Genomic DNA, 57,671 nt, shown 5'->3' on the forward strand with positions numbered 1-57,671 from the left:
TGATCGTGACTGGAGTTCAGAGGTCGGTTCTTCCGCTCTAGCCTGCTTTTCTTCTTCTTCGTGCGCTGCTCTACCGCCGGTCTCCGGGTCCGCCTCTCCGGGCGTTGCGCTGCCGGTGGGCTGGGTGTCGTCCTCTCCGGGCGTTGCGCTGTCGGTGGGCTGGGTGTCGTCGTCACTGGGCGTTGCGCTGCCGGTGGGCTGGGTGCTGCCCTCTCCGGGCGTTTCGCTGCTGGTGGGCAGCGAGGAATCTCCATTGCCAATTGCTACGCTGGAAGACTCGCCAACCTGTGCCACTTGTGTGCTGGACGAGCTGGCATCGGCTACGGATTCAACTGCACTCACGGGCAGATTGGAAAAAATCATGCTGACAGCCAGCACACAGGCCAGCAGGCGCTTATTCTTGAAATGGATTTTAGGGAAGTTACTGCGATTTTTGTGCCTCATAAATGCAATCTCTCCTTACCATTCAACTATCCACCGGTGAGACTGATACCCTTGCACAAAGCCCAACATCGGTAACAGCCCGGATAGCTTTCCCCAGCAAATTCATAGAATAACTACGAAATGCTAAGCCGTGTATTTTAAGCTTTGTTTAAACTTTATCACTTTTTGGCAAAAATTGCAAACAATGTTCTGGCCTATTTTCTTAATTTTTGCCTGCCTTTTGTAACTTTTTACGGCACATCTTCTTTTATGGATTATTGATTCCATTTATTGCAATCGATCTAATTTTAAGTTTGGCAATTTCAAGTTTTTCATGGTTAAAAGTCAGGCTCATTCTTTTTATTGTATAGATTTTTGTTGTAAATCATCCAAAACAATAATTGACTAAATCATTTGTTGCTCTTGGATAGGCTTTTCATCTTTTCTTTTTATTGTTACTTTTTTAATTGATTTCGCACAAAATATTCTTGCAAAATTGTAAAAATCTCTATTTTTTATTTGTTTATTCTTTCTTATTAGTCAATTTCCACAATCAAATCAACCATTGTTTTTGAACGAACTACACTTTTTTTATCTCATCCAAAAAATTCATGAATTTTTCTGTGGTTCATCAGAACCCTGTTTTCCATCTTGCTGCAATCCTTTTACCGGGTGGGTAATCATCTGTAATTGCAGTGGTAAGCGTTAACCCCTCATAAAGGCAGGATGCCTTTCAATCTTTATGCAGCAATCTAAAACCCACGAAACTTGCACCCCTTGAGCACCCATCCGTTCACCATTGCCTTATAGGTAATTGTTGCTCCAGCCTTTGGCATAACACAAAGAAGGCAGCTTTGCATCTCTGCAAAGCTACCTTCTTTAGTGGAGCGGATTACGGGACTCGAACCCGCAACACCCAGCTTGGGAAGCTGGTGCTCTACCAATTGAACTAAATCCGCATGAATCTTTTTGAATTATAACAGACCCTTCTCCACTTGTCAAATCTTTTTTGCTGCAAACCTTGCACTGCACTCCAAAAGGGCTTATACTTATATTGACAAATTGACAACAACATACATCATTCGGCAAGGAGGCAATTGCAATGGGCATAAAATCCAGACTTTTGGCAGCATCGCTATGCGGCATTACCGTTTTTACGGTTATTTGGCTCCTTTCCGGGTGGCTTACCCGAACCGCTTATACAGTGGTTGTACCTGCAACCAGCCAGAGTATGCAGCACACAGCGGTTTCTTCCACTGTGGAGAATGTGGCAAGCACCCCGCCCGCTGGTGTTCCCAATGGTTCCGTTGACCATTCCTCTCAACGGCCTCATCCATAAAAAGCAAAAGGCACAGACCCCTCGTGCAAGAGCGGGCCTGTGCCTTTTTTATCGTTTAGTTTTTGTGTGTCTCTCTGCACTTGCTGCACAAGCCATAGAGATTGAGCGAGTAATGGCTTACGCAAACATCCGGACAGCCCAGGAGCATTGCATCCACACCAGACTTATCCAAAAATACATCCTCCACTTTACCGCACTGAGTGCAGTACAGATGGTCGTGATCATCCAGGGTACGGTCAAACCTGTCGGCCATGCCAGGAATAGAAACCCGGCGCATACGGCCCATGTCAACCAGGCTATTCAAATTACGATACACCGTGCCTAAGCTCAAGCCCGGGCAGTCATCCCGAATAGCAAGATATATATCGTCAGCGGTAGGATGGTCGCAACGGTTTTGCACCTGGCGCAGCACCAACTCTCTCTGCCGGGAATAACGCATAGTCCTATCTCCTTAACTTAACCAATCGAGCATTGCTCTAGCCTTTGTTTGCGCCCACAATTGCATCAACTGCACCCCTGTGCGTCACAAACCAATACAATCCTACCCTTATAGTAGTTCTAACGATTGACTTTGTCAACACTTTCTGCAATTTTTCCCAGTGGTTTGCCCGAATTTCTCCAGTTTACAGGGCGCCGTCGCAAGCTATCTTGGCCTTATTCTCCCTTTATCTTATCCCAATAGGCTTTTGCAGCCTGTTCATTCTTATTGGCACCGTAGTGGTAATAGGTTACTCCCTGCAGAGCGTCCGGCAGGTATTGCTGCTTTACCCAGCCGCCGGGATAATCGTGGGCATACAGGTAGTGCTGCCCCTTTACCTTTGCGTCTTCCCCATCAAAGTGTTTGTTTTGCAGCTGGCGGGGAATGGGGCCACTGCGGCCTCTGCGCAAATCCGCCATGGCCTGGTTAATGCCCATATAGGCCGTGTTGGATTTGGGGCTGGTGGCCACCAACACCACCGCATCTGCCAGAGGAATGCGAGCCTCCGGCAAGCCCAGCATATTGGCGGCATCCACCGCTGCTTTTACAATGGGAATAATTTGTGGGTAAGCCAGGCCCACATCCTCGCAGGCGCAAACCATCAGCCGGCGGCAGGCACTTACCAGGTCCCCTGCTTCCAGCAAGCGGGCCAAATAGTGCAGAGCTGCATCCGGGTCGGAGCCGCGCATGGATTTTTGAAAAGCCGATACAATGTCGTAGTGGTCGTCCCCTTCCCGGTCGTACCGCATAGCGGTGCGGCGGGCCACCTGCTGAATCATTTCCAGCGTGATGCGGCGCACTCCATCCTGGTCCGAAACAGCCGCATTGGCAGCAAACTCCAGGCAGCCCAGCGCCTTGCGCATATCACCGCCGCAGGCATCGGCCAGATACTGCTGAGCCTCCGGCAGCATCTCCAACGGAGCAGTCCCCTGCTCGTTGAGAGCCGCCATGGCATTGCACAGCCCCTGTTCCACATCTTTGGAAGTAAGGGGTTTGAACTCAAACACCGTGCAGCGGCTTAACAGCGCATTGTAGATATAAAAATAGGGGTTTTCGGTGGTGGAGGCAATTAAGGTAACCGAGCCCTCCTCAATGCACTCCAGCAAACTCTGCTGCTGTTTTTTGTTCAGATATTGAATCTCATCCAGGTATAGCAGAATGCCGGATGTGCTGGCCAATGTGCCAATTTCCGCCAGAACTGCCTTGATGTCACTGGTGGAGGCAGACGTGCCGTTCAGTTTGTGCAGCCGCATTCCGCTGTTTTCGGCCAAAATGCGGGCTACTGTAGTTTTGCCAACGCCGGAAGGTCCGTAAAAAATCATGTTGGGAATCCGGCCACTTTCGATGGTGCGCCGAAATACGCAGTCCTTTCCCAGCAGATGCTGCTGGCCACAAACCTGATCCAACGATTGGGGGCGCAGTTGCTGTGCCAATGGCTGCTGCATTATCTTCTGCCCCCTTCCCGGTAGACCGGGCAGTCCCAGGCTCCCAGCACCCGGTTTGCATACCCTGGGCTTACAAACAAATCCATGGCATACACCAGGCTTCTGTCCCAAACAGCCCAGTCATGGCCGCCATCCCACTCCATATAGGTATAGTCCAGCCCCAATGCATGGGCCGCAGCACGAAATTCCTGGTTCTGCTGGTAGATGTAATAGGGCTCATGGTCCTGCCTGCCGGTGGTGCACAGAATTTTGGGTTGCTGCTCTTTTGGCAGCTCTGCCGCCCGGCGCGCCAGGTGGAACAAGTCCCGTTCCGGGGGCAGCTCCAGTGCCGGGCCATATACCGGCTCAAAGGCAAAACGAACCAGTGGGTTCTCGCTTTGCTCCAGCATACGGTGTACTGCCACTGCACCCGAAAAGCTGGCACAGCCTGCATACCGTTCTGGCTGGCTCAGGCCCAGCAGCAGTGCGCCGTATCCACCCATGGACAGGCCGCAAACAAAATTCTGCTCCCGCTCAGTGGGCAGGGCAACCGTCTGAGCCAGGCAGACCGGCATCTCCTTGGTTAGCCAGGTGTAGTAAGCCTGCTGGGCGGCGGTATCATGGTAAAAGGAGTTGGCTGCATCCGGTATGACCAAAGCCAGGTTATTCTCCCGTGCATAGCGCACCACCGGAACCATCTGAATCCAGTCATCCCCATCGTTCGTATAGCCATGCAGCAGGGTAAACACCCCTTTAATGGGTTCCTGCCTGCTGCCCTGCCCTCCCTCGGTGGGCAGGTACACTCTCACGGTGGTAGGGCTCATAAGGGCCTGGCTTTTAAATTTGCAGTTCAACAATGCCATGAACGGGTCCTTTCCTTTTGCTGAGAACTGCCGCTGCTCTCCCAGCCATAGGAAAGCAGCGGCAGCGCAATTTTGTTATTCGTACAGGGGGAATGCCTGAGTGAGCTGCTCGACCCGGGCTTCCACCGAGTGCTTTTTACCTTCAAAATCAAAGATGCAGTCCGCAATGCAATCTGCCACCACCTGCATCTCTGCGGGGCCAAACCCCCGTGTGGTGAGTGCCGGTGTACCAATGCGCACGCCGCTGGTGACAAAGGGGCTGCGCTTTTCGCCGGGCACGGTGTTTTTGTTTACAGTGATGCGCACCTCATCCAGCCGTTGTTCCAGTTCCTTGCCGGTGCATTCTTCGTCCGAAAGGTCCACCAGCAGCAGGTGGTTATCGGTGCCGCCGCTTACCACCTTAACGCCCCGCTCCATCAACCGTTCTGCCAGGACCCGGGCATTTTCCACTACATTTTTGGCATACTGGGCAAATTCGGGGCGCAGAGCCTCGGCAAAACATACCGCCTGTGCGGCAATGATGTGCTCCAGCGGGCCGCCCTGGGTGCCAGGGAAGATTGCCTTATCAATCTTTTTGGCCAGCTCCTCGCTGTTGGTCAGAATCAGACCGCCACGGGGGCCACGGAGGGTCTTGTGGGTGGTGGTAGTCACCACATCGGCATAGGGCATGGGGCTTTGGTGCACCCCGCCAGCCACCAGCCCCGCAATGTGAGCCATATCCACCATAAACAGTGCCCCTGCCTCCCGAGCGATTTCGGCCATCTTGTCAAAGTGAATTTCCCGTGCATAGGCCGATGCACCCGCCACCAGCAGCTTGGGTTTAACCTCCAGTGCCTGCTGACGCAGGGCCTCGTAGTCAATGCGGCCGTCCTGGTTTACACCATAGGATACAATGTTATAGTTTTTACCGCTCATGTTCACAGGGCTGCCATGGGTAAGGTGACCACCTGCCGAAAGATCCATGCCCAAAATAGTATCTCCCACTTCCAGCAGAGCAAAATAAACCGCCAGATTAGCCTGTGCGCCGGAATGGGGCTGTACATTGGCGTATTTGGCACTAAAAAGCTGACAGGCACGCCGGATGGCAATCTGTTCCACCTCATCCACGCAGCTGCATCCACCATAGTAGCGGCGGCCGGGATAGCCTTCGGCATACTTATTGGTAAGTACAGTACCCATGGCAGCAAGCACTGCCGGGCTTACAATGTTTTCGCTGGCAATCAGCTCCAGATTACGGCGCTGGCGCTCTAATTCCCGGTTCATTGCCTGACCCAGCTCCGGGTCCTGCATTGCCACAAAACCAATTGTATCCATCATCTTCTGTTCCATGACTGTTCTGCGCTCCTTTGTAAGTTTATTTTTTAGTTCAAACGATTCATTGCCCCCAAAAATAGTTCTAAGGCAGCACCGTACAATTCCAGGCGGTGGAGCTTGCTGGATTTTTTCGTGAGATGGACTCAAAAGTGCAGCCAGCCCTTGCTGGATTGGCGAGCATTTTGAAAAACTACCATGGAAATTTTGGTGCCATACACCCCTTGAGCCTTTCGCCCCGAATTGTGCGGTGCTGCCCTAAAATTTACTTTATGCTTTAGTATACCATATTCTTTTGAATTTACCAGTGGTATTTGCAACTGCCAGGCTGCTGCCTTTTCACGGGCTTGGTGCATCTTAAAAAGGCACCACATCTCTTTAGAGAGCCTGCAAAAACTGGGCTTTTCAGCGATTTGTGGCTGCATCCTGTTGCCAGTACTGCCAGCCTTTTCTTTGCCGGGCAGCCGGTTTGCCTCCTCGGTTTTAAGCAGCCAGACTGTCCTCTTTTTAAAAACATTCATAGCCGCTTACAGAACAGCCCTCTTTAATTTGTTAAATATTATTATATTTATCTTAACTTTCTATGAACATACTATAATTTTTTAACAAATAGTGCTATACTTTAATCACCGTTTAAAGAACTCGGCATCGCTTTCACGGTGCCCCAGGGAGGTTGAAGATTGTGACCAAAAAGAGATACATTTACCTATTCAGCGAAGGCAACAAGGACATGGTCGATATTTTGGGCGGCAAAGGCGCAAACCTGGCCGAAATGACCAACATTGGCCTGCCGGTGCCTCAAGGATTCACCATCTCTACCGAAGCCTGTACCCAATATTATCAGGATGGCCGCCAAATCAACCCGGAAATTTTGGCCGACATCTACGACTATGTGGGCAAGCTGGAAGAACTCACCGGCAAAAAGTTCGGCAGTCCCACTGCGCCTTTGCTGGTTTCGGTGCGTTCCGGTGCCCGAAAATCCATGCCCGGTATGCTGGATACCGTCTTGAATCTGGGCATGAATGACCAGGTAGCGGAGGCCCTGGCTACTTCCACCGGCAACGGCCGGTTTGTATACGACAGCTACCGCCGGTTTGTGCAGATGTTCAGCGATGTGGTGATGGAACTTCCCACCCACGAATTTGAGGACATCATCGACCAGGTTAAGCAGGCCAAGGGCGTAACCCTGGATACCGAACTAGACGAACAGGACCTGCGGGAACTGGTGTTCAAGTTCAAGAGCCTGTACAAGAGCCACACCCACACCGAATTCCCCTCTGACCCCAGAGTGCAGCTGACCGAAGCCATTAAGGCGGTGTTCCGCAGCTGGGACAACCCCCGTGCCAATGTGTACCGGCGGATGCACGAAATCCCCTATGAATGGGGTACAGCAGTCAATGTGCAGCGGATGGTGTTCGGCAACAGCGGCCCCAATAGCGGCAGCGGTGTAGCCTTCACCCGCAACCCGGCCACCGGCGAGCGGGTGCTGTATGGCGAATATTTAATGAACGCCCAGGGCGAAGATGTGGTAGCGGGCATCCGCACCCCCAAGCCCCTGGCGGAACTGGAGCATCAGATGCCCCAGGTATATGCTCAGTTTTCTCAAATTGCCCGCAAGCTGGAAAACCACTACCGGGATATGCAGGACATGGAGTTCACCATCGAGGACGGCCAGCTGTATATGCTGCAAACCCGAAGCGGAAAGCGCACCACTGCCGCCGCTGTAAAAATTGCGGTAGACATGGTGGACGAAGGCATGATTACCAAGGAAGAAGCCATTCTCCGAGTGGACGCCAAACAGCTGGATAATCTGCTGCACCCCCAGTTTGACCCTCAAGCACTGAAGCAGGCTGACCGCATTGGCCAGGGCTTGGCCGCCTCCCCCGGTGCTGCCTGCGGTCAGGTGGTATTTACAGCCCAGGACGCCAAACAGATGGTACAAAGCGGCCAGATGCCAAAGGTTGTTCTGGTGCGGCTGGAAACCAGCCCCGAGGACATTGAGGGTATGGCTGTTGCCCAAGGCATTCTCACCGTGCGGGGCGGAATGACCAGCCACGCTGCCGTAGTGGCCCGTGGCATGGGCACCTGCTGTGTAAGCGGCTGCGGCGACATCACGGTGGACTACGCAAAGCAGCAGTTCACCCTGGCGGGAAAAACCTTCTGCAAGGGCGACTGGATTAGTCTGGATGGCGCTACCGGCTGCATCTATGGCGAAAAGCTGGCCACCGTATCCGCCTCCATCGGCGGTGATTTCCTCCGCTTTATGAACTGGGCAGACTCTTTGCGCCATTTGCGGGTATTTGCCAACGCCGATAACCCCAGAGACGCCCGCCAGGCCATCGAGTTTGGTGCAGAGGGGATCGGCCTTTGCCGTACCGAGCATATGTTCTTTGAGGCAGACCGAATCCAGGCTATGCGCGAAATGATTGTGGCAGAAAATGTGGTGGACCGCAAAAAGGCGTTGGCCAAGATTCTGCCTTACCAGCAAGGCGATTTCGAGGCCATGTATCGGGTGCTGGGGCAGCGGCCCATGACCATCCGCTTTTTGGACCCACCGCTCCATGAATTCCTGCCCACCAGCGAGCAGGATATGGAAGCATTGGCCAAGGAACTGAACACCCCTCTGGAGCATCTGCGGGATGTGGTGAACAACCTGCACGAATTTAACCCCATGATGGGCCACCGTGGCTGCCGGCTGGCAGTTTCCTATCCAGAAATTGCTCAAATGCAAACCACCGCTGTTATCAACGCTGCTATCCGGGTAAGCAAGGAGACCGGCCTGACCATTGTACCCCATATCATGATTCCTCTGGTGGGCGAAGCAACAGAACTTAAATTTGTAAAGGATGTTGTAACCGCCACCGCCGACCGGCTGATTGCAGCCTCGGGCCTGTCAATGCAGTATCAGGTGGGCACCATGATTGAAATCCCCCGTGCGGCTCTCACCGCCAACGAGATTGCCGCTCATGCGGACTTCTTTAGTTTTGGCACCAACGACCTAACCCAGATGACCTTTGGATTCAGCCGGGACGATGCAGGCAAGTTCCTTCCCTATTACTATGAACACCGCATCTACGAGCAGGACCCCTTTGCTCATCTGGACCAAAAAGGTGTGGGCAAGCTGATGGAACTGGCCGTTACACTGGGGCGCAGTGCCCGGCCGGATTTGGGCCTTGGCATCTGCGGCGAGCATGGCGGCGACCCCAGCAGCGTGGAGTTCTGCCACAAGCTGGGCCTGGATTATGTATCCTGCTCCCCCTTCCGGGTACCCATTGCCCGGCTGGCAGCGGCGCAGGCTGCTATTAAGAATTCTCAGTAAAGCTGTGTTGAAACCTAGTGAAATAATATTACATCCCGACCCCTTGCCAAACGCACGCGCCCTCTGTGCTATGCAAGTATCCCCAAAGGTAACATTGCAAAGCTTCGGCGCAAACCGATAGTTTCAGCTCCCACCTGCTACTTTATAGCTGAATAATCACTTTGCCATTGAGGGCTCCTTTTGCCACGAGCTGCAATGCCTCATTAGTTTGAGAAAGGGAAAACAACGGGGTATGCAGGGCTGGCTTAATCTGCTGCGCTTCCACAATTTCTGTAACTTTTTGGAGCTGGGTGCCATCGGAGCGGACAAACACAAAGCGATATTCCTTGCCCTGCTTTTGGGCGGCTCGGTCAAACTTGCTGCCCACCAAAGTAAACAGCAGTTTTTTGGGGCCAGAAAATTGCCCCCGTTCTGCAAAAGCCTTGTTGGGACCGGTTCGCAGACTCACCAGCCGCCCTCCTCGTTTCAAAACAGAAAGCTCATGCAAAAACTCTGACGCTCCCAGGGTATCGATTATATGGTCAACTTCTGACAACTGCTCCCAGTAATTTTCCTCCTTATAATCTATATATCGGTAGGCGCCCATCTCCAAAAACCGCTCTCTTGCCCGGCTGTTGCCGGTTACGATGACATCCAATCCCATCGCTTTTGCAATGGGAACTGCCATCTGACCAAAACTGCCGGAGCCGCCGGGAATCAGGACAGTTTCTCCTGGCTTTGCCTCCAGTTCTTCGACGATTGCTTGGTATGCTGTTAAGCCGGTCAGCGGGATAGCGGCGGCCGTAGTAATCTTTGATCGCAGCTGCTGCGGCACCCGCCGTGATATTCCCCATATTCGTCACATCAGTGCTGCCCCGCAAGAAGGAAAACTCACCCTGCGGCTGCTGATGGACGGAAACTGTGTAGAACTGTTCGTTAACAATGGCGAGCGGACGATAACTGCCCTATTGGATACCCCTATGGATGCAACCCTTATTTCCTTTCATAGCGATGGCCCCGTGATTCTGGATCTTATCCACCACAACCTCTAACATCCTTCTGGTTTTATCAGGGCCGCTCTCTATGAATAAGACCTGTCAAAACCATAAAATCTGTTGGTCAGCAACATTTAATGGGAAAGCGCAGGAATCTGGGCAACCCAACTGTTCTCGCTGCTGTTAATATAGCCGTTAAACTCATACACCGGCTGATAAAAACCCTTGGTATCGTAGAGGTAGGCCAGCTGGCACTGTTTGATATACAGTGTATCCCCTGGCTGAAAAGGAATATATTGCTCAAAATCCCCAGCCTGGACCTGCTCATAGGCCTGTCTTTCAGAAATGATTTCCTCTGTTGCCACATACTCATTCCAATTCACGAAGTAGGAAAAATCACTGAGAGCACCCGTTTCATCAAACTGAATCATAACCGAACCCTGCTGAAATGCCTCGGTACCAGCCAAAACATCCCCGTTTGGAATAACATCCCACCGCAAGGTGTTTCCATTTTGAACGGAAAATTCCGCGTTTTCCGGAAGCAGATTTTGCTCTTTCATCCAGGTTTCGTAGCGGTTGCCAAGCCGCCGGGCCTCTTCTTCCTTCAGCTGCGCCGCAGTTTGGGCAAATGTGGTATAATGCCATTCTCCCGTGCGGAAGAAAAACAGAATCTGAAACTCCGTTCCGTTGCTGTTTGTTCCTGTGTAGCCCAGATTTTCGTCCTGCCTGCGGGTAACTTTTGAAAAGGTCAGGTGTTCCAGCTGCGCTAATCCCGTTTTAACGGTTTGGATGTAGTTTTTATCTTCCGCATATTTGTTTCGATAAACTGCGGCCCTTGCATTGTGTTCGCCCAGCTGGCATTGGGTTACAATCTCCACGGCAGATAAATCCTGCTTCACCGCCGGCAAAATATCCATATTGCCGTAAGGCTGGTGGTTATAAACACAGAACACCGCTCCCAGTCCCAAGCCAATGACACCGGGAATCAGCAGCACCCTGGCCATTGGTGCAAAGCGAAGCGCCTTTTCCCGAATTGTCGTGAGGATTGCCATGATGCAAAAGTACCCAAAAAGGCTGCCAAGCAGATTATGGAACAAATCATCCAGCTCAAAGATGCCGGTTCCAGTTAAGAATTGAACGCTTTCCAGGCAGGCGGTTAGGGTAAGCGAGATAGCCAATGTGACCCAAAATTTTTCCGCTTTTTTCCACAGCAGTGGCAGCAGAAACCCCAGCGGAGCAAACATTAGCATATTAAACAGAATCAACTGCAATTCACTGATTGACCAGTTGTTCCATGCATTGATGTAGCCGCTCAAAAAATCCAGATTCAGCGAGCCGGTAAAGTTGGCGCCACGGCTCAAAGAGGTAAGCCCCACCACAAGGAACATCCAGCAGCCCAGCAGAACTACGCTGACTGCCTGCGGTTTGGTCAGAACCTTTTTTCCGTGCAGCACCTTTTTATAAATAAAATAACCTGCTGCCGCAAGCAGCAAAAATGCACTGCCGCCTATCAGGGCAAAGCCACCCCACCGAAGCAACTGATTAAAAATTGTAACAAGATCCATGCAACGCTCTCCTTTAAAAAAATAGCACCTGGCTTTCGTTCTTATTGTACCGAAAACCAGGTGCTATTATTTTAAGTTTCTCTTGATAAAATCCTAAGAAAATCCTAAGAGTGGCTTTTTGCTGCCGGAATTGTTACAAGAATGGTTACGGTTTCATTCTTACTTTCCGCACAAAGCGTGCCCCCATGTAACTCAACAATCTCTTTTGCAATGGCTAATCCAAGACCAGCACCGCCAACGCCCGAAGCTCTTGCCTGGTCTATCCTATAAAATTTGTCACATAATTTCGCCAATTCATCTGGCGGAATTGTTTTGCCATGATTGCAGAATGCAATCTCCACCGTTTCGCCGCATTCTTTTGCAGAGATTACAATTTTTGTATGGGGATAACTATACGCTGCGGCATTCTTCAATAAATTGCTAAATATCCTCGCCAGCTTTTCCCGGTCGGCATAAACAAAAAGATCTTCTCGTTCCATCTGAATTTCTGAGGTGTTTCCATTTTGGGCAAGCACCGGCAGCAGCTCATCCGTCAGTTGTACCAGCATATAACAAAGATCCACTTCCTCCTTGTTGAGCTGAATTTCCTGTAAGCTATACCTTGCAATTTCGAAGAACTCGTTGATCATTTTTTCCAGCTTGTATGCTTTTTCCAGCGTGATGTGTGTATATTTTTCCCGCTGCGCTTTTGGCATATCCTGTGCTTCGTCAAGAAGGCTGAGATAGCCGATAATCGAGGTAAGGGGCGTGCGGATGTCGTGGGCCAGATACATCACAAGATCGTTTTTCTGCTGTTCTGCAAGCTGCTCTCGGAAGATTCGTTTTTGCATTGCTTCATTCAGCTCTCGGATTTTTTGCTCGGTACAAGCCAGCCCTTGGGGCAGCTGCCCCTGGGACCCGCCGGACAAAAGAGCCTCCAGCTGCCCATCGATTTCCTGAAACATTTTTACATAGCTCTGGGAAAAAACAACCATAAGCACCAGCAGCAATAAGAACAAAACCAGCATGGTTCCAAAATAGAGCAATGGATTTGCGCCTACACCGCAGTCCCGAAGCACAAAAACAACCCCAAACGCCAAGGCCACATAGGCGGCCACTGCACACAATTGCAAAAATGCCTTTACCTGCATTCGAGTATAGTCGCAAGTATTTTTATTTTTCAATTTTATATCCTACTCCCCAAATTGTTTTAATGTATTTCGGACGTTCTGCCGAATCCTTTAGTTTTTCTCGCAGATGGCGGATGTGGACAGTAATGGTATTATTTCTTTTGCTGTAATACTCATCCCTCCAGATTTTATGAAACAGTTCTTCCGCACTGATTACATTGCCGGTATTTTCTAAAAGAATCTGCAAAATAGAAAACTCCGTAGGTGTTAAAACAACCGCTTGTTCATTCACATAGCATTCGTGTGTTTTGGTATTCATCAAAATGCCTGCGTGCGAAAGAATGCCCTGCTCTGTCTGTTCGGCCGCTGGCAGATTATAGCGCTTGTAGCGTCTGATTTGTGCCTTTACCCTGGCCAGCAGTTCCAATGGACGGAACGGTTTGGTAAGATAGTCATCCGCCCCTAAAGTCAGGCCGGTGAGCTTATCCGTTTCTTGCTCTTTTGCGGTTAGCATAATGATGGGAAAGTTATAGTTTTCCCGAATTTTTTGGCAGAGCGTAAATCCGCTCATTTCGGGCATCATCACATCCAATATGGCACAGTCTGGTTCAAATTCCCCCATACCTGCCAAAGCAGCTTGGGGCGAATAATATTTTAGTACCTGGTAGTTTTCGTTTTTTAAATACACCTCGATTAAATCTGCAATTTCTCTTTCATCGTCTATTACCATCACGATTTCCGACATCCAATGCTGCCTCCTTTCGCATACGCTATGAAGCAAGGGTAAATCATCCATTTACTATGTTTGTGATAGCACAGCAGGAATGCTGCGGTGTCAATTCAGCCAGAACGCCATAAGAGCTTTTGAAAAAAATATCGTTCTTTATAAATCTTTACTTGCTAAGCCAGGGGGGTATTCCATGGGGCATTCCTGGTTTTTTGTGTAAACAAGCTCTGCAAACTGTCCATACTTGTTTACCTCTTTTAAATAAAACCTCTTGAGGGCTTCTTTCTGTGAGAACAAAGGAATCCCTTGCCCCAACAGCACTGGCGCAATCTGCAGGATGATATGGTCAACCAGATTATGGTCCAACAACGGAGATAAAATGGTATTTCCACCAATGACCCAAATATTTTTGCTTGTATCAATCTTTTTTACAAACTCTGCAACATCCCCTTTAATTGGGCTGAATTCTTTGCGGGATAGCGTATCAGAATGTGTGAAAACATAGTTTTTGGTGCTTGGATAGATTGGTGCTGCATTATCTGCTTTTTCTATCTCTGCAAAGGTTCGTTTGCCCATAATGGTAATGTCCATCGTTTTATAAAAACTATCATACCCTGTTTCTTCAATAGTACCTGTCTGATACAGCCAATCCAAATTATGTGACTTGTCCGCAAGGTAGCCGTCCATGGTCACACATCCATAAAAGTATACACTCATTTTAGCCTTCTCCATCAAAATTGCATTTATCGGCAGCTTTATTATACTACACTCTATCACCGAACCAAACAAAAATTCAACCTTGCCCGCCGATTGCCCATTGCATTTATAAAATCAGGATATTTGCCAAAGCAATCCTCTGCTGTAAGCTGTTTTTTAAAAAGCCTGTCTCTCACCCCGGCAAAAGCTACAAGCAACCTTCTAGTCCTTTTCAAACAGCAAAAAGCAGCCATTTTCTCGGTGGAAAATGGCTGCTTTCATCTGTATCTTGAACCGTGCAAATTTACCGAGTTATGCCTTCCAGCGGGAAGGTAAGGCTCCAATTTCCCGTAATGCGCGAGCTATATGTAACAAACCATCCATACACTTCACATTCCTGTAAATCCACATCCGATAAATTGAACACATATTCCTCATATCGGTCTTGGTGCGCATTGTCGGTGGAAAAGCCCACATTTGCGATGCAATGAATTTCCTCGCCCTGGTTGTTTTTAAGGTAGATATAGCCCTGACTGCCTGGTTTTTCGTATTTGACTTGGATATGCAGTTTGCCGTCTACATATCCTATCCCCATGATATCCACTCCATCTATGGGCGAACAAAGAACGCCTGTTGTTTTCAGTGCACGAAAATTATCCCTCACTTCACGGTAGTTTACCCCGGCACCACCAAAAATACCGGTTGGAATCATTGTTTCAGCGTCACTAATTTTGCTTGTATCCAAATCAGGTAATGCTGCGTCATACTGCCGTTTATTGCTTAATATTTCTACAACAGAAAAGGTAATTTTTTCGCCTATAATATCTTGGCTATCCCATTGTGATATGGAAATAAGGAAAGTGGCCGTTTTTGTTTTGGCATCGTAACCGATGGCTTCGCACGAACTATTGCAATCAAACGGTGTATTGATGCTGTAGCTATCAAACAAGTCTATGGTTTCATCAATTCTATCTTCTTCAAAATCCTGTACGGAAACAAAAATCTTTGCTTCACTTCCCTCCACATAAGCCGAAATTACCTCAAACTTAATCCCTTTATCATTGCAAGACATCCTAACCGGCCTTAACTTTTGAGCAATTGCCGGCGCTACTCTGTAGAGCAGATTGTAAGTTGGATCAAAAGCTGCTGCCGCCCATACCGGAGCAGACATTGTAAGGACAAACAGTAAGCAAGCTGCCATAGCTGCCCACTTGGTCCATCTATGGTTTTTTTCCAGATGTTTTGAGGCTTCTTGGTAATAGTCATCATGAACTTCATTCATGGCTTCAAAAAATTTTGCTGCGTTCATCCCAACACCTCTTTTGCCCTTAAATAGCGCTTCATTTTTTTACGAATCAGACTGAGCCTGACGGATACATTTTTTCAGATATTCCCAGGTGCCTGCCTATGTCCGCATAGGTATCTATGTACCCATACCGACGCATAAAAATAATGCGTTCCTTTGGGGTGAGTGTATCCAAAAATCCCTCAATGATACGGGCCAACTCTTTGGCTTCTATTTCCCCTTCCACCGTTTTTGGGTCTGCAAGGCAGGCTTCAATTTCCTCCATAGCAATGGTATAGGCGCTGTTTCGTTTTGCTGCGCCCTTTTTGTAATAACTTTTCAGTGAAATATTCCGAACAATTTTTAAGATGTAAGGCAATAGCGGATTAGGATATACCGGGGGAATGGCATCCCATGCGCCTAAGTAAGCGTCATTGACACATTCCTCCGCATCCCGGCTGCTGTTCAAAATGTTGTACGACAGGTTATGACAGATTTTTCCGTATTTATGATCCAGCTCCCGTATGCCCTGCTGGTTGCGCTGAAAAAACAGTTCTATAATTGTTTTATCATCCACCATCTCATGGCCTCCTTTTTAGTCTCACCTGTATACTACGGTTTTAAAGGCAGTTACTAAATCAAATTTGAAATTTTTTCAAAAAATTATATCACACTTTTGGTTAGGGCAGCACCGCATCATTCCGGCCGGCAGAGCATGCCGAATTGTTTTGTGCGACGAGCCCAAGAATGCAGCCATTCCCTGCTATATTAGCAAGCATTTTGAAGGACTATTTTACAGCCATACACCCTTTCATTTGCTGCCATAAAGAGCCCCTGTGTTTGCAGAACAACAACTGAACCAATCCAGTAAAAATGGATAACAGACAGAGTACCCCCTGATGCAGTGCTATGTTCCTGCATCAGGGGGTACTCTATCTATTATCTCTTCTCAGGGTGCTGTGCGTCTTGGATTGCTGTTTTGTTATGGGTTCCTGACAATCTGCAAGGAGTGCCATCCTGGGCATTTGGCGCAGTTTTATTGGGTTTCCACAACAACTGCGCCAAAGGGACACAGGGCCAGCTTCGCCAGTTTAAAGCATTGCAGTCCAAAGGGAATTCCCACAAGGGTGCAGCAAAGGAACAGCCCATTGAACAAAGCAGCCAAAGCCAGCGGGATGCCGCTGAATATCATCCAAAGCAGGTTTGCTACCCAGGAAAAAGCGCCGCCCCCATAGTAAATTTCCTTACCAAAGGGAAAAAACGCCAGCGAGGCCAGTTTGAAACATTGCAGCCCAATGGGAATTCCTACAATGGTCAGGCACCAGAGCAGCCCTGCCAAAGTCCAGCAAAGGCCCTGCCAGAACCCACCAAACACAAACCAGAGAATATTTCCCAAGCAGCCCATCTACCCAATCTCCTTTTAATTTCTTCTTGCCGCAATTCCAGCAGCCAGCTTTTTTAAAGCGGATGCCGCCGGCTGCAAATCCTGCAATCTCCATTCCCAGTTGGGGGAGCCCACTGTGCCGGGGGTATTCATGCGGGCACTGGCCGGCAATTCCATTATATCCTGCAAGGGCAAAATCGTCCAGTCCGCCGGGCTGGCCAGAACACATGCATTCAACCGATGCACCACCGAGCCGGTGCCAAAGCCCTGGCGTTTGAGCCAGCGGCGCAATTTGCGCCGTTTTGCTGTGGTAAGGCTCTGGTACCATTCCACCAAAGTAGCGTTATCGTGTGTACCGGTGTAGTGAATCTGGCATTCCTTCTGGCTGCCGGTATCCCGCACAAACTTACCGCTGGTGTCCAGCACAAATTCCAGTATCTTCATGCCCTTCAAATGGTAGTGGTCCCGTAAGTCCAGTACCTGCTGGCGCAGCTGACCCAAATCTTCTGCTACCAGTTCCAGGCCGGGGATGTTTGCATACAAAGCATCCAGCACCTGGTAGCCGGGTGCCTCAATCCACTCCCCTTCCATGGCGGTGGGGCAGCTGGAGGGGATTTTCCAGTAGGTATCAAATGCTCGGAAGTGGTCAATCCGGATGATGTCGAACAGCTTCTGGCTATAGCCAATGCGTTCCACCCAGAAGGCAAAGCCATCCTGCTGCATTTTATCCCAGTCGTAAATGGGATTGCCCCAGCGCTGGCCGGTGGCACTGAAATAGTCCGGCGGTACGCCTGCCACAAAGGTGGGGCGGCCGTCCTTATCCAGCAAAAAGTTTTCCCGTCCGGCCCATACATCCACCGAGTCTATGCCCACATAAAAGGGCACATCTCCCATAATGCGCACGCCCTTTTGGTGGGCATAGCTGCGCAAAGCCTGCCACTGGTTCCAGAACTGGTACTGCAAAAAGATGTGGTAGTTTATCTCCTGCTCAAAGGGAGCCATATCTCCCTGCCGGGTTTGGGGCCAATCCCGCTGCCAGACCGGCCATTCCAGCCAGCAGCGGTTTTCGTTGGCTTTTTTAAAAGCCCGGAACATCCCATAATCACGCACCCAGTTTTGCTGAGCAAACTGCCAGTATTCCTGGGTGGGTTCAAATGCCCCGAAGGCACTGCGCAGCAGCGGCTCTTTCCAGGCACGCACGGCATCGTAATCCACCCGATTGGCCGGGGCTGCTTCAAAGCTGGGGACTTGCTGCAGCAGGCCCTGGGCTGCCAGCTCCTCCAGGCTCAGATAAAGCTCATCGCCTGCACAGGAGGAATAAGGCTGGTAGGGGGAGTTGCCATAGCCGGTGGGATTAAGGGGCAGAATCTGCCAGATGGTTGCCCCCGACTGTGCCAGCAGGTCAATCCACTGGCGTGCGGTTTGGCCCATCTCCCCCACCCCGGACCGGGATGGGAGAGAGGAAACCGCCAACAAAATCCCTGTTTCCTTCATGCTGTGTTCCTCACAGATGCCAGATATCCTGGTTGTATTCCGCAATGGTGCGGTCGGAGGAGAAGAAGCCCGCCTTGGCGATGTTTACCAGCGTTTTGCGGCTCCACTCCAGTTCGTTTTCGTAGTCGGCCAGCATGCGCTCCTTCACCTGGATGTATTCCTTCACATCCAGCAGGGTCATGAACCAGTCCTTGCCCACCAGTTCCTTGTACAAACGGCAAAGGCATTCTGCATCGCCCAGGCGAATCATCTCCTTGCTGATGATAAAGTCCACCAGCCGGGCAATTTCTTCATCACCATCGTAGAGTGCAGCTGCATTGTAGGCGTGTTCCTCATACAGGCGGATAACCTCCTCTGAGCTCTTGCCGAAGGTATAGATATTTTCCTCGCCCACCAGCTGGCCAATTTCCACATTGGCACCGTCCTGAGTGCCCAGGGTGAGGGCGCCGTTGAGCATAAGCTTCATGTTGCCGGTGCCGGAAGCCTCCTTAGAAGCCAGGCTGATCTGCTCGGAAATATCGCAGGCAGGAATCAGCTTTTCTGCCTTGGTAACATTGTAGTTTTCCACCATGACTACCTTCAGATGAGGGCTTACCTGAGGATCCTTTGCAATCAGCTGGGACAGGCAGAGAATCAGATGGATGATATCCTTGGCAATGATGTAGGCAGGGGCTGCCTTGGCGCCAAAAATCATGGTGATGGGCCGGGCAGGAATATTTCCCTGCTTAATGTCCAGATATTTGTAGATGGCGTACAGCGCATTCATCTGCTGGCGCTTATACTCATGCAGACGCTTAATCTGGATGTCAAAGATGGACCGGGTGTCCAGAGTAACGCCCTGGGTAGCCTGCAAAAAGTCTGCCAGCTGCTGCTTATTCTGGGTTTTGATGGCCCGCAGCTGACGCAGAACGGTTTCATCATCCTTATGAGCCAGCAGTTTTTCCAGCTGGGTAGCATCCTGCTTGAACTCCGGCCCAATCAGCTGCTCCAGATAGGCGGTCAGGGGCTGATTGCAGTGGAGCAGCCAGCGGCGGAAGGTAATGCCATTGGTTTTGTTGTTGAATTTTTCCGGGTACAGCTCATAGAAGGGCTTCAGCTCGGACTCCTGCAAAATCTGGGTGTGCAGGGCAGCTACACCGTTGACGCTGTAACCATAGTGAATGTCGATATGAGCCATATGCACCCGGTCCTGATCGTCCAGAATGGCTACACGGGGGTCTGCGCTTACGTCTTTGGCCCGCTTATCCAGTTCTTCAATGATGGGCACCAGCTGAGGTACTGCCTTGCGCATAAAGTCCATGGGCCACTTTTCCAGCGCCTCGGCCAAAATGGTATGGTTGGTGTAAGCACAGGTAAGGGTAACCTCCCGAACGGCTTCGTCCATGGTCAGGCCCTGGGCAGTAAGCAAACGAATCAGCTCCGGGATAATCATGGTGGGGTGGGTGTCGTTGATTTGCACCGCCACATACTCGTGGAGGTTGTGCAGGCTGCCGCCCCGCTCCAGAGTTTCCTTCAAAATCAGCTGGGCGGTGCTGCTCACCAGGAAGTACTGCTGGTACACACGCAGCAGGCGGCCTGCCTCGTCGCTGTCGTCCGGGTAGAGGAACAGGGTAAGGTTGCGGGCAATATCGGTTTTGTCAAAGCTGATTCCCTCGCCAATGATGGACTCATCCACTGTTTCCACATCGAACAGATTCAGGTTGTTGCGGCGGCCATTGTAGCCCGGCACACCGATGGTGTACAGCATGGAGGTAAGGGAGAACCCACCAAAGGGAATGGTAAACCGCACACCGGTATCCGTGAGCCAGCTCTGGGGCGTAATCCAGGGGTTTTTCTCCTCCTTCTGCTTGTTATCCACCAGTTTCTGATAGAACAAGCCATCATGGTAGTTCAGGCCGGCACCATCGCCATACAGGTTCAGGCTTGCAATGGAATCCAAAAAGCAGGCAGCCAGACGGCCCAGGCCGCCATTGCCCAGAGAGGGCTCCTTTTCCGCTTCCTCAATGGCGGTAAGCTCATGGCCATGCTTTGCCAGCAGTTCCCTGGCCTGGTCAAACAATCCCAGGTTAATCAGGTTGTTGCTCAGCAGCTTGCCCACCAAAAACTCTGCGGATACATAGTACAGCTTACGCTTGCCCTCGTTGCGGGGCATGGCTTCCATCTGCTCTTTGGTAAACAGCATGAGTGCTGTATACACCTGCTGGCTGGTGGCGGTGGCCAAATCCACACCGTACTGTTCTTTCAAGATATGCTGCAATTTCTGTTCCATAAAAACTCCCTCATTTCTGTATTTCCGCAAGCGGTCTGCCGGCGGAATGTGCTGTATTTCCCCGGCGCGCCTTGCAAAGTTTCGTAATTTTTCGTTACTTCCACTATACTCCCCCTCGCTTATTCGGTCAATGGGTTTAGGGCAATTGCTGTATTTTCATGGTTATATACAAGGCCCAGGGGATATTTTCGTTACCTCTGCCAATTTCCTTTCCAGCTTCTCTTTAAATTCCTTATTTAAAAGCAAAAACAGAGCTTAGGGTTTGCTTTTCCTTGTAAAAGCCGCTATAATGATAAAACATCATTCTCTTGCAAACAGGAGTTTTTGCAAGAATCCAGGAGGCGCCCATGACCAAAATTGAGGACATTGCGAAAAAGCTTCATATTTCCAAGGGCACTGTTTCCAAGGCATTGAACGGCGCCCCCGATGTGAGCGAAACATTGCGAAAGGCTGTTTTGGAAACAGCCGTAGAACTGGGATATTCCCGCTCAATGCGCAAAAAAGGGGCCAAGCAGCTTTGCTTGTTCATCGAAAACATGGCCTTTGCCAAGCCAACCGATTTTGGCTATGACATTGTAACGGGCTTTCGCAAGGCAGCCGAGCCCGCCGGCTTTGTGGTTTGCGTTGTGGAACTGAATGAACAGATGCAAACCAGCATTTCTTACGATGAATATATGCTGCAAAACAATTATGTGGGGGCGTTTTTCCTGGGGCTTTCCCTTTCGGATGTATGGCTGCAGCAGATGGAAACCAGCCGAACCCCTGCGGTTCTTCTGGACAACTATGTAAGAGGCAACCCCACCACCTCCTATGTGGGGGTAGACAACAACGAGGGCATGGACCTGGCCATTGCCCACCTGAAGGAGCTGGGGCACCAGCGCATTGGCTACCTGAGCGGCGAGCTGGGTTCCTACATGAACGAAGCTCGTTACAGCGCCTTCTTTCAAGCCCTGCGCAAAAACAACCTTCCTGCCGAACCATGCTTTGCCGGCAGCGACTACTTCACCTCCCAATGCCTGCAAAAGTATCTGCCCGCCTTGCTGGCGCAAAAGGTGACGGCCATTGTTTGCAGCCACGATTTGCTGGCCCACACCGTCATGATTCATTGCCAGGAACTGGGGCTGCGCATCCCACAGGACATTAGCATTGTGGGGTTTGATGACCTGCCCCTGTGTGCCTATACCTTTCCGCCCCTTACCACCATCCGACAGGACCGCACCCAGCTGGGTAAAAGCGCCTTTTATGCTCTTTCCAGTCTTTTGGCCGATGTGCCCATCAGCAGCTTGCTGCTGCACGCAAAACTGGTGGTGCGGCAATCCAGCGGCCAGCCGCCCCATGCCGGCACAAACTAACACAAGCCGCCTGCCAACGGCTCGACGCTTACCCCGGCTTTGTGATACAATAACCTCATTATAAACTGATTTTTGGAAAGGAACGCTTGAATCTATGACAACCAAAGCCCTTGCCCTGGAGGTTATCCAGCGGCTGAAACAGGAGTACCCCATAGCAGAATGCACGCTGGACTACGACCATGCCTGGCAGCTTTTGGTGGAGGTACGGCTGGCCGCCCAGTGCACGGACGCACGGGTGAATGTGGTGTGCAAGGAACTGTTTGCCAAATACCCTTCGGTGGAGGCCCTGGCCGCCGCCGAGCCGGAGGAAATTGAGGCCATCGTCAAGCCCTGCGGTCTGGGACGCTCCAAAGCACGGGACATCAGCCTGTGTATGCGCCGCCTGCGGGACGAATTCGACTGTCAGGTGCCGGATGATTTCGACGCAGTGCTCAGCCTGCCGGGCGTAGGCCGCAAAAGTGCCAACCTGATTATGGGGGATGTATTCGGCAAGCCTGCCATTGTTACCGACACCCACTGCATCCGGCTGTGCAACCGCATTGGACTTGTGAAGGACTTGAAGGACCCCAAGCGGGTGGAAATGGCCTTGTGGAAAATCATTCCCCCGGAGGAAGGCAACGACCTGTGCCATCGGTTTGTGCTCCACGGCCGGGCCGTGTGCGATGCCCGTAAGGCAAACTGCGCTGTCTGCTGCCTGAAGGACATCTGCAAAACCGGCAAAAAGGCTGTTGTGTCTTAAAATCCTTTTAAACAAAAAACTTGACATTTTTTGCCGCCGTGGTATACTTGCTACGGACATAAAAACAGGGGCGCTGAAGGGCATCTTCGGCTGAGATTAGGGCAAACTGCAGCTCTATGTCACCTTGAACCTGATCCGGGTAATGCCGGCGTAGGAAGTTTGAGGAATTTGGTGTATTCAGTGCGCCCCTGTGTTTTGCATCTGCAAAAACAGGGGCGTTTTGTGTTGCCTGGGTGTGTTTTTATGGCCGCATCATTCAGCCCAAAGGGCTAAAAAGAAAGGCTGGTACCAAAAATGTCTGTTCAAACCACAAAAACCCTCGCTCTGGTGGATTGTGCCCTCCTGGTTGCTCTCGCCACCGTCCTGTGCTACATCCCTATTTTTAAGCTACCCCATGGCGGTTCCATCACCCTGGTGAGCATGCTGCCCATTCTTCTGATTGGATTCCGTCATTCCCCCAGGTGGGCACTTCTTTCTGCCTTTGTGTTCAGCATTATTCAGCTGATTCAGGGCATCAGTGATTTGACCTATTGCCAAAGCCTGGGCGCCGTTATTGGCTGCATTCTGTTGGATTTTGTTCTGGGCTTTACCGTGCTGGGCCTGTCTGGGGTAATTGCAAAGCCCTTCAAAAACCGTGGGTTGGGTGTGTTCGTTGGCTCGCTGGCAGTTTGCCTGCTGCGTTATCTGTGCAGCTTTCTGTCCGGCTATGTGGTATGGAAGGACTACGACTATGCCTTTGAGTGGATGACCGAGTTCGGTTGGGGCGCACAGATTGCCACCATGGGCGAAAATGCCCTGTGCTGGCTGTACAGCGCCGTTTACAATGCCACCTATATGCTGCCGGAAGCACTGCTTACCTGCCTGGTTGCATTGGCACTTTACAAAATGCTGCCCACTCTGTTTGCCGAAAAAGAAAATTGATTGCTTAACTGTTTCTCTCCATCCATAAAAGAACAGGGCCTTTGTAAAACCAAAGGCCCTGTTCTTTTTAACCAAACATCTTCCCCTCAAATCCAGCCCATCTCTTAATTGCGCTCATTTCACCCCCCTTTTGCCAGCTTCTCTTTACCCTATGGCTCTTTTTTGCTATACTGGCTTTGTTTATTCTTGCTGTGGCCAGGGGCAGCTGCCCAGTCACAGCCAACACCAAACCAAGAACAAGAAACGAGGTTTTTTCGTGCGTATTGTATACTGTATTCTTTCTGCCGTCTTGTGCGCAGCGGTTCTGGCAGGCTGCGGCAAGCCCGCTGATTCACAGCCAGACCCCACACCTACCCCAATCCCTACCGCTACTCCCGCCCCCACACCGGAACCCACCGTTGACATCAATACAAAGGGCGGCTATCCCCAGAGCGGAGACGAACTGGGCCGCATTTATATCCCCGGAACCCAGGTGGACTGCACCATTTACTGGGATGATACCAATGCAATCCTAAAAAAAGGTGCCGGCACCTATGCTGGCGCTTATATGCCTGGTCAGGGCGGCACCATCCTGGCCTGTGCCCACACCAATGCCCATTTTCGGGATCTGGAATCGGTGGAACTGGGCGACGACATTGTAATCGAAACCTACTATGGCGAATACCACTATAAAGTGGTGGACATGAAGGTAGCCCGGGAGGACGATACCACCGCCTACGACCTGGAAGCCCCCGAAGAAAACCTGATTTTGTACACCTGCTATCCCTTTGGTACCCTAAGCCGCACCTATGAGCGTTACTTTGTGTATGGCGAATTTGTAAGCGGCCCTCAAATTGTAGAAGGCACAACGGAAGAATCCGCCGGGGCTTCTTCCATTGCTTCCACCTCCGAAGCCGGCTCTGCCTCAGCGGATTCCGGCACTGTTGGCGACTGATAAAAACCCGTCACCATTCCCTGCCGATAGGCTGCCTCCTGCAAGGCCACCAGGCAGTCCCGTGCGGCAAGGCCCAGGCCGTGTTTTGCCTGCCACAACACCACATCCCGGTTCATGCCTGCATCCGGGCAGCTGCGCTGAATCAACCCATGGCGTTTGCATTCTGCTTCCGGCAGTGGATTGGACCAGGCATAACTGCCCCGCACCCCTCGCAGCACCTCATACATACTGGCCCGGTCATATACATGAATACGCCCTCCCCCTTGCTGTGGCGCAAGGGCAGACCGGGCAGTTTCGCCGGGTACCTGAGTTTCCCCGCGCAGCACATGGGTGTAGCTGCGCAGCTGCTGGTAACGCAGGCTCTTGTATTGTTCCAGAGGATGGGGCGAAGCCATGAGCACACAGGGCCGAAACTGCATCAGGGTACGGCTGGCAAGGCCTGCTTTAGCAAACAGCTCCTTAAAATGCTCATCGTAAATACATTGGTACCGGAGAATGGCCAGCTGCACCTGCCCCCGGCTCACTGCATCCATTGCATCGCTGGCTTCCATCTCGTGATACTGCACTTCCAGGGCCGTGTGCTGATTCTGCCGATTTAAAAAAGCTGCCAGCCCCCTGGTAATGTATCCGCTGTGAGGCCCTACGATGGACAGGCGCAGCCCTTCCTCCTGGTGCTGATAGATGCTTTCCAGCTCGTCCATTTGTTGAATGATGCTCTGGGCATACCGCAAAAACTGTGCGGCCTGCACGGTGGGCTCCATCCCCTGAGCCCCTCTGCGAAAGAGAGGCACCCCCAATTCCTTTTCCAGCTCCTTGATGGTTCGGCTTAAATTTGGCTGGCTAATGTATAAATTTTGTGCGGCACGGGTCACACTTCCCACTCTGCTTACCTCCAGCACGCACCGCATCTGTTGCAGATTCATTCCATTTTCTCCCTTTTAAATAAGTCGTACTTTTTAAACATTTTGAACAGTCAAAAGTCATACTTTTTCAAGTATCTTTCTCTTTTGACTAATTTTTTGTCCTTATTATATCAAATTTGATATGGATTCATTTCCATTTTATATTACAATTAAGGCAAAAACAATGGTAAGATGAATGCGTCAAGAAAATAACGACTATCCGCCGCAGAGTTGCGGCTTTCCTTAACCCAGTCCGTGTTAAGATTTTAACGCATAGGACGGTAGTTCTTGACTGTGTGCAGTATCAACTTGCAAAATGCATAGAAAACTTTGGAGGTAATGAACAATGGCTCGTTTTACTCTTCCCCGTGATTTGTACCATGGCAAAGGCTCTCTGGAGGAGCTAAAGAACCTGGGCGGCAAAAAAGCTTTCGTCGTAGTAGGCGGCGGCAGCATGAAGCGCTTTGGCTTTCTGGATCGGGCCGTGAACGCCCTGAAGGAAGGCGGCATGGAGGTTCAGCTGTTTGAAAATGTTGAGCCGGACCCCTCTGTGGAAACTGTGATGAAGGGCGCAGCAGCCATGACCGAATTCCAGCCTGACTGGATTGTTGCCATGGGCGGCGGCTCCCCCATTGATGCTGCCAAAGCCATGTGGGCTTTCTACGAATACCCCAATGTAACCTTCGAGGAGCTTTGCATCCCCTTCAACTTCCCCAAACTGCGCCAGAAGGCCCGTTTCTGCGCCATTCCTTCCACCTCCGGCACCGCCACTGAGGTAACTGCTTTCAGCGTTATCACCGATTATGCCAAGGGCATCAAGTACCCTCTGGCCGACTTTAACATCACCCCCGATGTGGCCATTGTGGACCCTGAGCTGGCCGAAAAAATGCCCGCTAAGCTTACCGCTCACACCGGCATGGACGCCATGACCCACGCTGTGGAGGCTTATGTATCCACCTGCAACTGCGATTACACCGATCCCCTGGCTCTGCACGCCATCAAGATGATTCACAACGACCTGGTGGCCAGCTACAACGGCGACATGGATGCCCGTGACCGGATGCACAATGCACAGTGCCTGGCTGGCATGGCCTTCTCCAACGCTCTGCTGGGTATCGTTCACAGCATGGCTCACAAAACCGGTGCTGCCTTCAGCGGCGGCCATATCGTACACGGCTGTGCAAACGCCATGTACCTGCCCAAGGTAATCCAGTACAACAGCAAGGTGGAAAGCGCTGCCCAGCGTTATGCCGACATTGCCCGGTTTATTGGCCTGACCGGCAACACCACCCAGGAGCTGGTGGATGCTCTGGTTGCTGAGATTAACAAGATGAACGCCGCTCTGAACATCCCCACCTGTATTAAGGACTACGAAGGCGGCATCATCGATGAGAAGGAGTTCCTGGAAAAGCTGCCCCAGGTTGCCGAACTGGCCATTGGCGACGCCTGCACCGGCTCCAACCCCCGCCAGCCCAGCCAGGAAGAAATGGAAAAACTTCTCAAGGCTTGCTACTACAACCTGCCCATTGATTTTTGATTTCAGTATTTTTGCTAAATATTTTTCAATGTTTGCCCTGGTGTATATTTACACCGGGGCTTTTTAGCGCTATAATAAGGAAGCGCCGTGTTAATTCGGTAACAAACAACTACTACTTCGTTGTGGTATTGTATTAAATGAGAGTGAAGGAAGCGAGGCACCATGTTTAAAATTGTTGAACGCAAAGAGTTGAACCCTACTGTAACAAAACTGGTGATCGAAGCGCCGCTGGTTGCTAAAAAAGCCCAGCCTGGCCAGTTCATCATCGTCCGCGCAAATGCGGACTCTGAGCGCATCCCCCTTACTGTCGCAGATTACGATCGTGAAGCCGGTACTGTAACCATCATCTTCCAGGTGGTGGGTGAAAGCACCATGGAGCTGAACCAACTGGCTGTGGGCCAGTCTGTCCACGACTTTGTGGGCCCCCTGGGCGTTGCAAGCCATCTGGACGGCCTCAAGAAAGTGGCCGTTGTGGGTGGCGGCGTAGGCTGCGCCATCGCCTACCCCATTGCCAAAAAGCTCCACGAAATGGGCTGTGAAGTACATAGCATCGTGGGCTTCCGCAACAAGGATTTGGTCATTCTGGAGGACGAATTCCAGGCCTGCTCCAGCAAGCTGATTATGATGACCGACGACGGCAGCCATGGCCGCAAGGGCGTTGTTACCGCTCCTTTGGAGGAACTCATCCAGGCTGGCGAGCAGTACGACGAAGTTATCGCTATTGGTCCGCTGATCATGATGAAATTCGTTTCTCTAACCACCAAAAAATACAATGTAAAAACCGTTGTTTCCATGAACCCCATCATGATTGACGGCACCGGCATGTGCGGTGGCTGCCGTTTGACGGTGGGCGGCGAAACCAAGTTTGCCTGTGTAGACGGCCCCGACTTTGACGGCCATTTGGTGGACTTTGACGAAGCAATGCAGCGCGGCACCATGTACAAAACCTTCGAAACCCATGCCCGCGATAACCACTGCAACCTGCTGAACAAAACCGCAGAATAATCTGCCTTTGCAGCACTCATTTAGCGCAGAATGCTTTTCTGCTAAAAAATTGAATTGAGAAATCATCGGAGGAACCCTATCATGGCACTGCATAATATGGACCCCAAGCGCTGCCCCATGCCCAGCCAGGATCCTAATGTCCGCAACAAGAACTTTGAAGAAGTAGCCCTGGGCTACACTCCCGAAATGGCTGTAAGCGAAGCCAAGCGCTGCCTTGGCTGCAAAAACAAGCCCTGCCAGGCTGGCTGCCCCGTTGGCATTGACATCCCCAGCTTTATTGATAAGGTAGCACAAGAAGATTTTGAAGGCGCATACCAGGTGCTGAGTGCTTCCAGCGCACTGCCCGCTGTGTGCGGCCGTGTTTGCCCCCAGGAAACCCAGTGCGAGGGCAAATGTGTTCGCGGCATTAAGGGCGAAAGCGTTGGCATTGGCCGTTTGGAGCGCTTTGTGGCCGACTGGCATCGTGAGCACAATACCACTGCACCCGCTGTTCCCCAGCCCAATGGCCACAAGGTAGCTGTGATTGGCGCCGGCCCCAGCGGCCTTACCGCTGCTGGCGACCTGGCCAAGCTGGGCTACAAGGTTACTGTGTACGAGGCACTGCATCTGGCTGGTGGCGTGCTGGTGTACGGCATCCCCGAATTCCGTCTGCCCAAATCCATTGTGCAAAAGGAAATTGAAGGCCTGCAGGCTATGGGCGTGGAAATCGAAACCAACATGGTAATTGGCAAGGTGCTCACCATCGACGAGCTGATGAACGACTACGGCTTTGATGCTGTTTATATTGCTTCTGGTGCAGGTCTGCCCCGCTTTATGGGCATTCCTGGCGAAAGCCTGAAGGGCGTTTACTCTGCCAACGAGTACCTGACCCGTGTAAACCTGATGAAGGCTTACGAGCCCGGCAGCAAGACTCCCATCCAAAAAAGCAAGAGCGTGGCTGTTGTGGGCGGCGGCAATGTTGCCATGGACGCAGCCCGCAGCGCAAAGCGCCTGGGTGCCGAGAATGTATACATCGTGTACCGCCGTGGCATGGACGAGCTGCCTGCCCGTAAGGAAGAAGTGGAACACGCCGAGGAAGAAGGCATCATCTTTAAGCTGCTCACCAATCCCATCCAGATTCTGGGCGATGAAAATGGTTGCGTAAAGGGCATGGAATGCGTAGAGATGGAGCTGGGCGAGCCCGACGAAAGCGGCCGCCGCCGCCCCGTGGAGAAGGCAAACAGCAACTTTGTGCTGGATGTGGACACCCTGATTATGTCCATTGGTACCAGCCCCAACCCGCTGATTCGCTCCACCACTCCCGGCCTGGAAACCAACCGTCACGGCTGCATTGTAACCAATGGCGACGACGGCCTCACCAGCCGTGAGGGCGTATACGCCGGTGGCGACGCTGTTACAGGTGCAGCTACCGTTATTCTGGCCATGGGTGCCGGCAAGCACGCCGCCAAGGCCATTCACGAATACATCCAGAGCAAGCACCAGTAATAGGCCTGCGGTAGGGCCCTTGCCCTGCTGAGCCTTGGCTCTGACATACCCTAAGATACCCCGGCTGCCTAAAATGCAGCCGGGGTATCTTTTGCGGTTGCTCTGGCCCTTTTATTTATGGTATACTCATAAGGCCCACTGCGGTGAATAAGTATGATGTTTTGCCCCCACAAGCATGGCAGGGGCGCAGGCAAGGAGGTAAAAAACCCTATGGCAAAAACCAAATCTGCCGAATCAACCCCCATTGGCGGTGCCGTTATCAGCCAGCAGATTGCATTGCAGCTGCTGGAGGAAATGCGCACCGGCCCTTACCAGCAAAGCGAGCGTTTGCCCGCCGAAGTAGAGCTTGCAGCCCGCCTTGGTGTAAGCCGCACCGTTATTCGGGATGCTCTGGCGGAACTGGAACGGGAAGGCTATGTGGAACGAGTGCGTGGCATTGGCACCGTGATTAACCGGCGCACTGTGCAGCTGCCCAACCGTTTGGACCAGAAGTTTGAATACAGCACCATGATTCGGGCTGCCGGGCATGAGCCCCAGGCAGACCACATTACCTTGCAGCAAATTTTTGCAGACAGTCACCTGGCCGACCGTTTGGGCATTCCATGCGGTGATCCGGTGTTGGTTGTGCGCAAGCGAATTCTGGCCGACCATATCCCGGTGATTTATTCCGTGGACTACCTGCCCCGCAATTTATTTGAAGGGCACAATCTGGAATTTTTGGATTTTTCTCGCCCTATTTTTGACTTATTGCAGGAGCTTTGTTCCATTACCATTACAAGCACAATCACCCATGTGAATGCGGTTTTGGGCGACGCCAACATTCGGGAAACCCTCAAGGTGCCAAGCCACGAGGCCCTTTTGCTGATGGATGAACAAAGTTTTTCCCGTTTGGCAAAGCCGGTAATGTATTCCCTCTCCTACTACACAAACTTTTTCCACTTTGCAATTCTGCGCAAAAAGATGTAATAAACGCCCTTGTGGTTTTACTCCAAAATCCCCCGGCTATGCTGTAAAGCAATTTTACAGCTGCCGGGGTTTTGTTCCTAAATTAACCCTCAAACACCAAGGCGATGCAACCTGTTTTTTGTATTTCAACAGCCTCTTTTTGTAAAAAATATTTGTTGACTTTTGGTTTTTGTTATGATAGAATAAATATCGTCGCTGAGATATGCGGCAAGCAAATATGCGGATGTGGCGGAATTGGCAGACGCGCTAGATTCAGGTTCTAGTGGTAGCAATACCGTGGGGGTTCAAGTCCCTTCATCCGCACCAAAACGAGGGTTCTGATAGCATTCAAGATGTTATCAGAACCCTCATTTTTTATAATTTTATCTGCCCATTCTTTAAAGAGCCCCCCTATGGCAATACGCTCTCTGGGCGGTGTTGCTATTCTCTCTTCTCGAAACCTCACACTCCTGCCCAGAGGCTCTTTTGTTCTATCCGCACACTTTAGTAACCGTTCCATCATAGATGTTTGCTCGGTATCTTGGATAAAAGTTTAAGCCTGCATTCAATCAGACTAGTTGCGGTTTTGTTTGTTTTTTTCTGCCTTTTCCTCCCAAATACTTTTTACAAGCTGATTCAGCAACAAAATTATACATTCTTCGCCTAATAAAATCAGACCAAATTTGCTTTTGAGAAACAAAAGAATTTTACCCAAATACGGAATATGGAACAAGTAAAGCCCAACCAGCTGCCGCCGGGTAGTTTGGTAAGCGTCCGGGTGGTCCACCCCCTCCGCAATGGTGCGGTAGATGGTTTCGTTCGTCTGATTTTGCTCGGTACCATAAAAATTATGGGTAATCAAAATATCCTCTCCAAACCGATTGGCCTTAAAAGTAATGATATCGCCGGCTTGAAGATTCAGCTTCTCCTGGGCACCGAACTGACGGGTAACCACCAAGGAATACACCGGGATACGGGGTTCCATACTGTGGCTAAGCACTGTATAGCACTGCAGGCCGGGCAAAGAGTTGGCAACCTGCGGAACGAACAACTTTACCCCTATGTACATTGCCAATAGGACTATGCAAAAATAGAATAGAATATTGCATAGAATTTTCGCCTTTTTTAAAACAGGTGCCATACTGCTGTTATCTCCTTGAAAAAGTTGTAGGATTTTAAAAAACCAACTACCTGATAAAAACGGTAGTTGGTTTTTTAGGGGAAAATAGGAATATTTAATCCAACTTAGCTGAGACTTGCTTTCAAAGAAACACTTACAGCCGTGCTCTGGCTGAATTTGCTTTTAGACCCTTCCTTGGGAATAACTTTTACGGTATAGGTATTTGCACCACTGTGATTAAAATCAGTGTCCGTAAATCCTGTGCTTGCACTGCCTTTCAGAGCTACGCTATTATGATCTGCGGTATTATCAACCAATTCAATCGTGAAATCATCAATTGTGATGCCGCTGCTATCGCTAACAGAAATTTCGGGTTTAATGGTTAAGGTATTGGCTTGACTGTCCGTATCTGTAACAGTGATGGTAATCGTATCGCTTGCCATGCGGGTAGAACCCAAGGTGTCGGTAGTCTCAAAGGACAGCTCGTTCAGAGCTACTTCTACAGGCTTGCTAAAGGTAACGCTTGCCGCTTTAGATACTTCCAGGGTGTCCCAAGCAGCGTAGGTACCAGCAGAAGTAGCTACAACGGCAACAGCGGTTGCCAAAGACAGAATTGTAGTTTTTTTCATAAACATAACAGTGTGCCTCCTCTTATTGCGTATTCCTACAGCGAGATTTATGAAACTTCGTTTTCCCTTGCGAGTTATATTCTAGCATACTTAGAGGCACTTGAAAAATACCAGTTTTTTCATATCATGATATGCTAAAAAATGCATACCCCTGTTATTTGATAGGCTTTCAAAAACAGCTCTAAAAACAGGCGTGCAGGCTGAGAAAACTCCTCTCGATTGCGCTGCAACAACACTAAATTTTGCTTAGCGCTAATGTTGTCTAGGGGAACTGTAAGCACATCGGAATGGCTTAGCTCCTTCATGTTCCATATATTTCCAATCATATAGGCGCCGGTGTGCTGGAGCATCCGCAAAATAATGTGGTAGTTGTTTACGGTGATGGTGCGGCGTGGGTTGCCCGCAGCACTTTTTCTGTAGTCGACCATCTCCAGGTTCATATTCGAGAAAAAATCGAAGGGCAGATGCAGATTAGGGTATTGCTCAATATCCTTGGACTGAATTGCAGTTTGTCCTGCAAGAGGATGATTTTTGTGGATATGCAGGCATACTGGGCCTTGGGCCAGAACCGTGGTGCGAACCTCTTTTGCATCTGCAATTTTAGAAAATACAGGCATTTGATGGTCGTTTACTACTACTATGGCAATTTCTGACTCCTGGTTGGATACTTGTTCCAGTGCGGTTTCCAAATTGGTTTCGTAAAAGCGTATCTCAGCATCGATGGAATCGAGCTGGCGGTAAAAGCGAAGCATCATGTCATCTTCCAGGTAAAATCCCGCAATGGTAATATGCAAACGGCTAACCAATCGTTGACCGTCCAAACCTTTCAGGCGTTCCAGCATAAGCAGCTTATCTCTAATGGAATGGGCATAATAATACATTTGCTTACCCATAGGGGTTGGTTCAACACCACGGGCAGAACGCCGCAACAAAGGTTTACCCATCTCTTTTTCCAGTGCACCAATAATGCGGCTCAAACTGGGTTGTGAAATATAAAGCTTTTTTGCTGCTGTACTAATGCTGCCGCAATCTACAACCTCAATGAAATACTCTAATTGACGAAACTTCATTTGATACTCCTCTCAAAAGCGTTTAAATACGCAACAAATTGCTTTCTATAATACCAAAATGTATTATACCATGCCTTTAGTTTAAAGGCACCATTCTCACGCTATTTCTCTGCATAAAATTACAGTTGCTTTCAATTTATTGTATCGTTCTTTTGCCTGACAATTTTCTCTCTTTCATGAAAATAATGAATTTTACAAATTTGCAACGCTTCCCCTTTCCTTGCGAAAAAACGAAAATCGCCGAATAAGAAAGTCACCTGATTTTAACATCAGGTGACTTTCTTTATATTCTATTTTATGGTTGTAGTTGTCTCGCCCTTGCCCGACAAAGCAAAATTCGTTGATGTTGGTTTTTGATTTACACTCTTCCTCTTGTTTTAATCCTAATGTTGCTATAGAAAGATAAAGCGATCTTCCGCTGCACTATTTTTCAAATGAGCTGCTTTATAATGATTCCAAAAAGCCCGAAACTGGTTAATAAAAAACACTCCCACAAAGCAGCTATGCTTGTGAGAGTGTTTTTTATTAATTATTTGCGTTTTTTGTTCAGTATAACAAATCCGCCAATTCCAACAAGCAGAACCAGGGCAATTCCTGCAATCCACAAAACAGCAATCTCAGTCATGGTATTGCTGTTGTCGATTTGTACGCTGTCAGTTGCAGATTCCGCAACAGATTCAGAAGAAGAATCCATGCTGGAATCCGTGCTTTCGGTCAATTCGTTCTGAACAGGGCCGGTATCGCTCTTAACCATCAAGAAATATACAGAGCAGTGTTCCAGCGGAATGGAAACCCATCCATCCTCGCCTACCACCACTTCTGTGATGGCCTCGGCTTTTGCACCTTCTGGCTGATAATACAGCTCCATTGTCTGGTTGGCAAATTTCTTGTCTACCTGAATCTGCAAGGTTGCCTTACCGGGCAGTTTGCCGCTAAAGGCAGTTTCAAATGCCACATACTCTTCGGCAGCTGCAACCTGCTCAATTTCGCTCTTTACGGCATCGCTTACCTGCATGGTAACTCGTGCATCGAAATCAGCAGGAAGTTCCTGCGTCTCGTCGATGTCCTCGCTCTTAAAGGTCCACTCGTAGCTTTCGCCCTGCAGCTTAAGCTCTTGCTGCTTCATGGTTTTCAGCATTTCAAATACCTTAGCGGTAATTGTGGGACGCTCCTGCATATCAAAGGACAAGGTATTCTCATCACTCTGGGCGTGCTGAATAACATCTTCCACATCATAGCGTGTATGATTTTTTTGGCTGTTAGAGTCCTTTCCATTGGAAGGCTTCTTGGTAGCCTGTGGAGCTGCGCTGGGCTGTGCAGTTGCAGTAGGCACTGCGCTGGGCTGTGCAGTGGGCTTTGCGGTAGGCTTTGCAGTAGGCTTTGCAGTAGGCTTTGCCGTGGGCTTTGCACTAGGCTCCGCAGTAGGTGTTGCAGTAGGTGCTGCAGTGGGTACCGCAGTGGGTGTTGCAGTAGGTACCGCAGTGGGTGCTGCAGTAGGTGCCACAGTAGGCTCCGCAGTCGGTGCTGCAGTAGGTACCGCAGTGGGTGCTGCAGTGGGTGCTGCAGTAGGTACCACAGTGGGCTCCGCAGTCGGTGCTGCAGTAGGTGCCACAGTGGGCTCCGCAGTCGGTGCTGCAGTAGGTGCCGCAGTGGGTGTAGCTGTAGGCTTCACAATCCAGGTAACCTCAGCAGTGATTTCCTGCTCGACTCCGTTTGCATCCAGATATTTGAAGACAAAAGTTCCATTGTCTTCAAAAGTGTGGGTGGTTTCGGTGCCTTCAACTGGCTTGCAGCCTTCTGGCAATACCAGCTCAGCCACTACTGGCCCCTCAGTGGTTTTGTCTGCGGGAACATCGTAGGTAATGGTTACATCGGCCTTATACTTTTGGGTGGTATCCTCGTAAAACTCCAACATTCTGCCAGAAAAATACTTATCAGCCTGGCCCGCATGCAACCAGTGACTTTGAGTAGAGTCAATTTTCACATAGCGTGCCGGGTAGGAACCACCCAGATTTAAGGTTTGCCACTCGGCAGAGTTGGGCAGGTTTTCGTATGTATAAACCTTGGTCCAGGTTTCACCGTCCAAGCTAGTGTATACATTACCGCTCTTCATACGGCCGCTGCTATCATAGGACAGATACTTAATTGTGCTGATAAAGTGTACCTGATCCAGCTGCACAGCAATATACTTTTCGGTATCCTCCCAGTCCCAAGTGGTATGCCAACGGGTATTGTAATTTCCGTCAATAATGTTTGCTACATTATTGTTTCCGCTGGCCTGGAAGCTGGAATACTTATACAGCGATACATTCTTAAGGGGAATGTAGGTTGCTGTTTCGGTATCGGGGTTTTGTGTGAAATGATAGGTCTGCACGGGACCTGCTGTATAGGAACCGTAGCTCTTGTAGCGGAACTGTACATCTACATCACCAGCAAAACGATTGGTGCTGTTCAATCCGCTCTCGTAGTTGTTCCAAGTTACGCCCTCATCCAGGCTGTATTCCAGGTTAGCAGTATCGCCGCCAATCAGCAGGTTTTCATTGTCGTTCAGGTAAATATTGGTAGCAACGCTCTTACCAGACTCAATGGGAATGGTGTAATTGGTGGAAACACCCATCAGGCCCACCAAAATATCCTGCTCTGCGGTAATGCGATTAATCTGCTCATTGGTCAATTTAATCTGGTGCTGAGTGGTATAATCTTTGCCATCTTCAAAGATTTCCCAGTTGTTTCCGCCATCCAGAGATACACGCACCTGAATTATAGATTCGGCATACTTTTCATTTACCAGAATGGTGCCCGCATGGTCGCCATCAAAGGAGAAGGTTGCAAATGCGCCATCATTCTTTTGCAGCAAGGAGTTGGCAATGCTCTTGCAGGCACTGTTCTGAAGGCTTTCAGCCGCAGTGGCCTTGCTGGCCAGAGTCAAGGATTCTTCCTTTTTGATATCCAATTGGATTTTTGTCACATCATCTTGAATGCAATTGCGAATCAGGCTCAGCAAATCCACCATGGGTGCCGGGAAATAACGATATTCTACCGAAACTCGATCTGCCAGTTCCAGCCACTGGGCATCCGTAGTGGTGGAATCCTCCTTGTAAGAAAGGTACAGGCCGTACAAAGAGTCCAGGTTTTTGCTGTAACACTGCAAGGATTTTTCCAGTGCCTGCTCGTGTTCATCGCTACCCTTTGCATAACTGTTTGCAATCAGGTAATAGAACATGGAGTTCAGGTAGTTGCTGTAATCATTCAAGGCATCCTGTGCCAGCAGCATATAGGTTGTATTGTTGCTTGAATAGGTGTTGTTATACGACTTTACACCCCATTCAAAGATGGTTCTGTAAGCAGTCTCAGAATTCCAGTACCAGCTGGTGAAAGAGCTTTGCCAGCCGCCCGCATTATCGGAAATAGACCAAATGCCCTTTCCATTGCTGTCCTTAGAGTACAGCAGATAAGCCTCGTGACCAGGCTGGTAAGTACCAAACGCTGCAATACCCTGAACCTCGTTTACATTCAGGCCTAGGCCTGCCAAGCCCCAGCAGATGGCACCGGCATCGATCATCATCCACAAACGCAGCCGGTTAGGGGTACCATAGGGAATGCCATAGCTCAAGAAGTCGTACTTTGCATCCCATTCCGCCTGGTTTTCTGCTGCAAAATACTTGGGTACATTGTACCCGATGTTCACATATCGGGTATAGCCATAGCCGTTGTAACGGCGCCAGTCATTCAGGCTGGTTTCGGGAGGATATTTTTTGTCGATGTAAGCACGCAGCCACAAAATTTCATCATCGTTCATGCGGGCATCCATAACCGCACGAACCAATTCCATCTCGTAGTTTTCGAACTCACTCTTGCGTACAAAGCGGTTGTCATCGTACAACTGCTTAAAGAGCTCGTACTTAACCACGGGGTCGGAGTTGGGGGTAGCTGCATTTTCGGTGCTGCTGAACTTTACCAAAAAGGTCTTGAAGTTTTTGGAGTATGCAGCTGCTGTTGCCAGCAGCATCTTTTTATAGGTCAGGTTGCTCATGTCATCCTGATGGGCATGATACAGCCGGCCCAATGCAACAATGGCATTGTAGCCTGTACCACAGTAATAGCCACCTGCTTCAATGAACAGCTGCAGGGCATTTTCATCGGTTTTCAGCCAATCGATTGCATCCGCCACACCATCAATGTACTTTGCCGCAACCTGGATGTTATCGTAACCAATTCGGTTTACAAACTCCCGTTCCAGCACCAATTTCTTGTGGTTCGCATAGGCTTCGTCAATGCCGTACTGAGCAATCTCCTTGTCGTACTCCTCCAGGGTTTTTACGCCGGTGTAACCTTCGGTAGCGGGGTCGTATTCCGCCGTCATCAAACGGAGGTCGCCATATACCGCATGGTCATTGCCGTTGCCGCCGTTTTCATCAGCTACCAGTCTGATATAGGTATACTGGGAAACATCCTGGCGGATGTGTACTGCCTCATCGGCAGAGGTGAGAACACCGGTTTGCTGAAGTACAGTCCAATCCGATTTATCGTTGGAGCCATAGACGATGATTTTAATCGAGCCATTGCCGTTGCGGCCGGCATCAACGCCCACATACGCATCCAAGATGGGATACTGTGCACTATACTGGGAAATATCATAAATCAGATTGGAGGGCGCATGGGCACCTACGCCCTTTAAAAACTTTTGCGCCTTACCGTTTACCAGCAGAGAAATAACACCGCCGCCGGGGTTGGTATCCTTTTTAATTCCCGTTAAATCAATTTTGTTGGGTCCGCTCCATGCAGTAGATTCCGGATCGCAATCAATGCTGGACAAGAACACATAGGGCGCAGCCTGTGCCTCTGCGGACAACAGAGAGACGCCGTCCACATAAACACTGGACTGCACCATGGACATATCGTCCGTTTCTTGCTGGGAATCCGTTCCCTTGCCTGCGTTTTGGAAATCCTGCTGCATCTGCTCAATGGTTACACCACTAAGCTCCTCCAGCTTTTGGATTTCTTCGCTCTTATCAGATGATTGCTCCAGCAACAGGGTGGATTCTTCTGCAGACTGATCCATCTCTATCTGAGTCTGGTCATTCAAAAGGTCCAAACCTCTTGCAATTACGCTAAACGGGTTTGCCAAAATTGCAGCCGCCGCCACACCAGCAACCATCTGTTTCCATCGATGATTTTGTTCTTTTGACATATCGCTGTTGTTTCCTTTCCTTGTGCCGTAAACTACACACATTTTACACAACTTTAAGTTTTATTAATCATATACGATTGCACTCCATCTTGCAAGCGATAATAATACCTTTTTCACTATTCATAAAACAGTCATACCTTTAAAAACTCTCCTTGTAAAAAACTTACAAGAACCTTCCTTATTATTTCTATAAAACCAAATAAAAACCCGGCACACTTGCCCCGCTCCCAAGGTAAGGAGCCAGTGTGCCGGGCCTATTTTAGTGGTATTTGAGAGTTTGCCTGTGGTTAATTAGCGCTGGATGTTGTCGGAGCAGCAGGGGTAGTACAGATTGTTGCAAACAAACTCCAGCTTTTCCTTCAGAATATTTTCCAGGCCGCCGATTACATTCACCATGTTGGCCACGGATTCGTTCACTTCCATGAGCTGACAAAAGTCAATGCATTCCATGGCGATGGCACGCTGCAATTTTTCACCCTCAGCGTTCAGGATGTGGCTCATGGCAGTTTCTTCCAGAGCGATGCTTTCCAGCAGGTCGATGACAGCCTGCTGAAAGGAAACCGGATGTGCGTTTACAGAAATACTGGGCATAGACATAATACATTACCTCCCGTTGTTGTTTGAGATACCTCCATGTTTTTTGGCGGTACCCCATTCTATGTTTTGTTCTGCAAAGTGTTCCATCCTTTTTTAACTGCCCGCAAATAAAAGCTCGCCTCCTGTCCGCACTGGACAGGAGGCGAGCTTTTGTTTAGCAGCCCAAATAGGCCTTACGCACCTCAATGTTGTTGGCCAGCTCATCTGCCGGACCTTCCATTTTTACAGTGCCGGTTTCCAGCACATAGGCCCGGTTGGCAATTTCCAGTGCCATTTTGGCGTTTTGCTCCACCAGCAGCACTGTCATGCCAGCCTTATTTACATCCTGAATGATTTTAAAAATCTCTTTCACCAACAAGGGCGAAAGACCCATCGAGGGTTCATCCAGAAGCAGCATCTTGGGCTTGCACATCAAGGCCCGGCCAATGGCCAGCATCTGCTGCTCACCGCCAGAGAGGGTGCCTGCCTGCTGCTTACGGCGCTCTTTCAGCCGGGGCAGGCGTTCAAAAATTTCCTCCATGTCATCGGCAATGGCTGTGGCGCCATCTTTGCGGGTATAGGCTCCCATCAGCAGATTTTCCTGCACCGAAAGTTGGCTGAATACTCGACGGCCTTCCGGCACCTGCGCCAGACCCAACTGGATGATTTTGTGAGCTTCCATCTGGCTGATGCGATTGCCCATAAAATCGATAGTTCCGCTTTTGGGCTTCAGCAGGCCGGAAATTGCGTGCATGGTGGTGGTTTTGCCTGCACCATTGGCGCCAATCAAGGTAACGATTTCCCCTTCATTTACATGAAAGGATACATCCTTAATGGCATGGATAGAGCCGTAACAAACATTTAAATCGGTTACCCGAAGCATTTCCCCCATGGTCAATCTCCTCCCAGATAGGCTGCAATTACCTTTGGATTGTTGCGGATGGCCTCACCGTTGCCCTGGGCAATCATGCGGCCATATTCCAAAACAAAGATGTGTTCACAAATGCCCATTACAAAGTTCATGTCATGCTCAATCAGCAGGATTGCCACCCCAAATTTTTGCTGTACAAATTTGATGGTGTTCATAAGCTCCTCGCTCTCGCTGGGGTTCATACCAGCAGCAGGTTCATCCAAAAGCAGCAGCTTGGGGTTTGTGGCCAGGGCACGGGCAATCTCCAGCTTACGCTGCTTACCATAGGGCAAGCTGGAAGCCGGCAGGTCTGCCTCCGCTTCCAGGTCAAAAATTTTCAGCAGCTTGCGGGCCTGGTAGTCCATTTCCGCTTCTTTTTCCCGAAAACCAGGCAGCCGGAAAACGCCCGTCCACATGGGATAGCGGATCTGGTTGTGCAGGCCCACTTTTACATTTTCCAGCACAGTAAGCTGATGAAACAGCCGGATGTTCTGAAAGGTACGGGCAATGCCTGCCTGGTTGATAGCGGCAGGTGTTTTGCCGGTAATGCTTTTGCCATCCAGAATAATATCCCCCTCGGTGGGGCGGTACACACCTGTGAGCAGGTTAAACACAGTGGTCTTGCCTGCGCCGTTGGGGCCAATCAGGGCGTACAGCTTGCCCTGCTCCAGTTTCATATCCAGCTGGGCTACCGCCTGCAAACCGCCAAAGGCGATGCCCACATTCATAACTTCAAGCAATGCCATCCCTTAGGCCTCCCTTTGTTTTGTAGATCGTTTGCAAAGTGCATGAAACAGCGGCACACGGGCCAGCACCTGCACAACATGGCTGCGCCACTGCTGCACCTGAGGGCTTTGGTTAAAAATCATAGCCCCAATCAGTACCACTGCATACACCAGCATACGGTAGTCCTGCAAGCCACGGAGCATTTCCGGCAGTACATACAGCACCGTTGCAGCAATCATGGAGCCACGGATGTTGCCAATACCGCCCAGTACCACAAACACCAAAATCAAGATGGAGGTGTTGTAGTCAAATTTTTTGGTAGCCAAAGTAGAGTAGTTTAAGGCGTACAGCACACCTGCCATGCCTGCAAACCCGGCAGACAGGATAAAGGCCATCAATTTATATTTGGTTACATTGATGCCGGTGGCTTCTGCTGCAATGCGGTTGTCCCGAATGGCCATAATGGCACGGCCTGCACGGGAATGAATAAGGTTCAGCACCACAAACAGAGTAATCAGTACCAGCACTGTACCCGCCGTAAAGGTGGAGGCCTTTTTCATGCCGCTGATGCCGATGGCACCGTTGATGATAATCTGGCCGCCTTCCTGCAAACCAAGAGAAGCGCTATCCTGCAAGGAAAAATGCAGACCCCGGGCATCCCAACCCAGATACACTGCGTTCAGCAGGTTTTTAATGATTTCGCCAAAAGCCAGGGTTACAATGGCCAGGTAGTCGCCCCGCAGACGCAGTACCGGAATACCAATCAAAAAGCCGCACACCGCTGCGGTTGCGCCGCCCACCAGCATAGCCAGAACCAATGCCAGAACGCCAGGCATGGCAGGGCCCGCCAGCACCCAAAACACCGCACCGGCAAAAGCGCCCACGCCCATAAATCCGGCCTGGCCCAGGCTCAACTCGCCCAGAATACCCACCGTGAGGTTAAGGGAAACTGCCAGCACCACATAGGCACAGATGGGCACCAGCATACCTTGCAGGGAGTTGTTCAAAAAGCCACCCGCCAGCAGGGCCTGTACTACCAGATAAAACAATACTACCATGCCATAGGTAATCAGGTTGCTTCTGGTGGATTTTTTCAAGGTCTTTAAACGATTCATAGCAACCACCTTACACCTTTTCGTTGATTTTTTTGCCCAGCAAGCCGGTGGGCCGTACCAGCAGTACCACAATGAGTACTGCAAACACCATAACATCTGCCAGCTGAGTGGAAATGTATGCCTTGCTTAAAATCTCGATCACACCCAGCAGCACACCACCCACCATTGCGCCGGGGATGGAGCCAATACCGCCAAAGACGGCAGCTGTAAATGCTTTAATACCGGGCATGGCGCCAGTGGTTGGCTGCAAATTGGGATAGGCCGAGCACAACAGAACACCGGCCACCGCTGCCAGTGCAGAACCAATGGCAAAGGTCATGGCAATGGTGGTGTTCACATTGATGCCCATCAGCTGGGCTGCGCCTCTGTCCTCGCTGACAGCCAGCATTGCACGGCCCATTTTGGTACCATTTACAAAGCTCATCAAACCTACCATAATAACTGCGCTGGCCACCAGAGTTACCAGCGTGATGCCAGGAATGGCCAGCTTTCCCCCCATCAGATGCAGCGTAGGCAGACTGATGACAGAACCAAAGGATTTGGGGTTGGAGCCCCAGATCAGCAAAGCCAGGTTTTGCAGCAGATAACTCACGCCGATGGCGGTAATGAGCACCGCCAGCGAGGAAGCCTGCCGCAAAGGCTTATAGGCGAACCGTTCGATTGCTACGCCCAGCACAGTGCAGCACACCATGGAGAGTACCACTGCCACAAGCGGAGGCATACCGGTTTCGGTAACTGCTACATATACGATGTAACTGCCCACCATAATAACATCACCGTGAGCAAAGTTCAGCATTTTGGCAATGCCGTACACCATGGTATAACCCAGAGCGATGATAGCATACACGCTGCCCAGGCTGATACCATTAATCAAGTAGGATAAAAACTCCATGTTCAACTCCCCTTTTTGCAATAAATCGCCCAGGGCATTCCGTGGGCCGCAGGGCCGTTTGCCCTTCGTCGACAAAAGCCGCCCGCCAGCATGATTGCCGGCAGGCGGCTGCTTTTAAAATGGGCTGCTTACTTGCTGTTACATACCCACATAAGCGCCGTTCCCAATTTTAACTGCACGAGGTTCCTTGTTCACTTCGCCAGTGGTCTCCCACTTCATTCCGCTTCCGGTCAAGCCGTCCAGCGTAATTTGAGGCATGGTTTCCACCAGCTTGTCGCAGATGTCCGATGCACTCATATCCGGGGTAATGCCAGCCTGCTCGCAGGCAGTAAAAATAGCGTACACACCATCGTAGGCATCCGCCGCAAACTGGTTGGGCACATCGCCAAAGCGCTCTTTATAGGTAGTTACGAAATTCTGAGTTTTTTCGTCCTGCGCATCAGCAGCAAAGGGGGTCAGCAGCATTACACCCTCAAACAGGCTGGTATCTGCACCGGGAATGGTCAGCAGACCATCCAGACCATCACAACCAAACACAGCGGCTTCATAGCTCTGCTTTTTCATCTCCTGGATGATGAGGTTTGCCTCGCTGTAATAGATGGGCAGGAACACCAAATCGGCACCTGCGCTCTTGGCCTTTTGTACCTGTACAGAAAAATCGGTTTTGCTATCTGCGGTAAAGGCCTCATCTGCAACTACTTCCAAACCATTTACACTGGCCTGCTGCTTGAATTTATCGTGCACACCGGCAGAGTACGGATCCGAGCTGTCGTAAATGATGGCTACCTTGCTGGCCAGACCGTTTTCTTTGATATAGTCAGCCGAAGCCTGGCCCTGGTTGGGGTCTGTAAAGCAAACCTGGAACGCGGTGGCGGATGCCACTACCTCCGGCGCAGAAGCCGAAGGGGTAAGCAGGAACATATTGTCCTCTGCCGCCTGGGGTGCAATTTGCAGACAGGGCTGGGTGGTAACAGTGCCCAGCAGCACCTGCATGCCCCAATCCTTCAGGTTGTTGTATGCGTTGAGGGACTTTTCTACATCGTTTTCGTCGTCCTCAAACTTAAGTTCAAGCTGCAAGCCACCCTTTGCATTGATTTCTTCCACGGCCAGCTGTGCACCGTTTTTTACAGCGTTGCCATAAATGGCTGCACCACCGGTCAGGGGGCCAATGCCGCCAATTCGGATTGCGGTACCGGTTGCCTGTTGACCAGATTCTCCTGCCTGCCCACAGGCAGCCATGCTTACGGCCATTGTTGCCGCCAGCACTGCGCTAAGTACTTTTTTCATAATTGATTCTCCTTCTCCAACTTTTTGGTTTTGCAAGGAATCCACCATTGCATTCCTATTTGACTGTTTGGCCAAAGACTTTTGTTTTTTATTATTATACGAGTAAATCCAGGGTCTGACAATTCGCTATTTCACCATACTTTTTAGCGTTATAAAGCGAAAAGGTTGTAAATTTACACAAATCGAAATTGTCCTATAAGACAATAAGTATTGTACAGAAAAACATCAAAACAATTTAAATGATTAAACAGGCCCCTTTTCTTCTATTTTTTTATAAAAATCCTGCCAGAAGCATTGCAAAAAAACAGTTTTTTTGTATAATAGATAACATTACATTTTTTTGGCCAAGGTGGTGGGTGGTATATCCCCTCACTCTTGTGCAGATTGAGAAACAGATTTTTAAGTTGGGGAGCGAATACACATGAAGTTTTTGGAAGATCGCATTATGCAGGATGGTCAAATGCGGCCAGGCAATATTTTAAAAGTGGATGCCTTTTTGAACCATCAGCTGGATGTAGACCTGCTGGATAAGATCGGCCAAGAATTCTACCGCATTTATAAAGATGACGGCATTAACAAAATCCTTACCATTGAGGCTTCTGGCATTGCCATTGCCTGCATGACTGCACGGTACTTCAATGTTCCGGTGGTGTTTGCTAAAAAAGCAAAAAGCAAAAATCTGGATGGTGAAGTATACACCTCAACGGTACACTCCTTTACTTACGGGAAGGAGTATAACATTACTCTTTCCAAAAAATTCCTCTCCCCTTCCGATAAAGTGCTCATCGTAGATGACTTTTTGGCCGTAGGCAAAGCCATGCAGGGCTTGCTGGATGTATGCAGCCAAGCTGGTGCCACCGTTGGCGGTATTGGCATTGCCATCGAAAAGGGATTTCAGCCTGGCGGGGAAAACTTGCGTGCAGCAGGTTATAAGCTCACCAGCCTGGCCATTGTGGATGGCATCGACGAGCAGGGCGGCGTACAGTTCCGCGCTCAGTAAGCAGTGTCACACCCTCGCATCAAGCCCTTTTAAAAGGCGGATGGGAGGGTGTTTTTTTGTATCAATCTGCCCATGCTGCCAAAATCGCCCCTCATCTGGCGGCTCAAAAACTCACTGGCAGCCTTGCAAATCCTCTCTTGCCTTTATAATAAGGTAAGAACATTCTCCGGGAGTTATCTTACAGCCTGGATGGGTCTTTTGCCCATTTTCCCTGCATCTACACAACAAAACACCCCAGTGCAAAAGCACTGGGGTGTTTTGTTGTGTACTCATTCATCCAAGCCGATTGGCAACGATACATAGCTACCAGCCTATTCCCTTGGCTTAAAGCCCTGGTTCGATTACTGGTTTTCCTCCTGAGCCGCCTTCTGCTCCTTAACCCGGTTGATGATCAGCTCGTAACCACCATTGCCATACTGAATGCACCGGTTGATGCGGCTAATGGTAGCAGTGCTGATTTCAACACTCTTTACAATCTGCTCGTAGGTTTTGCCATCCAGCAGCATTTTAGCTGCCTCCAGGCGCTGAGCCATATCGGCCATTTCTTTCATGGTACAGAGGTCTTCAAAAAAAGTATAGCACTCCTCCATGGTATTCAGCGAAAGTATTGCCTCAAACAATGCAGTCGTTGCAGGACTCTTCAGATGATTTTTATCAGCCATTGTGCACCTCACGATTTGCTTTGTTGTTTTATCTAGCTAAAGCTTATCATAAAAACAACCAAAAAGCAAGAGTTGTTCTTTAAATGTTTTTTTGCAAATACCAAATCTACTCCGCCAAATGTGGCTGCACAGAATTTGTTCTGCGTTGCTTCCAGAGCCGATTCATGCTCAAACCACAGCTTTCTTGCCTGGTTAGATTGTTCTCCCCCGGAGAGCAGGACTTATTTTATCACGACACTCTTTTAAATTCAATGCTTTTCTTCAAATTATCGCTTTATCGGAGCGTTTTGGTACATTCGGCCAAATTGTATGCTCCAAAAAAACAAATTGCAAGATTTTGCGCCCCATTTTGTTGGCATTTCTTGGATTATTTTCGCTAAATGATTCGGTTTATTTGGGTTTTTAAGAATGATTCTTCTCTTTATACCCCCACTTCTCTCTAATCAATTGCAGCCATTCTTTTACTTGCATTTCTGCGGCAAATAGCAGCTTTGGAATAAACTTAATCGGAACAAACTTTATTCGATACTTTATTTTAGAATTTTTGGTAAAATATAGTATAATGCATAAGTGAGTTTATTGGTACTCTGGCACGGATTTTTCTCCCTCTTTTGTTTCGTCTGCTTTAATTTTTTCTGGCAAGTACCACAAGCCCCCCTAAAAGGCACTCACATCCATTCAGACCTTGGAGCAGCCCGACCATACTTTATACCGGATGGACAAAATTTTCGTCCATTCCAATGGGATTTATACACTCGTTTTCATGGTCCTTTATTTTAAAAAATCCGGGCATCTCAGTGTCTTCTGCATCGAATATGGCTGAGTGGCATTTATCCTGCTCTTTATATTATATAATGTAAGGCCCCCGATTCCGCTTGTCTGGTTTTGCAAGAGTGTACACAAACAAATCCCGCTCTTTTCATTGAAAACCATCAAATTGGATTAAACTACCTTTAGCGGATTTAACTCAAATTGTGGTTTTACTTGCAGCTTTTAGATGTAAGTTACACAGATTGTAAATCAGAATCTTGATATTTGTTATTTTTTTACAATTCAAAATTTAAAACAGCATCAAATTTAAATAACTTTTATAAATTGTTTGATTTTTATCCAAATACAATTGACATTAGAGCTTCAACTGGTTAAAATAATTCTATAATTTTAATTAAATAATTTTAACTAAAATTATGGAATGAATTTCGCATAGTAAAACTTTAAAGTAAACAGAAAGTGAGATATGAACTATGTTTGAAAAAGTGCGTGATATCATTGTGGATACCCTGAGCTGCGAAGCCGATGCCGTTACCATGGAGGCTACCTTGGCCGAAGATCTGGGTGCCGACAGCCTGGACGCTGTGGAGCTGAACATGGCTCTGGAAGACAACCTGAATGTATCCATTCCTGACGAGGACCTGGCTAATATGAAAACCGTTGGCGATATCGTTTCCTACCTGGAAGCTCAAGCCTGATTGTCCGCACAGGGTTTCCATACCTTTTGTGCTCAAAGCTCTGGCATATACGCATCCCCCCTGGGTCTGCCCAGGCAGGAATGCCTGCCGGAGCTTTTTCCATATCAGCCTGTTGGCTGCAAACCATGAAACGAGGAGGTTCCCGGCATGAACTTGGAACAAATCACCAGCTTATTGAACGCATTTGATCGCAGCAGCTCTACCCGACTGGAGTACCAGTGCGGTGAGGAGCACCTTGTGTTGGAAAAAGCCCCGGCCGCTCCTGTAACCTGCGCTCCTGCTGCCGCCCCTGCTGCCAGCTCTATTGCCCAGGACCTGGCGGCTGCTGCACCGGAACAGGCCGCCTGCGGCCAAACCATTGATGCGCCGCTGGTTGGCACCTTTTATGTGGCCAGTGCCCCTGGTGAAGCTCCCTTTGTACAGCCGGGCGACCGGGTGCGCAAGGGGCAGACCATCGGCCTGATTGAGGCTATGAAGATGATTAACGAGATTCCCAGCCCCTGCGACTGCGTCATCCATAAGGTGGTGGCCCAGGACGGTGCTCTGGTTGGTTTTGGGGAAGCTTTGGTGGAAATTCAGGAGCTGTAAGCTATGTTGAAACGAATTTTAATTGCCAACCGGGGCGAAATTGCCGTGCGCATTATCCGGGCTTGCCGGGAGATGGGCATTGAAACCGTTGCGGTGTACTCCACAGCGGATGCCAACGCACTCCATGTACAGCTGGCTACTCAGGCCATCTGCATCGGCCCTGCAAAGGCCAGCCAGAGTTACCTGAACCAGAGCGCAATTCTGACTGCTGCGCTGGAAACCGGCTGCGAAGCCATCCATCCTGGTTACGGCTTTTTGTCCGAAAACGACGAGTTTGCGGACCTTTGCGCCCGCTGCGGGCTAAAGTTCATTGGCCCCAGCGGCCATGTAATCCGTCAGATGGGCAACAAGGCTGCCGCTCGTGCCCTTATGATTCAAGCCGGTGTGCCGGTGGTTCCCGGCTCCGAAGGTGTACTCACCGATGCCGCTCATGCATTGGAACAAGCGGAGCGAATTGGCTACCCGGTACTGCTGAAGGCAAGTGCCGGCGGCGGTGGCCGTGGTATGCGCCGGGTATTCAGCGCAGAGGAACTGCCTGCCGCCTTTGCCGCAGCCCAGGCCGAGGCTGTTGCCTGCTTTGGCTGCGGCGAGATGTATCTGGAAAAATTGATTCTTTCCCCCCGCCATATTGAATTTCAAATCATGGCAGACCAGCAGGGCCATGTGGTTCATCTCGGAGAGCGGGATTGCTCCATCCAGCGCAAAAACCAAAAACTCATGGAGGAGTCCCCCTCCAAGGCTCTCTCGCCGGAGCTGCGTCAGGCTATGGGCGAGGCTGCCGTGCGGGCTGCCCAGTGCTGTGGCTACGAGGGCGCCGGTACGGTGGAATTTGTGGTGGACCCTGCGGGTAACTACTACTTTATTGAAATGAACACCCGCATTCAAGTAGAGCACCCTGTCACCGAAATGGTCACCGGCAAGGATTTGGTACGGGAACAAATCCGTGTAGCCGCCGGGCTGCCTCTCTCCTTTACCCAGCAGGACATCCATCTGGAAGGCCATGCCATTGAGGTGCGCATCAACGCCGAGGACCCCACCAGGGGATTTGCGCCCATGCCTGGCCGTACCGAATTCATCCATTTCCCCGGTGGTTGCGGCGTTCGGGTGGATTCCGCCCTGTACAACGGCTGCGAGCTGAGCCCCTTTTACGACTCCATGGTAGCCAAGCTTATTGTCCGCGCTCCCACCCGCTTGTTGGCCATCCGCCGCATGCGGCGGGTTCTGGAGGAATTTGTGGTGGAAGGTTACCCCACCAGTTCGGACCTGGCACATCTGATTTTGCACCACCCTGTCTTTTTAAAGGGCGAGTACTCCACCGCCTTTTTGGAAGAACATCTGGACCAGCTGCTGGACTGGATGGAAAAAGGCTGCACACCCCAGTTACAGGAGGAATAACACGAAATGCTCAACAATCGTTTTGCTTCTCGCCGCCATCGGCTTTTGCAGCTGAAGGTCATGCGTGAAGGCCGCCAGCAAAGCCCCCAGCGGGTGGATGCCCCGGCCCTGTTTGACCAGTGCCCACAGTGTGGCAAGCCCGCCAGCAAAAAGCAGTGGTCCGAGCACCTCCTGGTTTGCCCTCACTGCGGCCACCACCGGCCGGTAAGCGCCTATCATCGGCTCTCCATGATTCTGGACGATGGCACATTCCAGGAACTGAATGCCGGGTTGCAGGGGCAGGACCCGCTGGAATTTGAGGGCTACACCAATAAACTGGAGCAGCTGCGCCGCCGCACCGGCCTGAACGAAGCCGTTGTGACGGCCAAGGGCAAAATTGGCGCCTGGCCGGCTATTGTGGCTGTAATGGACAGTTCCTTTTTAATGGGCAGCATGGGTGTTGCAGTGGGTGAAAAAATTGCCCAAGCTGCCAATACCGCCCGTAAAAACAAATTGCCCCTCGTCATCTTTTGTGCGTCCGGAGGAGCCCGTATGCAGGAAGGCATCCTTTCGCTGATGCAGATGGCTAAAACCGCCAGTGCCATTACCCGCTTTCAGCAGGCAGGCGGTTTGTACATTGCCTGCTTGACCCATCCCACCACCGGAGGGGTAACAGCCAGTTTTGCTTCGCTGGGAGACATCACCCTGGCCGAGCCCAACGCACTGATTGGTTTTGCAGGCCCCCGTGTGATTGAACAGACCATCGGCCAGACCCTGCCGCAAGGATTTCAGAGGGCGGAATATCTGGAAGAACACGGATTTGTGGATGCAGTTGTTCCCCGCAGCGAGCTGAAATTCACCTTAATGAAACTGCTTCATCTGCATAGCAAAGGAGGAATGCGCCGTGGCTGAACTGACCCCTGCCGAAAAGGTTGCTCTGGCCCGTCAAACCGGGCGGCCGGGCACCCTGGATTACATTCAGGCTCTCTTTACCGACTTTTTTGAGCAAAAGGGCGATCGCCTGTGTGGCGATGACCCCAGCATTCTGGGTGGAATTGCCCTGTTTCATGGCCGTGCGGTTACCGTTATTGGCCACCGCAAAGGCCGGAATTTGGCGGAAAACACCCGGTGCAATTTTGGTATGCCCACCCCAGAGGGCTACCGCAAAGCCCAGCGGTTGATGCAGCAGGCTGAGAAATTCGGTCGGCCTATCATCACTTTTGTGGATACGCCCGGTGCCTACCCCGGGCTGGAAGCGGAAGCCCGGGGCCAAGGCGAAGCCATTGCCCGGAGCCTTGCCGTAATGAGTCAGCTTTCGGTGCCTCTTATTGCCGTAATCACCGGCGAAGGGGGCAGCGGCGGTGCATTGGCCCTTGCCATGGGAAACACCGTACTTATGCTGGAACACGCAGTGTACTCGGTGCTTTCACCCGAAGGCTTTGCCAGCATCCTGTGGAAGGACCCCTCCCGCAGCAAGGAAGCCTGCTCGGTGATGAAACTCACTGCGCAGGATTTGCTGGAGCTGGGTGTTATTGACGGCATTATTCCGGAGCCTGCTCAGGGTGCCGCAAGCAATCCCCAGGCAGTATTCACTGCTGTGGATGAGGCATTGCAGAAGGCACTGAGCAACACAGGACTTTGGACCGATGCGGGGGCACGCCGACGCAAAAAATTTGAAAGCATGGGCAGCCGCTTTCTGACTCAAAATCCAAAGGAGTTTGCATGAAGGGATTAAAAATCATTGGAATGGGCCGGGCTCTGCCCAGCAGCTGTGTGACCAACGAGGATTTTGCCCAGCGGATGGACACCAGCGATGAGTGGATTGCTACCCGAACCGGAATTCGGCAGCGGTATTTCTGCCAGCCGGAAGAAAGCTGCGGCACCCTAGCTGCTCAGGCGGCCCGCCATGCACTGGAGGCCGCCGGCCTGACCATCGACCAGATGGGTCTTATCGTTGCTGCCACTTTCACTGCGGATTATCGCACTCCCTCGGTGGCCTGCCAGGTGCACGAAGCCCTGGGGGCAACAAGGGCAATGCCTTGCTTTGATTTAAACGCCGCTTGCAGCGGCTTTGTATATGGGCTGGAAACTGCCCGCAGCCTGCTTGCCGGCGGCAATGCAGGTGAATATGCGCTGGTGATTGGGGCAGAGTGCCTTTCCCGTGTGGTGGATATGGAGGACCGCTCCACCTGTGTGCTGTTTGGGGATGGGGCCGGTGCGGCTGTGGTACAGCTTGCCCAGCTGCCCTATGCCTGTGTATGGGGTGCTCAGGGGCAAACCGAGCCCCTGCACGCAGCCAGCCTGCTGCCGGAGCGCACCCCCTATTTACAGATGGAGGGCAAGGCAATCTTCCGGTTTGCGGTGGACATTCTGCCCAAATGCCTGGAACAGCTCAGCCAGGCCAGCGGCATTCCTCTGGAGCAGATGGACCAGGTGGTGTGCCATCAGGCCAACAGCCGGATTATCGACCATGTGGCCAAAAAGCTGGGTGCGCCCCAGCATCAGTTTTACAAAAATATGCACCGCTACGGCAACACCTCTGCCGCCAGCATTCCCCTGGCTCTCAGTGAGTTGTGGGCGCAAGGCCGCCTTGCCCCCGGCACTACCGCAGCCTGTGTGGGCTTTGGCGCCGGGCTTACCTGGGGTGCCTGCCTGCTTACCTTTTGATTGCGTCTCAAAAACAGGCGCACGCTAAAACAAGGAGAGATTCATTTTATGCAACTGAACCAACTGCTGGGAACCGAGTTCCCTTTTATTCAGGGCGGCATGGCCAACATTGCCACCGGCACCTTTGCAGCCGCTGTTTCTAACGCTGGTGCACTGGGTTTGATTGGTGCAGGCGGAATGAACGCCGCCATGCTGCGGGAGCAGATTCGGCTCTGCCGCAGCCTTACCGATAAGCCTTTTGGCGTGAACATCATGCTCATGAACCCGGAAGCCGCCGAGATGGCCAAAATCGTCATTGAGGAAAAGGTTCCTGTGGTTACCACCGGCGCCGGCAACCCCGGTGCTTATGTGCCCGCCTGGAAGGAAGCAGGCATTAAGGTGTTCCCTGTGGTGCCCGCTGTGGTACTGGCCCGCCGCATGGCTGGCCTGGGGGTGGACGGTATTATTGCTGAGGGCACCGAGTCCGGCGGCCATGTGGGTGAGATGACCACCATGGCATTGGTACCCCAGGTGGTGGATGCCATGAAGGAATTTGGCAACCTGCCTGTTATTGCAGCCGGCGGCATTGCCGATGGCCGCCAGCTGCTGGCCGCTCGTGCACTGGGTGCCTGCGGCGTCCAGCTGGGGACCTGCCTGCTGGTAAGCGAGGAGTGCCCCATTCACGAAAACTACAAGCAAGCCGTTGTAAAGGCCAAGGACAGCGATACTGTGGTTACCGGCCGCATCGCTGGCGTGCCGGTGCGTATTCTCAAAAACAAGATGGCCCGTGCCTATGTGGCAAAGGAAAAGGAAGGGGCCGACAAGATGGAGCTGGAGCACTACACCCTGGGCTCGCTGCGCCGTGCTGTTTTTGATGGCGACACCGACACCGGCAGCCTTATGGCTGGTCAGGTAGCCGGTATGTGCAACGAAATCCGTCCCCTTCGCACCATCTTTGAAGAACTTGCGGCAGGCTGCAACCAGCGGCTGCATCAATTAGAAGAGGAGTAAGCCAATGAAAAGCATCACCATTCGTGGACGCACGCTTTCGGTACCCATTCTGCAGGGCGGTATGGGTATTGGCGTATCTTTGGGAGGCCTGGCCGGGGCAGTTGCTGCCTGCGGCGGTATGGGCACCATCAGCACAGCGGTGACCGGCTTCAACGAACCTGACTTTTACCAAAATCCCTTTGAAGCCAACCTGCGGGCACTGGAACGGGAAATCCGCAAAGCCAAGGAACTGGCTGGCGGTGCGGGTATGGTAGCCATCAACGCCATGGTTGCCACCACCCAATATGCCGACAGCATCCGAACCGCCATTCGGGCCGGTGTGGATGCTGTGGTGTGCGGTGCCGGTCTGGCTGTGGATCTGCCCGCCATAGCGGACGGTGCAGATGTTGCGCTGGCTCCCATTGTTTCCAGCCCTCGTGCAGCAGCTACCCTTTGCAAACTTTGGCGCAAACGGTTTGACCGTCTGCCGGATTTTATGGTGGTAGAGGGCGCACAGGCAGGCGGACATCTGGGTTTTTCCCGCCAGGAAGTGGAGGAGCAAACCGCCCCCAGTCTGGAACAGCTTGTGCCCGCCATCCGAACGGAACTGGAAGGATTTGAGCAAAAAGCCGGCAGAGCCATTCCCCTGTTTGCCGCAGGCGGCGTATACAGTGGGGCGAATGCTGCCCGGCTGGAGCAGCTGGGAGCAGCCGGTGTTCAGCTTGCCACCCGTTTTATTGCCACCCACGAATGTGATGCTTCTCAGGCTTATAAAGACATCCTGCTGGCTGCAAAGCCAGAGGATGTTCGCATTGTGCACAGCCCTGTTGGTATGCCGGGCCGGGCACTGTATTCGCCCCTGATTCAGCGGCTGGAGCAAGGCCAGCAGCAAAAGCCCCGCCGCTGCTTCAACTGTCTGGTTCCCTGCCCCAAGCAGGATACCTTGTATTGCATTGCCCATGCACTGATTCAAGCGGTGCGGGGCAACTGGCAGGAGGGACTGTTCTTTTGCGGTTCCAATGCTGGCCAGGTAAAAAAACAGGTATCCGTAAAGGAACTGATGGATGAACTTGTGACCGAATGGAGGAACGCAACCCCATGAAGCTTGCCATTTTATTTGCCGGCCAGGGTGCACAGCACGCTGGCATGGGCAAGGATTTATACGAAACCCAGCCCCTGTTCCGCCAAACCATGGACCAGGCTGCCCAGCAGGTGGATTTTGACCTGAAGCAGCTTTGCTTTGAAGGGCCGGAGGAACAGCTGGCTCAAACCCGTTACACCCAGCCCTGCATGGTGGCCTTTGCGGTATCCTTGTGGGCAGTGCTCAAGGAACAGGGCGTTCAGCCTGCCGCTGCGGCCGGCCTGAGCTTGGGTGAATACTCTGCCCTGGCCTGTGCCGGTGTATTTGAACCCGCCCAGGCTGTGGCGCTGGCCGCCTTCCGTGGCCAGGCCATGGAGCAGGCAGTTACCGGCCGCAGCTGCGGTATGGCCGCTATCCTGGGTTTGGAACGGCAGGCCCTGCAAGAGGCCTGCCGCCAGGCTGCCCAGCAAACCGGCCTTTTGGTGGAAATCGCCAACTACAACTGCCCCGGCCAGATAGCCATTGCAGGTGACCAGGCCGCCGTGGATGCAGCCTGTGTGCTGGCCAAGGAAGCCGGTGCCAAGCGGTGCCTGCCCCTTAAGGTATCCGGCCCCTTCCACACCTCCCTCATGGCTCCTGCCGGGAATGCGCTGCGCCAGCGGTTTGAACAAACCAGCTTTGGCACCATGGAACTGCCGGTCTATTTCAACTGCCTGGGCGGCCCTTCGGATGGCAGCCGTACCATTCCCCAGCTGTTGGAACAGCAGGTGCAGTCCAGCGTTTATATGGAAGATATTCTGCGCCGGATGGAAGCAGACGGCATTGATACAATTTTGGAGGTTGGCCCGGGCAAAACCCTGGCTGGCCTGGTAAAAAAGACCGCCAAGAGCATTCAGGTACGCTCGGTGGAAACGGCCCAGGAGCTGCAGGATGCTCTGGCCTGGCTGAAAGGAGAAGCTTAAATGGAATCCAACTACAACGCACTGGTCACCGGCGGCAGCCGGGGCATTGGCCGGTCCATCTGCCTGGCTTTGGCGGCACAGGGCATCAATGTGGCGGTAAATTATGCAGGCAGCCAGCAGGCCGCACAGGCCGTGGTGGAGGAATGCAAGGCACTGGGGGTACAGGCTATTGCTCTGCAAGGGGATGTATCCTGTGCGGACCAGGCCCAGAAGCTGGTGGATGAAACCATCCAGGCTTTTGGCAAACTGGATATTCTGGTAAACAACGCCGGCATCACCCGGGACAATCTCCTGATGCGCATGAGCGAAGAGGATTTGGACGCCGTGCTGAACACCAACCTGAAAGGCGCATTCCACTGCATGAAAGCCGCCTGCCGGCCCATGATGAAGCAGCGGTTTGGCCGTATTGTGAATGTTTCCAGCGTGGTGGGTGTGCGCGGCAATGCGGGCCAGGCCAACTATGCCGCCAGCAAGGCAGGTTTGATTGGCATGAGCAAGAGCATCGCCAAAGAGCTGGCCACCCGTGGAGTAACGGTAAACTGTGTAGCCCCCGGCTTTATTCAAACCGATATGACCGATGTATTGGGTGAAGCTGTCACTCAAAAAATTCTGGCAGACATCCCCATGAATCACCTGGGCCAGCCGGAAGATGTGGCTGCCGCTGTCGCTTTTTTGTGCAGCCCCCAGGCCCGCTACATCACCGGACAGGTGCTGTGCGTGGACGGCGGCATGGCTGTGTAACGCCCTGACAGGAGGAAAAAGACCATGGAAAAACAACGCGTTGTAATTACCGGCATGGGGGCTATTACCCCTCTGGGGCTGAACCTGGCCGAAACCTGGGCTGCTGTACAGGCAAACCAGTGCGGCATTGGCCCCATTACTTTGTACGATACCTCTGCCCAGAAGGTTACGCTGGCAGGCGAGGTAAAAAACTTTGACCCCGAGCAGCTGCTGGATAAGCGGGAAGCCCGCAAGATGGACCGGTTTGTTCAGTTTGCACTGGCCAGCGCCATTGAGGCTATGGAAAACAGCGGCCTGAACCTGGAAGACAAGGACACCAGCCGTTGCGGCGTGGTGTTTGCCAGCGGCATTGGCGGCTTTACCACCATCCAGAACGAGTGCCTCAAGGGCGAAGCAAAAGGCTACGACCGGGTAAGCCCCTACTTTATCCCCATGGCCATTGCCAACATGGCAGCCGGCAACATTGCCATTCGGTTTGGTCTGCATGGTATGTGCACCTGCCCTGTTACCGCCTGTGCATCCGGCACCAACGCTGTAGGCGATGCCTTCCGGCAGATTCGGGACGGATACGCAGACATGATGCTGGCGGGCGGCAGTGAGTCCACCATCACCTCCCTTGCCATGGGCGGCTTTACCTCCCTGCACGCTCTGCATACCGGCAGTGACCCCTTGCGGGCTTCCATTCCCTTTGATGCCGAGCGTTCCGGCTTTGTAATGGGCGAAGGTGCTGCCTGCCTGGTGCTGGAGTCCTACGAGCATGCCAAGGCCCGGGGTGCAAACATTCTGGCCGAAATCGTGGGCTACGGCTGCACCTGTGATGCGCACCACATCACTGCACCTCTGGCAGATGGCTCCGGTGCTGCCGGTGCCATGACCATGGCACTGAAGGATGCAGGCGTCAGCCCCGAGCAGGTGGACTACATCAACGCTCATGGTACCTCCACCCCCATGAACGATGCAGGCGAAACCGCTGCCGTTAAGCTGGCCTTTGGCGAGCACGCCCATTCGCTGGCCATTAGTTCCACCAAGTCCATGACCGGCCATCTGCTGGGTGCTTCCGGTGCTGTGGAGGCTGTGTTCACCGCCATGGCCTTGAAGGATGGTTTTATCCCCGCTACGCTGGGCTATCAGGTGGCAGACCCCGCCTGTGATCTGGATGTGGTACCCTGCCAGGGCCGTTCCGCAAACCTGCGGTATGCCATGTCCAACTCGCTGGGCTTTGGCGGCCACAACGCCAGCATTCTGCTGAAAAAATGGGAGGAGTAACGCAAATGACTTTGAATTCCAACGAAATTATGGAAATTCTGCCCCACCGCTTTCCCTTTCAGCTGGTGGACCGGATTACCGAATGTGTACCCGGCCAGATGGCCCAGGGCCGCAAATGTGTTACCGTAAACGAGCAGTTCTTTTGCGGTCACTTCCCCCAAAAGCATGTAATGCCCGGTGTGCTGATTATCGAAGCCCTGGCCCAGGTGGGCGCCGTGGCTTTGCTGACCGAGCCGGAAAACAAGGGCAAAATCGTGTTTTTTGGCGGCATTAAAAGCGCACGCTTTAAGCGTCAGGTGGTGCCTGGTGATGTGCTGGAATTGCACTGCGAACTCACCGACCGCCGGGGCCCCATGGGCTTTGGCAAGGCCGTAGCCAAGGTGGATGGGCAGATTGCCGCCATTGCCGAGCTTACCTTTGCCATTGGTTGATTTACCGTTGATTCCTTGGTATAATATACGGAAAACTGCCTGTTTTTTGCGCACTGCATCCAAATGGGTATCGTTGACCTCATTCGCAAAGGAGCTAAATCAATGCTGGACCAGGCATTTGCAGATGTTTATTCAAAATTCAAGCTGCACTTTTACCAAAAAGTGTTTGCCCGCTTTCAGGACCGGGAGGCCAGTCTAACCACGGTGGAAACCTTTTGCATGGAAATCATTCAGGCACTGGGCAAGCCCACTGTTAATGAATTTGCCAGTTTTGTGCAGATTTCCCCTCCCAACGCTGCTTACAAGGTAAACAGCCTGATTAAAAAAGGCTACCTGAAAAAAATTCGTTCCAGCAGCGACCGCCGGGAATACCACCTGGTCATTACACAAAAGTACGAGGATTATTATAACATCAGCTACAACTATCTGTCCACCGTAATGGATCGCATCAAGGAGCGGTTTTCC

The 57,671-nt window shown here is 51.2% G+C and carries 53 protein-coding genes, 2 tRNA genes and 1 riboswitch (1 of these 56 running past the window's edge); of the genes, 26 read left to right on the plus strand and 29 right to left on the minus strand.

Translation table 11 applies throughout. The features are described 5' to 3' along the window. Both ACH2EM_RS02180 and ACH2EM_RS02185 read right to left on the minus strand, forming a co-directional pair. Positions 1-444: hypothetical protein (locus tag ACH2EM_RS02180; protein ID WP_395150421.1), on the minus strand; the 444-nt coding region annotated here is incomplete at its 3' end. Between the two features lie 862 nt (positions 445-1,306). Next, positions 1,307-1,382, minus strand: a tRNA-Gly gene (locus ACH2EM_RS02185). 143 nt (positions 1,383-1,525) lie between these two features. On the opposite strand from ACH2EM_RS02185, the gene ACH2EM_RS02190 reads away from it, so the two are divergent. Continuing rightward, a complete protein-coding gene (locus ACH2EM_RS02190; protein WP_395150422.1) occupies positions 1,526-1,762 on the plus strand; it encodes a hypothetical protein in 237 nt (78 codons plus the stop codon). Between the two features lie 55 nt (positions 1,763-1,817). Here ACH2EM_RS02190 and ACH2EM_RS02195 read toward each other — a convergent pair whose 3' ends face one another. From ACH2EM_RS02195 to ACH2EM_RS02215, 5 genes are all read right to left on the minus strand, one after another. Next, positions 1,818-2,201 (minus strand): transcriptional repressor, encoded by a 384-nt coding sequence (locus tag ACH2EM_RS02195; RefSeq protein ID WP_395150423.1) that lies wholly within the window; start codon positions 2,199-2,201, stop codon positions 1,818-1,820. 215 nt (positions 2,202-2,416) lie between these two features. Next, a complete protein-coding gene (locus tag ACH2EM_RS02200; protein ID WP_395150424.1) occupies positions 2,417-3,685 on the minus strand; it encodes a replication-associated recombination protein A in 1,269 nt (422 codons plus the stop codon). Continuing rightward, positions 3,685-4,527, minus strand: coding sequence for an alpha/beta hydrolase (locus ACH2EM_RS02205; protein ID WP_395150426.1), 843 nt, complete (start codon positions 4,525-4,527; stop codon positions 3,685-3,687). Before ACH2EM_RS02205 ends, ACH2EM_RS02200 begins: the two co-directional genes overlap by 1 nt. Before the next feature lie 75 nt (positions 4,528-4,602). Then, a complete protein-coding gene (glyA, locus tag ACH2EM_RS02210) occupies positions 4,603-5,856 on the minus strand; it encodes a serine hydroxymethyltransferase (protein WP_395150427.1) in 1,254 nt (417 codons plus the stop codon). 128 nt (positions 5,857-5,984) lie between these two features. Continuing rightward, positions 5,985-6,359 carry a hypothetical protein gene (locus ACH2EM_RS02215; protein ID WP_395150428.1) on the minus strand — a complete coding sequence of 125 codons (375 nt, stop codon included), beginning with the start codon at positions 6,357-6,359 and terminating at the stop codon, positions 5,985-5,987. Between the two features lie 158 nt (positions 6,360-6,517). On the opposite strand from ACH2EM_RS02215, the gene ppdK reads away from it, so the two are divergent. After that, the gene (gene ppdK / locus ACH2EM_RS02220) at positions 6,518-9,157 is read left to right on the plus strand and encodes a pyruvate, phosphate dikinase (protein WP_395150514.1); all 2,640 of its coding nucleotides are present in this window, start codon (positions 6,518-6,520) and stop codon (positions 9,155-9,157) included. 142 nt (positions 9,158-9,299) lie between these two features. Here ppdK and ACH2EM_RS02225 read toward each other — a convergent pair whose 3' ends face one another. Further along, positions 9,300-9,971 (minus strand): zinc-binding dehydrogenase, encoded by a 672-nt coding sequence (locus tag ACH2EM_RS02225; protein WP_395150429.1) that lies wholly within the window; start codon positions 9,969-9,971, stop codon positions 9,300-9,302. Positions 9,972-9,999: 28 nt separating this feature from the next. On the opposite strand from ACH2EM_RS02225, the gene ACH2EM_RS02230 reads away from it, so the two are divergent. Further along, entirely contained in the window at positions 10,000-10,188 is a 189-nt protein-coding gene (locus ACH2EM_RS02230; RefSeq protein ID WP_395150515.1) for a GH32 C-terminal domain-containing protein, read from the plus strand. Between the two features lie 77 nt (positions 10,189-10,265). Here ACH2EM_RS02230 and ACH2EM_RS02235 read toward each other — a convergent pair whose 3' ends face one another. From ACH2EM_RS02235 to ACH2EM_RS02275, 9 genes are all read right to left on the minus strand, one after another. Further along, entirely contained in the window at positions 10,266-11,696 is a 1,431-nt protein-coding gene (locus ACH2EM_RS02235; protein ID WP_395150430.1) for a VanZ family protein, read from the minus strand. A 104-nt stretch (positions 11,697-11,800) separates the two neighbouring features. After that, positions 11,801-12,859 carry a sensor histidine kinase gene (locus ACH2EM_RS02240; protein WP_395150431.1) on the minus strand — a complete coding sequence of 353 codons (1,059 nt, stop codon included), beginning with the start codon at positions 12,857-12,859 and terminating at the stop codon, positions 11,801-11,803. Then, a complete protein-coding gene (vanR, locus tag ACH2EM_RS02245) occupies positions 12,849-13,550 on the minus strand; it encodes a VanR-ABDEGLN family response regulator transcription factor (RefSeq protein WP_395150432.1) in 702 nt (233 codons plus the stop codon). Before vanR ends, ACH2EM_RS02240 begins: the two co-directional genes overlap by 11 nt. A gap of 138 nt (positions 13,551-13,688) precedes the next feature. Further along, entirely contained in the window at positions 13,689-14,219 is a 531-nt protein-coding gene (locus ACH2EM_RS02250) for a dihydrofolate reductase family protein (RefSeq protein ID WP_395150433.1), read from the minus strand. A gap of 313 nt (positions 14,220-14,532) precedes the next feature. After that, the gene (locus ACH2EM_RS02255) at positions 14,533-15,537 is read right to left on the minus strand and encodes a DUF4179 domain-containing protein (protein WP_395150434.1); all 1,005 of its coding nucleotides are present in this window, start codon (positions 15,535-15,537) and stop codon (positions 14,533-14,535) included. Positions 15,538-15,583: 46 nt separating this feature from the next. Then, a complete protein-coding gene (locus ACH2EM_RS02260) occupies positions 15,584-16,093 on the minus strand; it encodes an RNA polymerase sigma factor (protein WP_395150435.1) in 510 nt (169 codons plus the stop codon). A gap of 456 nt (positions 16,094-16,549) precedes the next feature. Continuing rightward, positions 16,550-16,918 (minus strand): YccF domain-containing protein, encoded by a 369-nt coding sequence (locus ACH2EM_RS02265; protein ID WP_395150436.1) that lies wholly within the window; start codon positions 16,916-16,918, stop codon positions 16,550-16,552. Between the two features lie 15 nt (positions 16,919-16,933). Further along, entirely contained in the window at positions 16,934-18,391 is a 1,458-nt protein-coding gene (gene malQ, locus ACH2EM_RS02270; RefSeq protein ID WP_395150437.1) for a 4-alpha-glucanotransferase, read from the minus strand. Positions 18,392-18,401: 10 nt separating this feature from the next. Next, a complete protein-coding gene (locus ACH2EM_RS02275) occupies positions 18,402-20,660 on the minus strand; it encodes a glycogen/starch/alpha-glucan phosphorylase (RefSeq protein ID WP_395150439.1) in 2,259 nt (752 codons plus the stop codon). A gap of 347 nt (positions 20,661-21,007) precedes the next feature. Here ACH2EM_RS02275 and ACH2EM_RS02280 point away from each other — a divergent pair, with 347 nt between their 5' ends. The 4 genes from ACH2EM_RS02280 (at position 21,008) to ACH2EM_RS02295 (ending at position 24,606) form a co-directional block, all read left to right on the plus strand. Continuing rightward, entirely contained in the window at positions 21,008-22,012 is a 1,005-nt protein-coding gene (locus ACH2EM_RS02280; protein ID WP_395150440.1) for a LacI family DNA-binding transcriptional regulator, read from the plus strand. Positions 22,013-22,106: 94 nt separating this feature from the next. Further along, complete coding sequence (gene nth / locus ACH2EM_RS02285) at positions 22,107-22,751, plus strand: endonuclease III domain-containing protein (RefSeq protein ID WP_395150441.1); 645 nt, start codon at positions 22,107-22,109, stop codon at positions 22,749-22,751. Between the two features lie 56 nt (positions 22,752-22,807). Next, positions 22,808-22,925: riboswitch (TPP riboswitch) on the plus strand. A 120-nt stretch (positions 22,926-23,045) separates the two neighbouring features. Beyond that, a complete protein-coding gene (locus ACH2EM_RS02290; RefSeq protein ID WP_395150442.1) occupies positions 23,046-23,672 on the plus strand; it encodes an energy-coupled thiamine transporter ThiT in 627 nt (208 codons plus the stop codon). A gap of 256 nt (positions 23,673-23,928) precedes the next feature. Then, a complete protein-coding gene (locus ACH2EM_RS02295; RefSeq protein ID WP_395150443.1) occupies positions 23,929-24,606 on the plus strand; it encodes a class D sortase in 678 nt (225 codons plus the stop codon). Here the strand turns inward: ACH2EM_RS02295 and ACH2EM_RS02300 are convergent. Beyond that, positions 24,501-25,529, minus strand: coding sequence for a LysR family transcriptional regulator (locus ACH2EM_RS02300; protein WP_395150445.1), 1,029 nt, complete (start codon positions 25,527-25,529; stop codon positions 24,501-24,503). The two genes, ACH2EM_RS02295 and ACH2EM_RS02300, sit on opposite strands and share 106 nt — an antisense overlap. Positions 25,530-25,854: 325 nt before the next feature. Between ACH2EM_RS02300 and ACH2EM_RS02305 the strand changes: the two genes are divergently transcribed. The 5 genes from ACH2EM_RS02305 to ACH2EM_RS02325 all read left to right on the plus strand — a co-directional run bounded on the left by ACH2EM_RS02305 (position 25,855) and on the right by ACH2EM_RS02325 (position 30,807). Further along, on the plus strand, positions 25,855-27,045 hold the full coding sequence (locus ACH2EM_RS02305) for an iron-containing alcohol dehydrogenase (protein WP_395150446.1): 1,191 nt from the start codon (positions 25,855-25,857) through the stop codon (positions 27,043-27,045). 162 nt (positions 27,046-27,207) lie between these two features. Further along, a complete protein-coding gene (locus ACH2EM_RS02310) occupies positions 27,208-28,050 on the plus strand; it encodes a sulfide/dihydroorotate dehydrogenase-like FAD/NAD-binding protein (protein WP_395150447.1) in 843 nt (280 codons plus the stop codon). An 81-nt stretch (positions 28,051-28,131) separates the two neighbouring features. Then, complete coding sequence (gltA, locus tag ACH2EM_RS02315) at positions 28,132-29,535, plus strand: NADPH-dependent glutamate synthase (protein ID WP_395150448.1); 1,404 nt, start codon at positions 28,132-28,134, stop codon at positions 29,533-29,535. A 210-nt stretch (positions 29,536-29,745) separates the two neighbouring features. Continuing rightward, positions 29,746-30,501, plus strand: coding sequence for a GntR family transcriptional regulator (locus tag ACH2EM_RS02320; protein WP_395150449.1), 756 nt, complete (start codon positions 29,746-29,748; stop codon positions 30,499-30,501). A gap of 219 nt (positions 30,502-30,720) precedes the next feature. Continuing rightward, a tRNA-Leu gene (locus ACH2EM_RS02325) sits at positions 30,721-30,807 on the plus strand. Between the two features lie 247 nt (positions 30,808-31,054). On the opposite strand, the gene ACH2EM_RS02330 is transcribed toward ACH2EM_RS02325, so the two are convergent. The 10 genes from ACH2EM_RS02330 to ACH2EM_RS02375 all read right to left on the minus strand — a co-directional run bounded on the left by ACH2EM_RS02330 (position 31,055) and on the right by ACH2EM_RS02375 (position 43,996). Next, entirely contained in the window at positions 31,055-31,621 is a 567-nt protein-coding gene (locus ACH2EM_RS02330; RefSeq protein WP_395150450.1) for a signal peptidase I, read from the minus strand. Positions 31,622-31,725: 104 nt separating this feature from the next. Then, a complete protein-coding gene (locus ACH2EM_RS02335; RefSeq protein ID WP_395150451.1) occupies positions 31,726-32,235 on the minus strand; it encodes a hypothetical protein in 510 nt (169 codons plus the stop codon). A gap of 128 nt (positions 32,236-32,363) precedes the next feature. Further along, positions 32,364-33,299 carry a LysR family transcriptional regulator gene (locus ACH2EM_RS02340; RefSeq protein WP_395150452.1) on the minus strand — a complete coding sequence of 312 codons (936 nt, stop codon included), beginning with the start codon at positions 33,297-33,299 and terminating at the stop codon, positions 32,364-32,366. Between the two features lie 529 nt (positions 33,300-33,828). Then, a complete protein-coding gene (locus ACH2EM_RS02345) occupies positions 33,829-38,490 on the minus strand; it encodes an NPCBM/NEW2 domain-containing protein (RefSeq protein ID WP_395150453.1) in 4,662 nt (1,553 codons plus the stop codon). A gap of 291 nt (positions 38,491-38,781) precedes the next feature. Next, the gene (locus ACH2EM_RS02350; RefSeq protein ID WP_395150454.1) at positions 38,782-39,087 is read right to left on the minus strand and encodes a hypothetical protein; all 306 of its coding nucleotides are present in this window, start codon (positions 39,085-39,087) and stop codon (positions 38,782-38,784) included. Between the two features lie 154 nt (positions 39,088-39,241). Then, on the minus strand, positions 39,242-39,958 hold the full coding sequence (locus ACH2EM_RS02355; RefSeq protein ID WP_395150455.1) for an ABC transporter ATP-binding protein: 717 nt from the start codon (positions 39,956-39,958) through the stop codon (positions 39,242-39,244). A gap of 2 nt (positions 39,959-39,960) precedes the next feature. After that, complete coding sequence (locus ACH2EM_RS02360) at positions 39,961-40,722, minus strand: ABC transporter ATP-binding protein (RefSeq protein WP_395150456.1); 762 nt, start codon at positions 40,720-40,722, stop codon at positions 39,961-39,963. Positions 40,723-40,725: 3 nt separating this feature from the next. After that, a complete protein-coding gene (locus ACH2EM_RS02365) occupies positions 40,726-41,817 on the minus strand; it encodes a branched-chain amino acid ABC transporter permease (protein WP_395150457.1) in 1,092 nt (363 codons plus the stop codon). A 10-nt stretch (positions 41,818-41,827) separates the two neighbouring features. Beyond that, positions 41,828-42,709: a branched-chain amino acid ABC transporter permease gene (locus ACH2EM_RS02370; protein ID WP_395150459.1), complete on the minus strand. Its 882-nt coding sequence runs from the start codon at positions 42,707-42,709 to the stop codon at positions 41,828-41,830. A 138-nt stretch (positions 42,710-42,847) separates the two neighbouring features. Beyond that, positions 42,848-43,996, minus strand: a complete 1,149-nt coding sequence (locus tag ACH2EM_RS02375) for an ABC transporter substrate-binding protein (protein WP_395150460.1) — start codon at positions 43,994-43,996, stop codon at positions 42,848-42,850. 421 nt (positions 43,997-44,417) lie between these two features. On the opposite strand from ACH2EM_RS02375, the gene ACH2EM_RS02380 reads away from it, so the two are divergent. Then, complete coding sequence (locus tag ACH2EM_RS02380) at positions 44,418-44,996, plus strand: xanthine phosphoribosyltransferase (protein WP_395150462.1); 579 nt, start codon at positions 44,418-44,420, stop codon at positions 44,994-44,996. Between the two features lie 341 nt (positions 44,997-45,337). Here ACH2EM_RS02380 and ACH2EM_RS02385 read toward each other — a convergent pair whose 3' ends face one another. After that, positions 45,338-45,658 carry a YerC/YecD family TrpR-related protein gene (locus ACH2EM_RS02385; RefSeq protein ID WP_395150463.1) on the minus strand — a complete coding sequence of 107 codons (321 nt, stop codon included), beginning with the start codon at positions 45,656-45,658 and terminating at the stop codon, positions 45,338-45,340. A gap of 1,244 nt (positions 45,659-46,902) precedes the next feature. Between ACH2EM_RS02385 and acpP the strand changes: the two genes are divergently transcribed. From acpP to ACH2EM_RS02450, 13 genes are all read left to right on the plus strand, one after another. Next, positions 46,903-47,127: an acyl carrier protein gene (gene acpP, locus ACH2EM_RS02390; protein ID WP_395150464.1), complete on the plus strand. Its 225-nt coding sequence runs from the start codon at positions 46,903-46,905 to the stop codon at positions 47,125-47,127. A 147-nt stretch (positions 47,128-47,274) separates the two neighbouring features. Next, positions 47,275-47,715 (plus strand): acetyl-CoA carboxylase biotin carboxyl carrier protein, encoded by a 441-nt coding sequence (locus ACH2EM_RS02395; protein ID WP_395150465.1) that lies wholly within the window; start codon positions 47,275-47,277, stop codon positions 47,713-47,715. Between the two features lie 3 nt (positions 47,716-47,718). Further along, entirely contained in the window at positions 47,719-49,110 is a 1,392-nt protein-coding gene (gene accC, locus ACH2EM_RS02400) for an acetyl-CoA carboxylase biotin carboxylase subunit (protein WP_395150466.1), read from the plus strand. Between the two features lie 6 nt (positions 49,111-49,116). After that, positions 49,117-50,001 (plus strand): acetyl-CoA carboxylase, carboxyltransferase subunit beta, encoded by an 885-nt coding sequence (gene accD / locus ACH2EM_RS02405; protein ID WP_395150467.1) that lies wholly within the window; start codon positions 49,117-49,119, stop codon positions 49,999-50,001. After that, positions 49,994-50,815: an acetyl-CoA carboxylase carboxyltransferase subunit alpha gene (locus ACH2EM_RS02410; protein ID WP_395150468.1), complete on the plus strand. Its 822-nt coding sequence runs from the start codon at positions 49,994-49,996 to the stop codon at positions 50,813-50,815. The genes accD and ACH2EM_RS02410 overlap by 8 nt, the downstream gene beginning before the upstream one ends. Further along, a complete protein-coding gene (locus ACH2EM_RS02415; protein WP_395150469.1) occupies positions 50,812-51,756 on the plus strand; it encodes a beta-ketoacyl-ACP synthase III in 945 nt (314 codons plus the stop codon). Before ACH2EM_RS02410 ends, ACH2EM_RS02415 begins: the two co-directional genes overlap by 4 nt. 48 nt (positions 51,757-51,804) lie before the next feature. Further along, positions 51,805-52,746 (plus strand): nitronate monooxygenase, encoded by a 942-nt coding sequence (locus tag ACH2EM_RS02420; protein ID WP_395150470.1) that lies wholly within the window; start codon positions 51,805-51,807, stop codon positions 52,744-52,746. Between the two features lie 4 nt (positions 52,747-52,750). Further along, positions 52,751-53,827, plus strand: coding sequence for an NAD(P)H-dependent flavin oxidoreductase (locus tag ACH2EM_RS02425; RefSeq protein ID WP_395150471.1), 1,077 nt, complete (start codon positions 52,751-52,753; stop codon positions 53,825-53,827). Next, on the plus strand, positions 53,824-54,768 hold the full coding sequence (gene fabD / locus ACH2EM_RS02430; RefSeq protein ID WP_395150472.1) for an ACP S-malonyltransferase: 945 nt from the start codon (positions 53,824-53,826) through the stop codon (positions 54,766-54,768). The genes ACH2EM_RS02425 and fabD overlap by 4 nt, the downstream gene beginning before the upstream one ends. After that, on the plus strand, positions 54,769-55,509 hold the full coding sequence (gene fabG / locus ACH2EM_RS02435; RefSeq protein WP_395150473.1) for a 3-oxoacyl-[acyl-carrier-protein] reductase: 741 nt from the start codon (positions 54,769-54,771) through the stop codon (positions 55,507-55,509). 24 nt (positions 55,510-55,533) lie between these two features. Then, entirely contained in the window at positions 55,534-56,775 is a 1,242-nt protein-coding gene (gene fabF, locus ACH2EM_RS02440) for a beta-ketoacyl-ACP synthase II (RefSeq protein ID WP_395150474.1), read from the plus strand. A gap of 5 nt (positions 56,776-56,780) precedes the next feature. Beyond that, positions 56,781-57,206 (plus strand): 3-hydroxyacyl-ACP dehydratase FabZ, encoded by a 426-nt coding sequence (gene fabZ, locus ACH2EM_RS02445; RefSeq protein ID WP_395150475.1) that lies wholly within the window; start codon positions 56,781-56,783, stop codon positions 57,204-57,206. 102 nt (positions 57,207-57,308) lie between these two features. Then, positions 57,309-57,671, plus strand: the 5' portion of a protein-coding gene (locus ACH2EM_RS02450; protein ID WP_395150476.1) for a MarR family winged helix-turn-helix transcriptional regulator. The gene runs 117 nt beyond the window's last position; 363 of the gene's 480 nt are visible here — the first part of the coding sequence; its start codon is at positions 57,309-57,311; the stop codon falls past the right edge of the window.

The organism is uncultured Allofournierella sp. (assembly GCA_944382705.1).
GTDB lineage: Bacteria > Bacillota > Clostridia > Oscillospirales > Ruminococcaceae > Allofournierella.

Coding starts and splice junctions, on each gene's coding strand:
- ACH2EM_RS02190 (WP_395150422.1), top strand. CDS start 1,526: ATGGGCATAAAATCCAGACTTTTGGCAGCATCGCTATGCGGCATTACC.
- ACH2EM_RS02195 (WP_395150423.1), bottom strand. CDS start 2,201: ATGCGTTATTCCCGGCAGAGAGAGTTGGTGCTGCGCCAGGTGCAAAAC.
- ACH2EM_RS02200 (WP_395150424.1), bottom strand. CDS start 3,685: ATGCAGCAGCCATTGGCACAGCAACTGCGCCCCCAATCGTTGGATCAG.
- ACH2EM_RS02205 (WP_395150426.1), bottom strand. CDS start 4,527: ATGGCATTGTTGAACTGCAAATTTAAAAGCCAGGCCCTTATGAGCCCT.
- glyA (WP_395150427.1), bottom strand. CDS start 5,856: ATGGAACAGAAGATGATGGATACAATTGGTTTTGTGGCAATGCAGGAC.
- ACH2EM_RS02215 (WP_395150428.1), bottom strand. CDS start 6,359: ATGAATGTTTTTAAAAAGAGGACAGTCTGGCTGCTTAAAACCGAGGAG.
- ACH2EM_RS02235 (WP_395150430.1), bottom strand. CDS start 11,696: ATGGATCTTGTTACAATTTTTAATCAGTTGCTTCGGTGGGGTGGCTTT.
- vanR (WP_395150432.1), bottom strand. CDS start 13,550: ATGTCGGAAATCGTGATGGTAATAGACGATGAAAGAGAAATTGCAGAT.
- ACH2EM_RS02250 (WP_395150433.1), bottom strand. CDS start 14,219: ATGGACGGCTACCTTGCGGACAAGTCACATAATTTGGATTGGCTGTAT.
- ACH2EM_RS02255 (WP_395150434.1), bottom strand. CDS start 15,537: ATGAACGCAGCAAAATTTTTTGAAGCCATGAATGAAGTTCATGATGAC.
- ACH2EM_RS02260 (WP_395150435.1), bottom strand. CDS start 16,093: ATGGTGGATGATAAAACAATTATAGAACTGTTTTTTCAGCGCAACCAG.
- ACH2EM_RS02265 (WP_395150436.1), bottom strand. CDS start 16,918: ATGGGCTGCTTGGGAAATATTCTCTGGTTTGTGTTTGGTGGGTTCTGG.
- malQ (WP_395150437.1), bottom strand. CDS start 18,391: ATGAAGGAAACAGGGATTTTGTTGGCGGTTTCCTCTCTCCCATCCCGG.
- ACH2EM_RS02275 (WP_395150439.1), bottom strand. CDS start 20,660: ATGGAACAGAAATTGCAGCATATCTTGAAAGAACAGTACGGTGTGGAT.
- ACH2EM_RS02280 (WP_395150440.1), top strand. CDS start 21,008: ATGACCAAAATTGAGGACATTGCGAAAAAGCTTCATATTTCCAAGGGC.
- nth (WP_395150441.1), top strand. CDS start 22,107: ATGACAACCAAAGCCCTTGCCCTGGAGGTTATCCAGCGGCTGAAACAG.
- ACH2EM_RS02290 (WP_395150442.1), top strand. CDS start 23,046: ATGTCTGTTCAAACCACAAAAACCCTCGCTCTGGTGGATTGTGCCCTC.
- ACH2EM_RS02300 (WP_395150445.1), bottom strand. CDS start 25,529: ATGAATCTGCAACAGATGCGGTGCGTGCTGGAGGTAAGCAGAGTGGGA.
- ACH2EM_RS02305 (WP_395150446.1), top strand. CDS start 25,855: ATGGCTCGTTTTACTCTTCCCCGTGATTTGTACCATGGCAAAGGCTCT.
- ACH2EM_RS02310 (WP_395150447.1), top strand. CDS start 27,208: ATGTTTAAAATTGTTGAACGCAAAGAGTTGAACCCTACTGTAACAAAA.
- gltA (WP_395150448.1), top strand. CDS start 28,132: ATGGCACTGCATAATATGGACCCCAAGCGCTGCCCCATGCCCAGCCAG.
- ACH2EM_RS02320 (WP_395150449.1), top strand. CDS start 29,746: ATGGCAAAAACCAAATCTGCCGAATCAACCCCCATTGGCGGTGCCGTT.
- ACH2EM_RS02330 (WP_395150450.1), bottom strand. CDS start 31,621: ATGGCACCTGTTTTAAAAAAGGCGAAAATTCTATGCAATATTCTATTC.
- ACH2EM_RS02335 (WP_395150451.1), bottom strand. CDS start 32,235: ATGTTTATGAAAAAAACTACAATTCTGTCTTTGGCAACCGCTGTTGCC.
- ACH2EM_RS02340 (WP_395150452.1), bottom strand. CDS start 33,299: ATGAAGTTTCGTCAATTAGAGTATTTCATTGAGGTTGTAGATTGCGGC.
- ACH2EM_RS02345 (WP_395150453.1), bottom strand. CDS start 38,490: ATGTCAAAAGAACAAAATCATCGATGGAAACAGATGGTTGCTGGTGTG.
- ACH2EM_RS02350 (WP_395150454.1), bottom strand. CDS start 39,087: ATGTCTATGCCCAGTATTTCTGTAAACGCACATCCGGTTTCCTTTCAG.
- ACH2EM_RS02355 (WP_395150455.1), bottom strand. CDS start 39,958: ATGGGGGAAATGCTTCGGGTAACCGATTTAAATGTTTGTTACGGCTCT.
- ACH2EM_RS02360 (WP_395150456.1), bottom strand. CDS start 40,722: ATGGCATTGCTTGAAGTTATGAATGTGGGCATCGCCTTTGGCGGTTTG.
- ACH2EM_RS02365 (WP_395150457.1), bottom strand. CDS start 41,817: ATGAATCGTTTAAAGACCTTGAAAAAATCCACCAGAAGCAACCTGATT.
- ACH2EM_RS02370 (WP_395150459.1), bottom strand. CDS start 42,709: ATGGAGTTTTTATCCTACTTGATTAATGGTATCAGCCTGGGCAGCGTG.
- ACH2EM_RS02375 (WP_395150460.1), bottom strand. CDS start 43,996: ATGAAAAAAGTACTTAGCGCAGTGCTGGCGGCAACAATGGCCGTAAGC.
- ACH2EM_RS02380 (WP_395150462.1), top strand. CDS start 44,418: ATGAAGTTTTTGGAAGATCGCATTATGCAGGATGGTCAAATGCGGCCA.
- ACH2EM_RS02385 (WP_395150463.1), bottom strand. CDS start 45,658: ATGGCTGATAAAAATCATCTGAAGAGTCCTGCAACGACTGCATTGTTT.
- acpP (WP_395150464.1), top strand. CDS start 46,903: ATGTTTGAAAAAGTGCGTGATATCATTGTGGATACCCTGAGCTGCGAA.
- ACH2EM_RS02395 (WP_395150465.1), top strand. CDS start 47,275: ATGAACTTGGAACAAATCACCAGCTTATTGAACGCATTTGATCGCAGC.
- accC (WP_395150466.1), top strand. CDS start 47,719: ATGTTGAAACGAATTTTAATTGCCAACCGGGGCGAAATTGCCGTGCGC.
- accD (WP_395150467.1), top strand. CDS start 49,117: ATGCTCAACAATCGTTTTGCTTCTCGCCGCCATCGGCTTTTGCAGCTG.
- ACH2EM_RS02415 (WP_395150469.1), top strand. CDS start 50,812: ATGAAGGGATTAAAAATCATTGGAATGGGCCGGGCTCTGCCCAGCAGC.
- ACH2EM_RS02420 (WP_395150470.1), top strand. CDS start 51,805: ATGCAACTGAACCAACTGCTGGGAACCGAGTTCCCTTTTATTCAGGGC.
- ACH2EM_RS02425 (WP_395150471.1), top strand. CDS start 52,751: ATGAAAAGCATCACCATTCGTGGACGCACGCTTTCGGTACCCATTCTG.
- fabD (WP_395150472.1), top strand. CDS start 53,824: ATGAAGCTTGCCATTTTATTTGCCGGCCAGGGTGCACAGCACGCTGGC.
- fabG (WP_395150473.1), top strand. CDS start 54,769: ATGGAATCCAACTACAACGCACTGGTCACCGGCGGCAGCCGGGGCATT.
- fabF (WP_395150474.1), top strand. CDS start 55,534: ATGGAAAAACAACGCGTTGTAATTACCGGCATGGGGGCTATTACCCCT.
- fabZ (WP_395150475.1), top strand. CDS start 56,781: ATGACTTTGAATTCCAACGAAATTATGGAAATTCTGCCCCACCGCTTT.